At 70.9% G+C, this 55,712-nt stretch carries 51 protein-coding genes and 1 pseudogene (1 of these 52 running past the window's edge); 20 read left to right on the top strand and 32 right to left on the bottom strand.

Annotated elements, in window-relative coordinates:
* The 4 genes from hisG to ACIGWZ_RS18750 all read left to right on the top strand — a co-directional run.
* Positions 1–236: the 3' end of an ATP phosphoribosyltransferase gene (hisG, locus tag ACIGWZ_RS18765; protein ID WP_400065928.1), read on the top strand. Its footprint begins 613 nt before the window's first position; only the last 236 of its 849 coding nucleotides appear in the window; its start codon lies beyond the left edge, outside the window; it ends in the stop codon at positions 234–236.
* Between the two features lie 92 nt (positions 237–328).
* Complete coding sequence (locus tag ACIGWZ_RS18760) at positions 329–787, top strand: PH domain-containing protein (protein ID WP_400065926.1); 459 nt, start codon at positions 329–331, stop codon at positions 785–787.
* A 174-nt stretch (positions 788–961) separates the two neighbouring features.
* Positions 962–2,323 (top strand): hemolysin family protein, encoded by a 1,362-nt coding sequence (locus ACIGWZ_RS18755; RefSeq protein ID WP_400065924.1) that lies wholly within the window; start codon positions 962–964, stop codon positions 2,321–2,323.
* Positions 2,320–3,423, top strand: a complete 1,104-nt coding sequence (locus ACIGWZ_RS18750; protein WP_400065922.1) for a hemolysin family protein — start codon at positions 2,320–2,322, stop codon at positions 3,421–3,423. Before ACIGWZ_RS18755 ends, ACIGWZ_RS18750 begins: the two co-directional genes overlap by 4 nt.
* A 495-nt stretch (positions 3,424–3,918) precedes the next feature.
* On the opposite strand, the gene ACIGWZ_RS18745 is transcribed toward ACIGWZ_RS18750, so the two are convergent.
* Both ACIGWZ_RS18745 and ACIGWZ_RS18740 read right to left on the bottom strand, forming a co-directional pair.
* A complete protein-coding gene (locus ACIGWZ_RS18745) occupies positions 3,919–5,832 on the bottom strand; it encodes an AAA family ATPase (RefSeq protein ID WP_400065920.1) in 1,914 nt (637 codons plus the stop codon).
* A 492-nt stretch (positions 5,833–6,324) separates the two neighbouring features.
* Complete coding sequence (locus ACIGWZ_RS18740; protein ID WP_400065918.1) at positions 6,325–6,909, bottom strand: uridine kinase; 585 nt, start codon at positions 6,907–6,909, stop codon at positions 6,325–6,327.
* Positions 6,910–7,088: 179 nt separating this feature from the next.
* Here ACIGWZ_RS18740 and ACIGWZ_RS18735 point away from each other — a divergent pair, with 179 nt between their 5' ends.
* Entirely contained in the window at positions 7,089–8,501 is a 1,413-nt protein-coding gene (locus tag ACIGWZ_RS18735; RefSeq protein ID WP_400065916.1) for a peptidase C39 family protein, read from the top strand.
* Here the strand turns inward: ACIGWZ_RS18735 and ACIGWZ_RS18730 are convergent.
* The 11 genes from ACIGWZ_RS18730 to ACIGWZ_RS18680 form a co-directional block, all read right to left on the bottom strand.
* On the bottom strand, positions 8,449–8,757 hold the full coding sequence (locus ACIGWZ_RS18730) for a tyrosine-type recombinase/integrase (RefSeq protein WP_400065914.1): 309 nt from the start codon (positions 8,755–8,757) through the stop codon (positions 8,449–8,451). The genes ACIGWZ_RS18735 and ACIGWZ_RS18730 overlap by 53 nt on opposite strands.
* Complete coding sequence (locus tag ACIGWZ_RS18725) at positions 8,754–9,608, bottom strand: tyrosine-type recombinase/integrase (RefSeq protein ID WP_400065912.1); 855 nt, start codon at positions 9,606–9,608, stop codon at positions 8,754–8,756. Before ACIGWZ_RS18725 ends, ACIGWZ_RS18730 begins: the two co-directional genes overlap by 4 nt.
* 832 nt (positions 9,609–10,440) lie before the next feature.
* Positions 10,441–10,770, bottom strand: coding sequence for a type I-E CRISPR-associated endoribonuclease Cas2e (gene cas2e / locus ACIGWZ_RS18720; protein ID WP_400065910.1), 330 nt, complete (start codon positions 10,768–10,770; stop codon positions 10,441–10,443).
* Positions 10,771–10,792: 22 nt separating this feature from the next.
* The gene (gene cas1e, locus ACIGWZ_RS18715) at positions 10,793–11,764 is read right to left on the bottom strand and encodes a type I-E CRISPR-associated endonuclease Cas1e (RefSeq protein WP_400065908.1); all 972 of its coding nucleotides are present in this window, start codon (positions 11,762–11,764) and stop codon (positions 10,793–10,795) included.
* Positions 11,761–12,423, bottom strand: coding sequence for a type I-E CRISPR-associated protein Cas6/Cse3/CasE (cas6e, locus tag ACIGWZ_RS18710; RefSeq protein WP_400065906.1), 663 nt, complete (start codon positions 12,421–12,423; stop codon positions 11,761–11,763). Before cas6e ends, cas1e begins: the two co-directional genes overlap by 4 nt.
* The gene (gene cas5e / locus ACIGWZ_RS18705) at positions 12,420–13,253 is read right to left on the bottom strand and encodes a type I-E CRISPR-associated protein Cas5/CasD (protein ID WP_400065904.1); all 834 of its coding nucleotides are present in this window, start codon (positions 13,251–13,253) and stop codon (positions 12,420–12,422) included. The genes cas6e and cas5e overlap by 4 nt, the downstream gene beginning before the upstream one ends.
* Entirely contained in the window at positions 13,250–14,422 is a 1,173-nt protein-coding gene (gene cas7e / locus ACIGWZ_RS18700) for a type I-E CRISPR-associated protein Cas7/Cse4/CasC (RefSeq protein WP_400065902.1), read from the bottom strand. Before cas7e ends, cas5e begins: the two co-directional genes overlap by 4 nt.
* 40 nt (positions 14,423–14,462) lie before the next feature.
* Positions 14,463–15,290, bottom strand: a complete 828-nt coding sequence (gene casB / locus ACIGWZ_RS18695) for a type I-E CRISPR-associated protein Cse2/CasB (RefSeq protein ID WP_400065900.1) — start codon at positions 15,288–15,290, stop codon at positions 14,463–14,465.
* Between the two features lie 26 nt (positions 15,291–15,316).
* Complete coding sequence (gene casA, locus ACIGWZ_RS18690; RefSeq protein ID WP_400065898.1) at positions 15,317–16,837, bottom strand: type I-E CRISPR-associated protein Cse1/CasA; 1,521 nt, start codon at positions 16,835–16,837, stop codon at positions 15,317–15,319.
* 192 nt (positions 16,838–17,029) lie between these two features.
* The gene (gene cas3, locus ACIGWZ_RS18685; protein ID WP_400065896.1) at positions 17,030–19,861 is read right to left on the bottom strand and encodes a CRISPR-associated helicase Cas3'; all 2,832 of its coding nucleotides are present in this window, start codon (positions 19,859–19,861) and stop codon (positions 17,030–17,032) included.
* Between the two features lie 414 nt (positions 19,862–20,275).
* A complete protein-coding gene (locus tag ACIGWZ_RS18680) occupies positions 20,276–20,857 on the bottom strand; it encodes a hypothetical protein (protein ID WP_400065894.1) in 582 nt (193 codons plus the stop codon).
* Positions 20,858–21,096: 239 nt separating this feature from the next.
* Here ACIGWZ_RS18680 and ACIGWZ_RS18675 point away from each other — a divergent pair.
* The 3 genes and pseudogenes from ACIGWZ_RS18675 to ACIGWZ_RS18665 all read left to right on the top strand — a co-directional run.
* Positions 21,097–21,168: pseudogene (locus ACIGWZ_RS18675) on the top strand (oxidoreductase); the annotation flags it as partial.
* Between the two features lie 111 nt (positions 21,169–21,279).
* Complete coding sequence (locus tag ACIGWZ_RS18670; protein ID WP_400065892.1) at positions 21,280–21,834, top strand: hypothetical protein; 555 nt, start codon at positions 21,280–21,282, stop codon at positions 21,832–21,834.
* Between the two features lie 246 nt (positions 21,835–22,080).
* A complete protein-coding gene (locus tag ACIGWZ_RS18665) occupies positions 22,081–22,512 on the top strand; it encodes a helix-turn-helix domain-containing protein (protein WP_400065890.1) in 432 nt (143 codons plus the stop codon).
* Between the two features lie 80 nt (positions 22,513–22,592).
* Here the strand turns inward: ACIGWZ_RS18665 and ACIGWZ_RS18660 are convergent, their stop codons facing one another.
* Positions 22,593–23,195: a ClpP family protease gene (locus tag ACIGWZ_RS18660; protein ID WP_400065888.1), complete on the bottom strand. Its 603-nt coding sequence runs from the start codon at positions 23,193–23,195 to the stop codon at positions 22,593–22,595.
* A gap of 1 nt (position 23,196) precedes the next feature.
* Positions 23,197–23,835 (bottom strand): ATP-dependent Clp protease proteolytic subunit, encoded by a 639-nt coding sequence (locus ACIGWZ_RS18655; RefSeq protein WP_400065886.1) that lies wholly within the window; start codon positions 23,833–23,835, stop codon positions 23,197–23,199.
* 361 nt (positions 23,836–24,196) lie between these two features.
* Here ACIGWZ_RS18655 and ACIGWZ_RS18650 point away from each other — a divergent pair, with 361 nt between their 5' ends.
* Positions 24,197–24,343: a hypothetical protein gene (locus ACIGWZ_RS18650; RefSeq protein WP_400065884.1), complete on the top strand. Its 147-nt coding sequence runs from the start codon at positions 24,197–24,199 to the stop codon at positions 24,341–24,343.
* 56 nt (positions 24,344–24,399) lie between these two features.
* Here the strand turns inward: ACIGWZ_RS18650 and ACIGWZ_RS18645 are convergent, their stop codons facing one another.
* Positions 24,400–24,990: a dihydrofolate reductase family protein gene (locus ACIGWZ_RS18645; RefSeq protein ID WP_400065882.1), complete on the bottom strand. Its 591-nt coding sequence runs from the start codon at positions 24,988–24,990 to the stop codon at positions 24,400–24,402.
* A 493-nt stretch (positions 24,991–25,483) separates the two neighbouring features.
* On the opposite strand from ACIGWZ_RS18645, the gene ACIGWZ_RS18640 reads away from it, so the two are divergent.
* The 5 genes from ACIGWZ_RS18640 to ACIGWZ_RS18620 all read left to right on the top strand — a co-directional run bounded on the left by ACIGWZ_RS18640 (position 25,484) and on the right by ACIGWZ_RS18620 (position 33,224).
* Complete coding sequence (locus tag ACIGWZ_RS18640) at positions 25,484–26,962, top strand: amidase (protein WP_400065880.1); 1,479 nt, start codon at positions 25,484–25,486, stop codon at positions 26,960–26,962.
* 134 nt (positions 26,963–27,096) lie between these two features.
* Positions 27,097–27,819, top strand: a complete 723-nt coding sequence (locus ACIGWZ_RS18635; protein WP_400065878.1) for an HAD family hydrolase — start codon at positions 27,097–27,099, stop codon at positions 27,817–27,819.
* A 141-nt stretch (positions 27,820–27,960) separates the two neighbouring features.
* On the top strand, positions 27,961–29,343 hold the full coding sequence (locus tag ACIGWZ_RS18630; RefSeq protein WP_400065876.1) for an MFS transporter: 1,383 nt from the start codon (positions 27,961–27,963) through the stop codon (positions 29,341–29,343).
* A gap of 753 nt (positions 29,344–30,096) precedes the next feature.
* The gene (locus tag ACIGWZ_RS18625; protein ID WP_400065874.1) at positions 30,097–30,645 is read left to right on the top strand and encodes a MarR family winged helix-turn-helix transcriptional regulator; all 549 of its coding nucleotides are present in this window, start codon (positions 30,097–30,099) and stop codon (positions 30,643–30,645) included.
* Entirely contained in the window at positions 30,642–33,224 is a 2,583-nt protein-coding gene (locus ACIGWZ_RS18620) for an MFS transporter (protein WP_400065872.1), read from the top strand. Before ACIGWZ_RS18625 ends, ACIGWZ_RS18620 begins: the two co-directional genes overlap by 4 nt.
* A 75-nt stretch (positions 33,225–33,299) precedes the next feature.
* Here the strand turns inward: ACIGWZ_RS18620 and ACIGWZ_RS18615 are convergent, their stop codons facing one another.
* Positions 33,300–34,697, bottom strand: coding sequence for an MFS transporter (locus ACIGWZ_RS18615; RefSeq protein ID WP_400065870.1), 1,398 nt, complete (start codon positions 34,695–34,697; stop codon positions 33,300–33,302).
* Positions 34,698–34,879: 182 nt separating this feature from the next.
* Between ACIGWZ_RS18615 and ACIGWZ_RS18610 the strand changes: the two genes are divergently transcribed.
* Both ACIGWZ_RS18610 and ACIGWZ_RS18605 read left to right on the top strand, forming a co-directional pair.
* Positions 34,880–35,638, top strand: coding sequence for a FadR/GntR family transcriptional regulator (locus ACIGWZ_RS18610; protein WP_400065868.1), 759 nt, complete (start codon positions 34,880–34,882; stop codon positions 35,636–35,638).
* Between the two features lie 185 nt (positions 35,639–35,823).
* On the top strand, positions 35,824–37,197 hold the full coding sequence (locus ACIGWZ_RS18605; RefSeq protein WP_400065866.1) for a pyridoxal phosphate-dependent decarboxylase family protein: 1,374 nt from the start codon (positions 35,824–35,826) through the stop codon (positions 37,195–37,197).
* Positions 37,198–37,234: 37 nt separating this feature from the next.
* On the opposite strand, the gene ACIGWZ_RS18600 is transcribed toward ACIGWZ_RS18605, so the two are convergent.
* Positions 37,235–37,855: a TetR/AcrR family transcriptional regulator gene (locus ACIGWZ_RS18600; RefSeq protein ID WP_400065864.1), complete on the bottom strand. Its 621-nt coding sequence runs from the start codon at positions 37,853–37,855 to the stop codon at positions 37,235–37,237.
* Positions 37,856–38,071: 216 nt separating this feature from the next.
* Here ACIGWZ_RS18600 and ACIGWZ_RS18595 point away from each other — a divergent pair, with 216 nt between their 5' ends.
* Positions 38,072–39,661, top strand: coding sequence for an APC family permease (locus ACIGWZ_RS18595; protein WP_400065862.1), 1,590 nt, complete (start codon positions 38,072–38,074; stop codon positions 39,659–39,661).
* On the opposite strand, the gene ACIGWZ_RS18590 is transcribed toward ACIGWZ_RS18595, so the two are convergent.
* From ACIGWZ_RS18590 to ACIGWZ_RS18575, 4 genes are all read right to left on the bottom strand, one after another.
* Positions 39,607–41,022, bottom strand: a complete 1,416-nt coding sequence (locus ACIGWZ_RS18590; protein WP_400065860.1) for a DUF2252 domain-containing protein — start codon at positions 41,020–41,022, stop codon at positions 39,607–39,609. The genes ACIGWZ_RS18595 and ACIGWZ_RS18590 overlap by 55 nt on opposite strands.
* A gap of 39 nt (positions 41,023–41,061) precedes the next feature.
* Complete coding sequence (locus ACIGWZ_RS18585; RefSeq protein ID WP_400065858.1) at positions 41,062–41,448, bottom strand: hypothetical protein; 387 nt, start codon at positions 41,446–41,448, stop codon at positions 41,062–41,064.
* A 300-nt stretch (positions 41,449–41,748) separates the two neighbouring features.
* Positions 41,749–42,945 carry a Glu/Leu/Phe/Val dehydrogenase dimerization domain-containing protein gene (locus tag ACIGWZ_RS18580; protein ID WP_400065856.1) on the bottom strand — a complete coding sequence of 399 codons (1,197 nt, stop codon included), beginning with the start codon at positions 42,943–42,945 and terminating at the stop codon, positions 41,749–41,751.
* Positions 42,942–44,663 (bottom strand): 5-guanidino-2-oxopentanoate decarboxylase, encoded by a 1,722-nt coding sequence (locus ACIGWZ_RS18575; RefSeq protein ID WP_400065854.1) that lies wholly within the window; start codon positions 44,661–44,663, stop codon positions 42,942–42,944. The genes ACIGWZ_RS18580 and ACIGWZ_RS18575 overlap by 4 nt, the downstream gene beginning before the upstream one ends.
* Before the next feature lie 174 nt (positions 44,664–44,837).
* On the opposite strand from ACIGWZ_RS18575, the gene ACIGWZ_RS18570 reads away from it, so the two are divergent.
* Entirely contained in the window at positions 44,838–45,371 is a 534-nt protein-coding gene (locus ACIGWZ_RS18570) for a hypothetical protein (protein ID WP_400065852.1), read from the top strand.
* Between the two features lie 195 nt (positions 45,372–45,566).
* Here ACIGWZ_RS18570 and ACIGWZ_RS18565 read toward each other — a convergent pair whose 3' ends face one another.
* From ACIGWZ_RS18565 to ACIGWZ_RS18545, 5 genes are all read right to left on the bottom strand, one after another.
* Positions 45,567–46,301, bottom strand: coding sequence for an HAD family hydrolase (locus ACIGWZ_RS18565; protein WP_400065850.1), 735 nt, complete (start codon positions 46,299–46,301; stop codon positions 45,567–45,569).
* On the bottom strand, positions 46,298–47,026 hold the full coding sequence (locus ACIGWZ_RS18560) for a phosphatase PAP2 family protein (RefSeq protein WP_400065848.1): 729 nt from the start codon (positions 47,024–47,026) through the stop codon (positions 46,298–46,300). Before ACIGWZ_RS18560 ends, ACIGWZ_RS18565 begins: the two co-directional genes overlap by 4 nt.
* 44 nt (positions 47,027–47,070) lie before the next feature.
* Positions 47,071–48,006, bottom strand: a complete 936-nt coding sequence (locus tag ACIGWZ_RS18555) for a M56 family metallopeptidase (protein WP_400065846.1) — start codon at positions 48,004–48,006, stop codon at positions 47,071–47,073.
* Positions 48,007–48,132: 126 nt separating this feature from the next.
* Positions 48,133–48,720, bottom strand: coding sequence for a DUF5134 domain-containing protein (locus tag ACIGWZ_RS18550; RefSeq protein ID WP_400065844.1), 588 nt, complete (start codon positions 48,718–48,720; stop codon positions 48,133–48,135).
* A gap of 278 nt (positions 48,721–48,998) precedes the next feature.
* Complete coding sequence (locus ACIGWZ_RS18545; protein WP_400065842.1) at positions 48,999–49,385, bottom strand: VOC family protein; 387 nt, start codon at positions 49,383–49,385, stop codon at positions 48,999–49,001.
* A 175-nt stretch (positions 49,386–49,560) separates the two neighbouring features.
* Between ACIGWZ_RS18545 and ACIGWZ_RS18540 the strand changes: the two genes are divergently transcribed.
* Positions 49,561–50,097: a GNAT family N-acetyltransferase gene (locus ACIGWZ_RS18540; RefSeq protein ID WP_400065841.1), complete on the top strand. Its 537-nt coding sequence runs from the start codon at positions 49,561–49,563 to the stop codon at positions 50,095–50,097.
* 13 nt (positions 50,098–50,110) lie between these two features.
* Here ACIGWZ_RS18540 and ACIGWZ_RS18535 read toward each other — a convergent pair whose 3' ends face one another.
* The 5 genes from ACIGWZ_RS18535 to ACIGWZ_RS18515 all read right to left on the bottom strand — a co-directional run bounded on the left by ACIGWZ_RS18535 (position 50,111) and on the right by ACIGWZ_RS18515 (position 54,370).
* Complete coding sequence (locus ACIGWZ_RS18535; RefSeq protein ID WP_400065839.1) at positions 50,111–50,905, bottom strand: amino acid ABC transporter ATP-binding protein; 795 nt, start codon at positions 50,903–50,905, stop codon at positions 50,111–50,113.
* Positions 50,902–51,759 (bottom strand): amino acid ABC transporter permease, encoded by an 858-nt coding sequence (locus tag ACIGWZ_RS18530; RefSeq protein WP_400065837.1) that lies wholly within the window; start codon positions 51,757–51,759, stop codon positions 50,902–50,904. The genes ACIGWZ_RS18535 and ACIGWZ_RS18530 overlap by 4 nt, the downstream gene beginning before the upstream one ends.
* 71 nt (positions 51,760–51,830) lie before the next feature.
* Positions 51,831–52,712, bottom strand: coding sequence for an ABC transporter substrate-binding protein (locus tag ACIGWZ_RS18525; RefSeq protein ID WP_400065835.1), 882 nt, complete (start codon positions 52,710–52,712; stop codon positions 51,831–51,833).
* 127 nt (positions 52,713–52,839) lie between these two features.
* Positions 52,840–53,523 (bottom strand): glycerophosphodiester phosphodiesterase, encoded by a 684-nt coding sequence (locus ACIGWZ_RS18520; RefSeq protein WP_400065832.1) that lies wholly within the window; start codon positions 53,521–53,523, stop codon positions 52,840–52,842.
* Between the two features lie 196 nt (positions 53,524–53,719).
* Positions 53,720–54,370: a PadR family transcriptional regulator gene (locus ACIGWZ_RS18515; protein WP_400065830.1), complete on the bottom strand. Its 651-nt coding sequence runs from the start codon at positions 54,368–54,370 to the stop codon at positions 53,720–53,722.
* A 51-nt stretch (positions 54,371–54,421) separates the two neighbouring features.
* Here ACIGWZ_RS18515 and ACIGWZ_RS18510 point away from each other — a divergent pair, with 51 nt between their 5' ends.
* Positions 54,422–55,552 carry an LLM class flavin-dependent oxidoreductase gene (locus ACIGWZ_RS18510; protein ID WP_400065828.1) on the top strand — a complete coding sequence of 377 codons (1,131 nt, stop codon included), beginning with the start codon at positions 54,422–54,424 and terminating at the stop codon, positions 55,550–55,552.
* The last annotated feature ends 160 nt before the right edge of the window (positions 55,553–55,712 follow it).

Below are 55,712 nucleotides of genomic sequence, written 5' to 3'. Positions count from 1 at the left end.
TGGTGGCCCGCCGGTACGTGATGATGGACTACGACATCCGCGTCGAGCACGTCGAGAAGGCCGTCGCCCTCACCCCCGGCCTGGAATCGCCCACCGTCTCCCCCCTGCACCACGAGGGCTGGGTCGCGGTCCGCTCGATGGTCCCGTCCAAGGAGGCCCAGCGCATCATGGACGAGCTCTACGACCTCGGCGCCCGCGCGATCCTCACCACCGGCATCCACGCCTGCCGGCTCTGACCGCCCTCCCTCAAGCTCTCGACTTCTCGAGCGGGGGGACCCCCATGAGCAGGGGGGACCCCCATCCCCGCCAACGACGGAAGACCGACGACGTGTCCGCGCCTGCATCCGTGCCCGCCCTCCCGGTGACTTTCCGGCCGGCCCGTACCCGGGCCGTCCTGTACACCGCGGGCATCGCCCAGCTCGCCGCCCTGACGGCGATCGCGCTGCTGCTGCCGAAGCTGACCGGCGGCGAGCGCCTGAGCTTCGTCGGTACGGGGCTGCTGATCCTGGCCGTCCTTCTGCTGCTCGCCCGCCCCAAGGTGGTCGCGCGGCAGGAGGGCCTCACCGTCGTCAACCTCACCACCCGGCGCGAACTGGCCTGGGCCCAGGTGGTGCGGGTCAACCTCCGCCAGGGCGACCCCTGGGTCCACCTCGACCTCGCCGACGGCACCAGCCTGCCCGCGATGGGAATCCAGCCCGGCATCGCCCGCGAAGCCGCCATCCGTGACGCCCGCGCCCTGCGTGAACTCGCCGAGAACCACGGCACCGGCGACCACACGGCCGGGTGAGCCTGCCCTAATCCGGGCCTGGCTGTTTACTCTGTTCTCCGGGACGCGCCGTGCGTCCCGCCCCTCAGTGGGCCACCTGCGAACCGAGGAGTGACTCCCTCCGGCAATGGACGGATCGTCCTGTAGTACCTGCGCCGCCCCTCCCCAACCCCCGCATACCACGGAGGCGGCGGCATGACCGGCCCCCTGCTGCTGCTCGCGGCGGCCCTCGTCCTGATCCTGGCCAACGGATTCTTCGTCGCCGCCGAGTTCGGCCTCGTCACCGTCGAGAAGGCGGACGCCGAGCGCGCCGCGGCCGACGGCGACCGGCGCGCCGCGACCGTCGTCTCCGCGCTCCGCGAACTCTCCTTCCAGCTCTCCGGCACCCAACTGGGCATCACGATCACCTCCCTGGTGGTCGGCATGCTGGCCGAGCCCGCGCTGGCCGGGTTGCTGGACGGCCCGCTGCGCGCCATCGGCCTGCCCGAGGCCGCGGCGCCCGGTGTCGCCGTCGTCCTCGGCATGCTGCTGGCCTCCGCCGTCCAGATGGTCGTCGGCGAGCTGGTCCCCAAGAACTGGGCGGTCTCCAAGCCGCTCCAGGTCGCCCGCTTCGTCGCCGGTCCGCAGAACGCCTTCTCCCGCTTCTTCCGCCCGGTGATCACCCTCCTCAACACCGTCGCCAACCGCCTCGTCCGCGCGCTCGGCGTGGAGCCGACCGATGAGCTGGCCTCCGCCCGGACGCCCGGCGAACTGGTCTCGCTCGCCCGGCACTCCGCCCAGGCCGGCGCCATCGAACAGGACACCGCGGACCTTTTCGTCCGCACCCTCACGCTCGGCGACCTGACCGCGGAGAACGTCATGACACCGCGCGTACGGGTCAGCGCCCTGCAGGCCTCCGCGACCGCCGAGGACGTGGTGAACCTCACCCGCGCCACCGGCCTGTCCCGCTTCCCCGTCTACCGCACCCGGCTCGACGAGGTCGTCGGCATGGTCCACCTCAAGGATGCGCTGGCCATCCCGGTGCACGAGCGGCTGCGCACCCCCGCGAGCCGGATCGCGGTACCGCCGCTCCTGGTCCCCGAGACGCTGCCGGTGCAGCCGCTGCTGGAGCGGCTGCGCAGCGAACAGCCGATCGCGGTCGTCGTCGACGAGTACGGCGGCACGGCCGGTGTGGTCACCCTGGAGGACATCATCGAGGAACTCGTCGGCGAGGTCCGCGACGAACACGACGGGGTGGACCTGCCCGAACTGGGCCAGGCCCCGGCCGAGGACGGCCGCCCCGCCTGGGACGCCGACGGCGGCTGCCGGGTCGACATGCTGCGGCGGATCGGCCTGGAGGCACCCGACGGCCCGTACGAGACGGTGGCCGGACTGGTGGCACACATACTCGGCAGGATCCCGGCGCCCGGCGACACCGCCGAACTCGACGGCTGGCGGCTGCGGGTCCGGCTGGTCTCCCACCACCGCGCCGAGCGGATAAGGATCGTACGGACCGGACCCGCCGCCGTGCCCGCCGCGGCGACCGCCGCTCCGCTCGCCGCGGAGGCGGCCCGATGACCCTGGCCCAGCTTCTCTTCGCGATACTCCTCGTGCTCGCCAACGGCTTCTTCGTCGGTGCCGAGTTCGCCCTGGTCTCGGTGCGCCGCAGCCAGATCGAACCGCTGGCGACGGAAGGCTCCAAGCGGGCCCGCCAGGTCCTGCACGGCCTGGAGAACCTCCCGCAGATGATGGCCGCCGCCCAGTTCGGCATCACCGTCTGCTCCCTGACCCTCGGCGCGGTCGCCGAACCGACCGTCGCCGGCCTCCTGGAGCCCGCCTTCGAGGCGATCCACCTCCCCGAGGCCCTCATCCACCCCCTCGGCTATGTCATAGCCCTGGCGCTGGTGGTCTTCCTCCACCTCGTCATCGGCGAGATGGTCCCCAAGAACATGGCGATGGCGGCGCCCGAGAAGACCGCCCTGTGGTTCAGCCCCGGCCTGGTCGCCTTCGCGCGGCTGTGCCGCCCGGTCACCGCGCTGCTCGGCGCCTGCGCCCGTGGTGTGCTGCGGCTCTTCCGCGTCGAGCCCAAGGACGAGGTCGAGGCGGTCTTCACGAGCGAGCAGCTGACGCATCTGGTCGAGGACTCCGGCCAGGCGGGCCTGCTCGAACCGGAGGAACAGGAACGGCTCTCCGACGCCCTGGAGCTCGGCAGCCGCCCCGTCACCGACGTCCTCCTCGACCGGGCGGGCCTGATCACCGTCGATCCGACGGTGACGCCCCGCCAGGTGGAGGAGCTGACCGTCAAGACCGGCTACTCCCGCTTCCCGGTCTGCGCCCCCGGCGGCGCGTACATGGGCTATCTGCACGTCAAGGACGTCCTTGATCTGGAGGAACGCGACCGCGCGGTCCCGCAGCGCATCTGGCACCCGATGGCGACCCTGCGCGCCGAGCTTCCCTTGGACGACGCCCTGACGGCGATGCGCCGGGCCGCCTCCCACCTGGCGGCGGTCGCCGACGGGACCGGCCGGGTGCTCGGCCTGGTGGCGCTGGAGGACGTCCTGGAGATGCTGGTCGGCGAGGTCCGCGACCCGTCCCACCGCCGCACCCCCGCGGCCCGCGCCGAACGCGTCGCCGCCCCGCGTGCCCTGCCGGAGGGGGACCGGGCGCTGGCGGGGTGATGAGGTGACGGGGCGATGAGGTGACGGGCGGGTACGTCCGGGGCGCACGGCCCGGGGCCGTGTGGGTACGCCGCCCGGGCAGCGGCCGGTCGGGTATCGGCTGACCGGGGAGTGTCCGAGGGGCGGTGTCCGACCGGTAAGGGTTCGCCGACCGGAGTCCGACCGGCCGGTGCCTGGCTGGTCGGGGTCTCGTCGGGCGGTGTCCGACCGGCCGGTGCCTGGCTGGTCGGGGTCTCGTCGGGCGGTGTCCGACCGGCCGGTGCCTGGCTGGTCGGGGTCTCGCCGACCGGCGTCCGACCTGCCGGTGTCTGCCTGGCCCGGGCTTCGCCGGGCAGCGTTCGGCCGGGCGTCGGCCGGCTGGGCAGCGGCCTGTCGATCAGGCGGTCCCCCCCGGGGAATACCGCCCGGCACCGCCGCGTTGTGGCCCCGCAGGGGGCGCTCGCAACCCCTACGGGATCCGTTCGACCACCCCTGAGGCCCAGTTCCCCTTGCCCGCTACAGGTCCAGCCCCCTGGGCGGCGGCCCCTGCGTACCCGGCCCGCGCCCGGACAGCACCTCCCCGTACGCCTGCATCAGATCGGGCAGCCGCAGCGTGGCGAGGTCGTCGCGGGACGGGGTGCCGCGCCAGGTGGACAGCCGCAGATCGCGGTAGGCGCAGCTCTTCTCGTACAGGGTGCGCAGAAACCGGCCGTTGCCGAGCTCGTCGATCCAGCCCTGGTCGACGACATGGCCGCTGATGCTGCACAGCTCGTCGCGGGCCTCCTCGTCCCAGCGGTCGCCGTTCTCCGCGGCCAGCACCTCGCCGATGGCGGTCAGTTCCAGCGGGCGGTAGCTGGGGAAGTCGACGCGGCTGGTGAAGCGGGAGGACAGTCCCGGGTTGGCGGCCAGGAGGCGGTCCATGCCCTCCGGGTAGCCGGCCAGGATGACGACGAGCCGGTCGCGGTTGTCCTCGGCGCGCTTGAGGAGCACCTGGAGGGCTTCGTCGCCGTACGCGTCACCCTTGCTGTAACCGGAGTTGGACAGGCTGTACGCCTCGTCGACGAACAGCACCCCGCCCAGCGCCGAGTCGATCAGCTCATTGGCCTTGACGGCGGTCTGGCCCAGGAACTCGCCCACCAGGTCGGCGCGTTGAGCCTCCACGAGATGATCACCGCCGAGCAGCCCCAGCGCGTAGAAGACCCGCCCGAGTATCCGGGCCACGGTGGTCTTGCCGGTGCCGGAGGGCCCGGAGAAGACGAAGTGCCGTTTGGGCGGCGCCACGGGCAGCCCCTGGCTCGCGCGCAGCCGCGCCATCCGCAGCTGCGCCGACAGCGCCCGCACCTGCCGCTTGACCGGCTCCATGCCGACCATCCGCTCCAGCTCGGCCAGCGCCTTCTCCAGCAGCACCGGATCGGCGGGGCCGGCGGGCAGCCGCTCGGCGCCGCGCGGGCCGGGCGCCGCGGCCTTGATCCGTGCGGTGGTGCCGCTCCCGGGCGGCGGACCGCCGAGGTCGGGATCGGTGACCTCCGGCCCGTCCGGCTCACCGGTCGCCAGCAGCTCCCGGCCGTCCACGGGGTCGAGGGGGGCGAGCGGGTCCAGATCGCCGGCCGCCTCCTGGCCTGCGCCCGAGGCGGAGACCGTTGCGAGGCCGGGGCCCTCGTCCAGGCCGTCCGCCTCGGCGATGGCGGCGAGCCGCGCCGCGGTGTCCATGAACGCCCGGTCGACGCGGTGCACCGCGCGGTAGAGGGGGAGGGCCGCGGCGCTGCGGCCGGTGCCCTCGTGGGCGCGCGCGAGCCAGTAGCGCAGCTCCTTGCGCTGCGGCTGCTCGCTGCGGCAGCGCATCAGCGCGGTGGCCAGCAGCGGCTCGGCCTGCCCGTACATCTCCAGCCGTACGCGCGCCATGCCGCCGAACAGTCCCGCCTCGATACCCAGCACCGGGTCGGCGAGCAGCGGCTCGGTGTGCCGTACGAGCTGGTCCCAGTCCTTGACGAGGTAGGCGCGGCAGGCGTGCAGAAAGCGGACCTGGGGGTCGGTGTCGACCGGCGGGCAGCCGGCCAGCGCCTGGTCGAGTTCGGCGACATGGCGGCCGTCGAGCCAGTGGGAGGCGTGCGCGAGCAGCAGATCGCGGCCGGTCTCCAGCACCGGCTGGACCCACCAGCCCAGCCAGTACCAGGAGTTGAGGGTGCGTCGGTGGCGGGTGCGCTGTTCCCCGAAGCGCTCGCGGTGCTGGTGCATCCGCAGCAGCGCGATGGAGGTGTCGGCGCGCAGCGCGTGCAGTCCGAGCCAGGCGTCGGCCATCGTGGGATCGAGCCCGACCGCGGCCCGGAACTCCTCCTCGGCCTGCGGATACGCGCCCACGGTGTAGGCGTCGACCGCGCGCAGCCAGGCGAGTTCGGCCGGGGCGGGCGAGCCCTGAGTGCCGAAATCCATCCCGTCCCCCCACAAAACGTCCCCCCGAGGTGTGCGCCGCCGGGTGTGTGCCGGACCGCCGCCGCCCGAACCGTCGTACGGCGGGCGGGAGTTGTCCGTCGCGGCACGCACAGCGGTCCGGGCCCTGTACAGGCACAGACACGCATCGTACCCGCGGGATCGGTGCAGGCCGAAGAGGGCGGCACGGGGGAGAGCGGCGGGAGCGGTGGCGCTTTGCGGCGCGAAGAGTATGGTCACCGAGGGTGAGGATCGGGCGGCCTCTGGCGGCCCGGAGAGGGGATCCCGGAGGGATTTCGCACAGAACGAAGCCCCCGATCACGGGGGAACAACCGGGGGCTTCGCGTCTGCGGGCGGTCCGTTGAACCGCACATTGAGAACGTAAGTCCTGTACGCCCCCTAGGTCAAGCCGAGTTGGCGCACTCGGCGGGACCCTGTCGTCACCTCCCCGCGTCCCGGCCGTATGCCGTTACGGAGGGTGAAATCCGGGGGTGATCATGAGCCTCCGGACGGCCCCACACGTACCTCGTACCCCAGCTGTCCCTGGTGAACCAGGAGATCCGCGTATGGACGTGAGGGGTCCGCCGCAAAGTGCCGGCGCTCCGCACGGATCCAGCCATCCCAGAAGACCGAAAGGCCCGGCCCGTCCCGGAGTTGACCCCTTTCCCATGAGTGTTCGCGCGCCAGTTCCATCCACAGAAGACATGCCAGATACGGACGCAGCGCACGACGGCCGCTGCCGACGCCCTCGATCAGCACCACGGGCGCGGGAGCCACCTCCCGCCGCTCGGTGAATGCGCGCCGGACCCAGTCGTAGACCCCGTAGTGCCCGCTCTCGCCCCGGGACAGCGGCTCCGCCACCTGCTCCCGGAACCGCTCGTCCCAGGTGAACAGCTCGTCATGGGTGGCCAGATCGTCGGTGTGCACCACCGGCGCCCCGCCGAGCGCATCCGCCAGCCGGGCGGCGAAGGTGCTCTTGCCCGACCCCGCGTGCCCGTCCACCGCGATCAGCCGGACCGGCCCGCAGGAGGGCGGCAGGGCGCGCAGCCGGGCGGCGAGCGGGGTCAGATCGTGTTCCACCCCGTCAGCGTACGTCAGTGGTCCACACCAATATTCCTGCGGCGACGCGCGCCGAACCGCTGGCCGAAGCCCGTGGTGAACGGAGATAGTTGGGCCATCGCTGTCATGCACGTGCCCGCCCGCTGTCCCGGCCCGACCCCTTGCACCCGATCGCCCGCATCCGACTGGGGGACCTCCATATGACCAGCTCCGCACCCCGGCGCACCGTCCTGGCCGCCGCGCTCGCCGCCGCGGCGGGCGCCACCCCCTTGGCGCATGCCGCCGAGGAGCCCCGGACGGCCCCTCGTACCGCCACGGGTGCCTCCGAGGAGAGCGCCGCGCCCCGCAGATCGAAGAGCCTCGTGGACTATCACGCCTCGACCACCGCGGCCGACTGGCACGCGGGCAAGCACCTGGGCACCGGCGTCGCGCACGGCGCCCGCCCCGGCATCCGTATCACGCGGCCCCAAGGCACCGTCGACTACCAGGACCCGCACACCGGCAAGACCGCCACCTGGGAGTACGCCACCTGGACCGCCCCGGTGCGCACCCTGAAGGTCCCGGCCACCGAGGTCGTCGCCTCCTGGAACGCGCACACCCCGGCCGGCACCTGGATCGCCGTGGAGCTGCGCGGGACGTACACGAATGGTGGCCACACCCCCTGGTACGTCATGGGACGGTGGACGTCGGGCGACGGCGAGGGCGACATCCGCCGGACCTCCGTCGACGACCAGAAGGACGGCACGAGCAGCATCTCCACCGACACCTTCGCCATCGACACCCCTTCGAGCGGCCTCCGCCTGGCCTCGTACACGCTGCGGGTGACCCTCTACCGCAAGCCCGCCGGCTACCGCAGGCCCACCGGCTGGCTCACCCCGACCGTGTGGCGGCTGGGCGCCATGGCATCCGACATCCCCGACCGCTTCGAGGTGCCGGCCTCCGAGCCCGGCCTGGTCGGCCGGGAGCTGGCCGTGCCGCGCTACTCGCAGGAGATCCACAAGGGGCAGTACCCGGAGTACGACAACGGGGGAGAGGCATGGTGCAGCCCCACCTCCTCCCAGATGATCATCGAGTCCTGGGGCCGCAGGCCCACCGCCGAGGACCTGGCCTGGGTCGACCCCGCCTACGCCGACCCCCAGGTCTGCCACGCAGCCCGGCACACCTTCGACTACCAGTACGAGGGCTGCGGCAACTGGCCCTTCAACGCCGCCTACGCCGCCACGTACGAGGGCCTCCAGTCGGTCGTCACCCGCCTCAGCTCCCTCACCGACGCCGAGCGCCTCGTCCACGCGGGCATCCCGGTCATAACGTCCCAGTCCTTCCTCAAGACCGAGCTGGACGGCGCGGGGTACGGCACCGCCGGCCATCTGATGACCGTCATCGGCTTCACCAAGGCCGGCGACGTCATCGCCAACGACCCGGCGTCGCCCAGCGACCAGGCCGCACGGCGTGTCTACAAGCGCCGGCAGTTCGAGAACATCTGGCTGAGGACGAAGCGCTACGACGAAAAAGGCAAGGTCAGAAGCGGTAGCGGAGGTGTCTGCTACCTCTACTTCCCGGCTAGGCCAGCACCAACTCAGCGCCGGGTGCTGTGGCAGCTGGGAATCCGCTGAGCATCTGCACCCCGAAGGTGGCCTCGATGATCTGACGGCAGCGCTTGCTGCCGTCGAGGGTGAGGTGGCCGTAGCGGTCCACCGTGATCTTGATGGAGCTGTGGCCCGTCCACTGCGACACCTCGTGGAGGGGCACACCGTTGCTCAAGGTCACGGTGGCCCATTTGTGCCGCAGGTCGTGCGGGTTGCAGTCGAGAAGCCCGAGGCGCTTCAGGGCGCGATCCCAGGACTTACGGAAAAGTTCCGGGTGGATCATGCCTCCGGCCTGATTCCGAATGGGCAGCCTTTCGGCAATCGGCTCCAGGGTGGCGGGCGCGGTATATCGCGCCATGCGCCCTCTTTCCGATGCTTCAACGGGGCGTAGAGGGCAACGTACTTGCCTGAGGAATTCTTGATACGTACAACCTGCCGTCGGCAACGCAACGTGCCGTCGGCGATGTCCTCCCGAAAGACTCCCAGTGACTCTCCGATTCGCAACCCGCAGCACGCCATGACCCACACAGCAGGCTCCAGGCGTGGACCAATCTCTTTGGCCAAGGCTGAAATCTCATCGAAGTTGGGAAGTGACCTCTCATCCACTTGCATGATGGGGTTGGCGGGCCTCTCAGCCCGCTTGACCGGATTCTCGCGGATCCTCTTGTGGCGAACCGTGTGAGAGAACATCCCTGACAGGGCAATGCGGCGGGAATCTATCGTGTTGGGCATCGCGCCCGGCCGGCGCCAGAGCGCGTGCAGCTCCTCCACGTCGGCTGCAGTGACCTGGGAGATGGTCTTCTTCCCCAGCTGCGGGAGGACGTGAAGACGAATGATGCGCTCGTAGGACTCCTCCGTGCCGGCAGCCATGGGCTTCAGAGCGAGCCAGTCGGCCGCATGGCGCCGCACCGACACCTTGCCGGCAGCTGGATCGACGTAGCTGTTCTCCCGCTTGTCGTTCACCATCTTGGTGGCGAAATCCACCGCGTCCTTCTTGCGGTCGAACGCCTTCTCACGCTGCCGAGCGCTACGCCCACCGGGCTCCCGGTACCGTACGAGCCATCGCTTGCCGGGCGCACCAACACCTTTGTCCACTACCGTCGCCAATTCCGTGCCAATCCGTCCGAGCGTCACCGACGGGTCTTCCCGCCAGGGTGTGTTGTTGTAGCTCGGAATTCCGGCCGCGCCAAATGCAGGCTCGGGTTGATGATTTGGCTACGCGGCAACTCGGGAGAGAGCCTTGAGTTGCGTCATCGACGATGGGGCGCCGAAGCGTGCCATCGAAGCGCTCTGCAGCGTCCGTGCGGCCGCAGGGTTGGGGCGACAGTTGGTGTAGCGGACGAATATTGCACGGAAAGGAGCATAATTATCATGGGATGTCCCAGTTAAGCGCGCGGAGGGAAGTTCGCGGTCGTCGCGAGCAATGCTCGGCTTCCCATGTCCGGCTCGGTCAACCGACGACGTGGCTGGGGCTCCTCGCGAAAGGCCCTGGGCGTGCCGCAGATGTCAGAGGTCGAGCTGTACCCGGCGTACAGGCCAACTCGTCCGCCCTCACCTGGGGCTTCACTTCGGATAGGGCCTCTGACCTGCATCGGAGGCCCTTTCTGACCTTTCAAGCGCTTGCCGCGTTAGGCAGCCGAAAGTCCCTTGAAAGTCCCTCTGACGGGGCTGAAAGTCCCTGAAAAATCCCAGAGGTAGGCAGCTGTCGAAGGCGTCTGAGCAGCCGGTCCAAGCGCCGATCCACCTCTGTCTGCGCGGAGAGCACGCCGTAAAGAGTCCCCCTCCGTTGCCCCACGACGACTCACCTCCGCCTGCGCGGAGAGCACCCTGAAGCGAGAAATGCGGCATTCGCGACGATCGACTCACCTCCGCCTGCGCAAAGAGCACCCCCGCCCTCGTCGGCGGGGCGCTTTGCTGTTCGACTCACCTCCGCCTGCGCGGAGAGCACCCTTCGCGACCTGCATAGTTAGAAGGGCTTTGCTACTTCTTGACCTATTCCCTCGGGGGCTTCGCGGTGTCGGAAAGCGACGAGTGTGAGTCCGTCGAAGTCGCGTACGTGCCGATGTCGTTGGCCGGCTGTCCGTAGGGTGAAGCCTTGTTCGTTGTTGGCGGGGTAGGCGAGGACTGCGATGCCGTCGGCAACGCAGGCGCTGACGGCATTCCAGAGTTCGTCTCTGACTTTCGCGGAGACTGTGCCGACGTAGAGCTCTGGTGTTACTTCCAGGAGCCAGCGTGTCAGTGCACCTCGCAGATGGTCGGGGACGGCGGTCATGGTGAGGGTGATCATTGATGGCATGTGATGCCTCGTTGCGTTGTGGCTATCGCCCGTCGGCGGCGTAGTTGACGCCCCCGGGGATGACTCCCGAGATCGGGTCCCAGAGGTCTACCAATTCTTCTTCTGAGTCGGGCTGTTCGCGGGATTCGTCGGGATTGATGAGGTGCTGGATGTCGGAGACGATGCGGGGCATGAGGCGGAACAGGCGTAGGCGGTCGCGGAAGCTGCGACGGGCTGCTTGTTCGGGCTGGGGAGTGTTGTGCAGGGTGAAGGCGAGCGGGATGGTCAGTTCGGCTTTGTAGAGGTCGGCGATGTCGTAGACGAAGGCTTGCTGATTGCCGCTGTGGACGAATCCCAGGGCGGGGGAGCAGCCCATGGAGACGATGGCTGCGTGGACGATGCCGTACAGGCAGGTATTGGCGGAGGACAGGGCGAGGTTGACGGGGTCTTGTTCGTCCCATTTCGCAGGGTCGTAGACGCGTTTGAAGCGGCCGATTTTGTGTTGTTGGGCGAGGAGTTTGTAGAGGGCTTTGAGGCGTTGGCCCTCCAGGCCGCGGAGGCTGGTGAGGGTGGTGCCGGGTGGGACGGTCCCGGGACCGAAGCGGTGCTCGTACATGCGGGTGGCGACGGCGAGGCGTTCGTTGTCGTTGGCCCAGGCGCGGGCTTGGTGTTCTAGCCAGCGGGTGCTGAGGGAGTCGGGGATGGTGGCGCTGTAGGTGCGGACGCCGCCGGCGCCGGTTGCGATGACGCTGGTGCCGTGGCGGACGAGGGTTGTCAGGGCGCGTGCGGTAATGCTGGTGCCGGGGCCGAGAAGCACGCAGCTGAGGGCTGCGGTGGGCAGGTAGACCAGTTCGGTGCCTCGTTGTTCTGTGGTGACGACGGCGCAGACGCCGGTGTCGTCTTGCTGGACCCGCACGATGTCGAGGTAGAGGAAGGAGAGGGAGTCGGCGATGCGGGGAAGCATGGCGACGGTGGGTGCGGCGAGTTTGCGTCGTGCGGCCGGCTGTTCGGTCATGTGGACCGTCCGGTTGCGGGGGCCAGGGTGAGGAGGCCGCAGCCGTATGCCTTGCCGCGTCCGATGCCGTCGAGGATGCGCCGGCGCAGCAGGTCGGCGTCTTTGATGCGCGCGGTGCCGTCGAACCTGGTGCGGGCGTGGATGACGGGGCGTTTGTCGCCGGCGCGGGTGCCGCGGGCGGTATCGAGCGGGGTGGAGTGCGCGGCGTCCAGGTGGAGGCCGCTGTTTTCCTCAGCTTGGCGTTGCCACCACTGGTCGGCGTCGGCTCCGGTGAGCGGTATGGCTGTTGGTGCTCCGGTGGCGGCGCGGGTGGTGTGCCCGGGTTTGCGTACTGCGTTGGCTGTGATGCGGTACCTGACGGTGAGGCCGGGCCGTAGTGCGTGCAGGAGGGGGCTGAGGTCCTTGGTGGCGGCGTGGCCGTAGGTGGCGGGGAGCCGGTTCAGGTCGGGGCGGACCTGGCTTTGCAGGAGGATGGCGGGGGAGGAATCGTTGTCCTCGGTGCGGAAGAGGACTCCCAGCCGCTGGCGGGCCTGGGGCCCTATGCCGTCTGGGAAGAGCTTCATGAGGCGGTGGTGCATGCTGACGGCGTTGGCGAGGTCACGTCGTACCTCGTGGGCGGCCAGGTTGGGCAGGATGCGGGTGAGCCACAGGGTGGTCATCGCGCGGCTCCTTTGCGGCGGACATCGTCGGTGTAGGCGGCGAGGGCGTTGAGGTAGGCGGTTCCCATGCCGGCGCACTGGTCGTTCGGCAGGGTGAGGGTGCGCTGGTAGACGTCACGGGCGCGGAAGGTTCGGCCACCTGGCGCACGGCCTTGTGGGTCGTCGTTGATCTCGCTGACGGCTGCGGTTCCGTCGACCGCTTCGCTGCTGTTGTGTTCGCCGGCCGTGTGAGGGGCGGGCAGCTGGTTGAGGGGGGCGTCGCCTTGGAAGGCGATGCGGGTGGGGCGTGTGCCGGGGTGCCGTGACAGGGGCAGGTACACCAGGTGGTGCAGGGGCTGCGTCCACAGGCCGATGAGGAGCGGGCCTTCCGGGGGGCAGGAGCGGCGCCCTAGGTAGGGCGGCCAATGGGGGTGGAGCAATGCTTCGTGGCAGGCATCCAGGATGTGCTGGGGGCCGGTGAGGCATGCAATGAACGCCGCATCGGCCAGGTAGGAGCGGTGGGTGAGGAGCGTGCTCTGCAAGGGCGGTCGCTTTTTGCCCTCGGCGGTGGTGACCGTCAGTTTCGACGGCAGGCCGCCGCCGACGGTGTGCAGGTCTCGGAGCACTACGCCGGGACGGTCTGAGCGTGTTACGAGCGAGAGCCGTGCCAGGTCGTCCACCGGCTCGCTGCGCTTGCGGCCGAGGCAGGCGGCGAGCAGGCCGATGACACCGGAGCGCGTCGGGTGGGGGGCAGTGTCACGTTCGTTGTAGTGACTGCGCGTTCCCCAAGACTGCAGCGGCCCGGCCAAGTGCAGCAAAAGCCCTGGCGCGGCAGGGTCAGGGACACTCACGCGGTCTCGCCACCCAGCGCCGCGGTGACGGCCTCGGTGATGAGCTGGCCGAAGGAGTCCGCACGTGAGCCCAGGCCGGACAGCTCCTTGTCATCCACGCTCGCCCATCCGGCGTGCAGCACGCCGCGTGGGCCCAGCAGACGTCCGGCCGCCTGGGCATATTGGGACAGCGCCTGCCGCGAGGGCTGGGCGAATCCACCGCTGCGGTCGGCGCCCACCGGCTTCTCGAATGCTGCGGCGTACGACAGTGGACGGTCGGTGCGGACACTGATCTGCACCAGGTCGGGGATGGTGTGCGGGGCGGTCGAAGTCTTCTTCGCTTCGGGCAGAGACAGCATGAACGCTTCAGCGAACGCAGCCGTCAGGGTGCGACCGGCGTCCACGTCGCCGCCGATGTTGCGCAGGAGGTCGGCCAGGTCAAGCGTGGCGAAACGGTAGAACACCCCCGCGCTGAATTCGTTGCTGCCCAGGTGGGCGCTGCCAGCTGTGTCACGCCAGGCATCGGTGATGTCGTCGACCGCGGCGAAATAGTCGATCTCCACGTCGGTGCCGTGCGTGGTGAGCGCATGGGCAACCTGTACAGCCCCGTCGACGCCTGCGTCATCGATCTCGGCGAGCATGCGGCCGAAGAGGTTGATGACCCCGTTGCGGCTGCGCAGTACTGCATCGATGTCGTCCTGTGGCAGGACGCTCTTGACGCCCTTCTTCATGTCCTTGGCCTTCTCGATCAGCTCACGGTGTGTTTCCGCGAGTTGTGCGAGTTCGGCGATGGCGATGTCTGGGACGTAGACCATGGCGTTGGTGCTCCAGGCCGGGTCGTCCTGGGAGGGAGGGTCGGCCTTGATGCTGCTGCCCGCAGCAATGTGCTGGCCGGCACGCCGCGCCAGGTCTTTGGGCCAGCCGCGTTCCTCGCTGAGCAGCCGCTCCACGCTCTCGCCGAACCGACGGGTGCGCAGAGCCTGTTCGCCGATGGTGCGCTGGAAGTAGCGGCGGACGGCACGCTTCCAGCACTGGCTGCTGACCCGGGTGCGTTCACAGTTGCCGTACTCAACCCTTTTGACCGAATTCGTGTCGTCGCGGTTCAAGTTGGCGTAAGGGACGCTCTGCAGTACGTGGATGTCGAGAAACCGCCCCGGGACGTCGGGAAGAGCGGTGATGGTGCCGGTCATGAGGAGTCTCCTTGAAAGGCGGGGTTAGTTGGGGGAGAGGTCACGTACCGGAGTTTTCGTCGCCGGAGCCGGAGGATGGTTCAGCGGCGCCGTCGGCTCGACGGGCTGCTTCGAGAGCGGCTGCGTTGAGGCCGCGGTGGAAGTCCTGCAACCAGCGGCGTGTGACACGACGACGCTGCTGTGGCCAGCTCCGCAAGTCGACCAACAGCCGCGCCCAGTCCGGCGGGCTGTTCCGGTCACACAGCTGCCGTGCCGCAGCCGGCAGGTGACGGTGCACACCGGAGACGCTCTGCTTGCTCAGCAGATTCAAACGCGTCTCCGCAGTGTTCTCGCGGATGCCGTTGCGTGGACCGGCAGCGACGGCCGCGGCGTAGGCGGCACCGAGGCTTACGCCGAAGTGTTCACGCCGCCGCGCTTCGGCCGCCGCGCCGTTCACGGGCTGCGCCAGATCAGCATCATCGGTCGGGCATGTTGTGCTGCCCTTCTGCATGGACGCGTCGTCGGCAGCGGGAAGTTGGCTGGATGCGCCCGCGAGCTCGTCACCTGGCTGTTCGCCCGTCTCCTGCGACGATCCTGTGGTGCCGGGCCGGTGGTAGGCGGCGATCAGGGCAGCCACCGTGTAGAAGGCCCGTTGACCGTCCTCGTCGTTCAGTACGGCCGGTGGGAGGCGGGGAGCGACGATGCGGTGCATCCGCGGCACGTTGTCCAGATCTTTGCCGACGCCGCTGCGCAGGGCGGAGCGAGATCCGCCGTCGTTGGCGGTCGCGGCGATGATGCCGCCGACGAACGTACGGGCTTGAACCAACCATGGAGATGGGCCGTATTGAGGCTCGGCGGGCACAGTCGGTTCGGGGGAGTTGTCGGTCATCTGGGTTCTCCAGCAGGCAAGGGTGGCTATGGACCTGGGGTCTTCTTGGGGCGGCCTCCATAGAGCTCGATCCGCGCGGACTCACAGGCCCGTGCGCCTCGCGCGGTGCCGGCTGCGGTCTTCGTGACCTGGTCATAGATGCGTTCCGTGATGGACCGGAATACCTGGGCGGCACCTTCGAAGTGCCGCTGTTGCAGCCGCTGCCAGAACTCCGACTCGGCGGCCGGCCAGTAATGCGCGGCCGCAGCGGCCGACCAGGCGCAGTCCTCCGCCTTGGCGGTATTGCTGAACAGCGCCCACGCCTTCTTGACAGCACGGTCCAGACGCCGACCGGCGCGCTCTCCGGCGAGCCGCAGGTCGCCGACCAACCGCGCCTGGATGCCGTCGCGCTCCTCCATCAACTGAACGACGGGCGGGGTGATCGCCGATACGACCTGCTTATCTTTGGCCTGGCCCTCCTGGTCGATGCCCAGCGCCTGTATCCGCAGGCCCTGCTCGTCGTCGAAGACATCGATCGCCGTGGGAATGACCGGTGGCCGACGGGTTTCCACGCCGGGTGGCTCTTTGAGCAGCAGAGCGTCCAGATCACGCCACAGGCCGCGTCGGCAGTCGGCATAGCGGGCGTAGCGGTTGCCCGCTTGGCTCGTCTGCCAGATCACATAGTCGTCATCGCGTGGGATGCGCTCGCGATACGCCCAGCTGATGTATGCGTTCACCGTCTGGGCGCCCTGCGCGTCGGGGACCAGGAGCAGCGCATGCTGGTTGTGGCCGACCAGCTTCGACATCGGTCCGGTGACGGCCCCTTTGAGGGTGAGTGGGTCGGTCGGAGTGTCGCGCTCCCAGGGACAGGGATCCTCGGCGCGAACGTAGCGTCGTGCGCGGTCGGGTTCCGGCAGACCGGCCAACAGCGTTTCGAACAGCGTGCGTCCCAGCGGGTGGTAGGACAGTGCGCTGCGCAATGGTCCTGCGGTGGAGTTCGCTTCCTTCGTGCCCCGTACGGTGCGTGCTGCGCAGCGACCGGACGGGCCGTAGTAGCGCCAGACGATCAGGTGCTGCAGTGCCTGCGCTGGAGAGACGGGGTGCGGTCGTGCGTCGACGCTGTGCTGGAACCAGGCGTGGTTGGAGCCGGAGGGCCTGGTAGTGACGAGCTTGTTGAGCCCGGCCGGCTTGTCGCACTCCTCCGTCAGACGCGGGTCCTGGAGAAAGGGATGCGCCGGGTCGTAGAGGCGGAAGCGGTCCGGGTACGCACCGAAGTAGCGGTCGACGTCGGCCGGATCGAAGTGCCCCAACTGCACGATGGCGTCGCGCTCTGCGTGCCAGTTGTCGGAAACGTCGAGCTCGGTGATGCGGGCGGTCAGTGCGTACAGGATCCGATACAGCCCGGATAGGGCCGGCGGCAGCGGTATGGCCAGAGCACTGATTTCGTGCGCGCGTAAGAACAGCTGCCGCAAGCCGACAGCCTCCGGGTGGTCGCCCCCTGGCGCCGTATCCGTCCAACGGACTGGAAAGTCCGGCTCGGTGAGCAGATCGTGGAGTTCAGCAGACATGTCACCTCTACGACGAAGGGTTTCAGTAAGCTCGTCCACCTCCCCGCGAGAGTGGGGGTGACCCGCGTGATGGAGGCGTATCAACGCCCGCTAACGGTGTCGTACCTGCGCAGGCGGGGGTGGCCTCTTCGGGCACGCCGCGGCGTGCCTGAAGAGGTGTTCATACGATAGGAAGCGTGAGGGAGGGGTGCCTCAGGAACGCAAAATCCCAACGGGGCTGATCGAAATTGATCGACCTCCGACCTGGCATGACCACACGTCATCTTCTTTTGGTCGCCGCATCCGCAGGACACTCAACTCGCGCAACGCCGCACGCTTCGCCCACGACTCCGGTACCTGCTGATCTGTGCCACGCTCGCGCAGCCACCCGCCCGGGATCGGAACCGACTGCCGCACCACCGCGCGCACGTCCGCGACAGACAGCGGCCGGCTGGCACCCCACCCGGGCACCGCAACATCGCCCTCAGCGTCCAGAGTCACGGAGCCATCGGTCTGCTCATAGGTGCACACCACCCGCTCCGAGTCCGCGCCCAGTCGAGTCGTCAACAACGCTTCGTCCACCATGTCCCCATCCCGGCTCACCTCGGCTAGGTCGACCATGCCCATCGGCGGATTGATCAACGTCATCTGTGCGAGCGACTCCTCCGCCAGCACGGCCCCCCACCGCTCCGCGTCCTCCCGCACCAGCCGGTCACGCTTCACCGCATCAGCCAGCCGGTCCCCGAAATCCTCCGCGTAGACCTCGTCGACCAGCTCCTGCACATCACCCGGCACGGCGATCCCGCGGCCGGCACGGTCCTGCAGGAGTTCACTGGTGCGCGTCAGCAACGCCTGGTCGTAGACCGAACCCCACGACCGTGGCGCCTTACCCCTGACGTTGTCATCGGTCATGGGGTCCAGCACAGTAAGGCGAGGCCGGTCACCCACCCAGTCTGGCCTGCCGCCCTCTGCCGGGCTCAACCCACTTCTGTCGTGTCGCATGCAGCGTCCCACCCGCTGCAACAACTGTGCCACCGGCGCCAGATCGCTGATCACGACATCGAAGTCCAGATCGAGCGACTGCTCGACTACCTGGGTCGCCACAAGCACTGACACTCGAGGACGACGCCGTCCCTCACTCCCCGGCTTCCCGAAGGCCCGCTCACAAGCCCGCGTGATCTCCGCCCGCCGTGCACCCGGGAACCTCGAATGCAACAACAGCAAACCGTCCTCCGCCTCCGCCAGCGAAGGAAACACCTCATTCAGCATGCGGAACGTCTGCTGCGCCTCGGCCACCGTCGTACAGCACACCAGCGCACACCCGTCCCGCTCCACCAGAGGCCGCAACTGCTCCACCACAGCCGCCTCGCGGCCCATCACACCGGCGCTCGCCGGACCCCATCGAACCGGAATCGACGTCACCTCGACACGCCGGGGCTGGCTCCCCTCCACCGCGTACGGCTGTGACACACCACCTGTCCGCCCGTTGACGTACACCCAGCCCGGATACACCGGCACCACATCGGAGGGCTCACGATGCCCACAACCACGTCGGTAGGCATCCACCAGCGACACCGCCGTACGACCTGACAACGTCGCGGACAACAGCACCACCGGAGCACCGCAGGCGCCCAGCCACTCCAGCAGGCGAACCAGGAGACTGTGCATCCACGGGCCGTAGGCGTGGGCCTCGTCCACCACCAGGACCTTGTTCGACAGTCCCACCAGCCGAAGCGCGTTATACCGAACCGGCAGCACGCCCGTCAGCGCCTGATCAATCGTTCCGACTGCCAGGGGTGCCAGCAGCCCCCTCTTGCCGCCCCTCAACCATTGACCGGCCGTGATCTGCGTCCGCGGATCGCTGATGGTGGTTTCCGAACCGCCGTTGGACTCGTTGCCGGTCGGCACGGCGCAAGCTTCGCTCAGCCACGCCATGCTGTGCAGCAATGCCAGGGACCGATCACCCTCAACGTTCCGCATCGCGAAATCCGCCACACGTTGATGCATCGCATCAGCGGTAGCCATGGTTGGCAGCGCGAAGAACACACCTGAAGCGCCTGCGCTGCGCGCCATCAACGACGCGGCATGCAAGGCCGTTTCCGTCTTTCCCTCCCCCGTCGGAGCAGTCACCAACAGCAGGCCCGGACCGTCCACCAGCGCTGGCAATTCCTCCGCCACCGACGCCTGCAGCGGATTCGGCGCGAACGGGAACTGCTCCGCGAACAACCGCACCGGAAACTCCGCTACACCCAGCCCCGCATCAGCCACCAGAGGCGCAGCTCCCGCGACAGCCATCGCCCAGTGCGCCTGCAGAGCCTCATCGGTTGCACGCCACCCGGGCCCCGGCAGCCGCGCAGTAATCGCCTCTTCCTGGCTGGCCAGCCAGTCCGCGACCACCACCAAACCCAGCAGCACCACGGCCACATGTGCAGGCAGCGGTGCGAGCGGCACATCTTCCGCACCGCTCCCTGTCAGCTGCCTCAGCGCCTCGGCATGAGCGAGCCGCTGGTCCCGCCAACCGCGGCCGCCCAGCTCACGAGCGTAAGCATCAGGGGAGCGGAGTTCATGTGCCTTGAGCGCACGATGCACCCGGCCGTGGTGGCCGCCGAGTAACTGGGCAACCTGGTGGTGAACGGATCGTCGAAGTTTCTTCGACACCGGGTAGCCCCAGCCCTCGAAAATCTCCGTCAGCGCCCACTGCGTGGCAACGTCATGCCGGAAGCCATGGCTCTCGATATCCGACGCCTGCTCGTACGAAGCATCGCCGCGCAGCAAGGCGTATCGCTGTGGAACCTGCGCCTGGAATGAAGGGATGATCTTCCCGACGTCGTGCAGGCCGGCCCAAAGGCACACCAGACGTCGGCACCGGTCCACCGGCATCCCCGACGCCTCAGCCAGGCGCTCGCGAGCCGACGCGGTGAGCGTTTGGTCCCATAACGCCCCAGCCGTCGCCGCTGTGTCCAGTAAGTGGCAAACCGCCGGATACGTCTGCGGTAGCCCCTTACTCTTTCCCCAAAGACGCGCATCGACTGCTCCGCTCACCATGTTGCTCCCATCACCACGCGGAGAAGAGGTTCCTCAAGGGATAGCACCCAGCACTGACAGTGGATGCCGACCCGGACGCCCGCGAGGCGACAACGCCACGTCATGCTCATGTATTTGGGGCGGTAGGTGGACTGCGTCACGTCTTGTTTCGCCGCGTACTGTGCCGCCGTGATCGGGCGCGCATGGAGGGTCGGTGTGTGCTGGTCAGGGTGCAGTCACGGTAGGTTGAACTGGGTGATCAGCCCCTGCTCCTTGATTAAAGGAAAAGCAAAGCCGATGTAGCGTCGCAGGTCGCGAAGGGTGCTCTCCGCGCAGGCGGAGGTGAACCGTGGATCGAGGAGGGCCAGGAGGAAGGCAGGGAGTGCTCTCCGCGCAGGCGGAGGTGAACCGGAGCCTTCGGCACTGCCCGTCTGATCACCGCCGTTCCAAGCGCGATCCGATGGCCTGTGCGATGGCTTTGATCTCTTCGAGGCTGGGAAGGCTGCGCTCGTCGACCGGAACCACCGGATTATCAGGTTTCTCCGCTTCCTTGACCGGGTTGCTGGATATACGCCTGTGGCGCACTGCGTGGGAGAAGAGCGATGGCAGTGCAATGCTGCGCGCGTCGGGGGTGTTCGGTGTGGACGAGCCCTTCGCCCACCGCGCGTACAGCTCCTCCACATCGGCGGCCGTTACCTGAGCGATCGTCTTGCGCCCCGGGTACGGCAGGACGTGAAGCCGCAGGATGCGCTCGTACGATTCCCAGGTGCCGCCCGACATGAGCACTCCGTTGAGCCAGTCCTCGGTATAGCGACGCAGGGAAACCTTGCCGGCGTTCGGGTCGATGTACGTGTTCTCGCGCTTGACGTTCTCCACCTTCGTGGCGAAGTCCACCGCATCCTTCTTGCGGTCGAATGCCTTCTGGCGCTGCCGGGCACTGCGCCCGCCGGGCTCCCGGTAGCGGACAACCCAGCGCTTTCCAGGTGCACCAGCGCCCTTGTCCAGGACCGTAGCCACATTCACACCAATCCGTCCGAGCGTCCCGACGGGTCTTCCTGCCAGGGGGTGTTGTTGTAGCTCGGAATTCCGGCCGTGCCAACTGTGGGCTGCGGGAGAGATTTTTGCTACGTGGCCACTCATCCGGGGGCGCAAGCCTCCGCATCGGGGCACAGAACCCGGCGTACGGGCCGCCTCGTCCGCCACTCCGCCCCTGATCAGCGAAAACATCCTGACCAGGGCTGTCGGGTGGCCAGGTAATCACGATGGACGTGTACACACACGTAGTCCACGGCACCCAACGTGAGGCGAGCAGCCATATGGACCGGCTGTCGAACGCCGTCCGGCTGCCATCTGGCCAGGCCGTTTCGTTTGGATCAGCGTGCGGACCAGAGGAAGATGCCCGCGATGTGGAGTCCGGCCCTGCGAGAAGGGATGAAGCGATGACATTGCATTCCGATGTGGCCGAGTTGCTGGCGGGGGCCGGCATCCTCGACGTGGACGTCGACGATGCCGTCGCGGACGAGCACGTGCGATCGTCCGCGTACCGACACGTCGTCTCGGTGACCGCTTCCTCGCGGAGCCGCGACCGGGACCGTGCGATCGTGGCCACGATCCTGCGCGACCCCAACGAGATGGCGTCCAAGACGGCGGTGGTCGCCCTCGTGGACAGGATCGCGATGAAGGTGACCGGCAGTGCCGAGTTCCGGCAGTGGTCGGCCGAACTACTGCCGGAGATCGACCAGCTCAAGGCGGAGGGGTACCGCGAGTTCATCCGCCGCCGCATCCACGACTGGCTGTTCTACCTGTCCATCGAGGACGGTCACGCGCCGACACCGGCCGAGTTGGCGGAGGTCACGGACTGGATGCAGCGCGTCCTCGCCGAGGTGTCGACGTCGCCGGTGGTACTCGCCCTGCTCGCCGAGTCAGGCAACAGGAAGAAGACACGAAACATCGCGAAGAACCGGGCCGGAAGCCGCAAGCTGAGAACGAAATGAGTCGGTAGTGGCAATTGGCAGGCGCGCCGACTGCCTCACCCACAAGAACGGCGTCATGTCCGACGACCATGCGGGAGAACACGTTTATGACGAAGGCGACGTAGGCCCAGCCGGACCAGGTTCTGACGTAGTGCTGTGACCGGACAGGTTCACCGGCTCGCGACACCGCCAGTCCGCCCGCACGGCTTCACCCAGGGCAGAACGCCGCTCCCTTCCCCCGGCGCCCGGGATCCCTAGGCTGAAGGGGTGAGCACTCATGCGCCGAACGAAGCCCGCGTCATCCCCCTGCGCCCGCAGTCCTCGCCGCCCGGTTCCGGTGCGGCGACCCGTGCCCCGCAGCGGCCGGCGGGAGCCCCTCAGACACCCGCGCCGAGGGAGCCGCTGTGGCGCGACCTCGTCGGCGATGCGCTGCGGCGCGAGCGCCTCGCCCAGGAACGCACGCTGAAGGACGTCGCGGAGGCGGCCCGGATCTCGATCCCCTACCTGTCGGAGCTGGAGCGCGGACGCAAGGAGGCCTCCTCCGAGGTGCTCGCGGCCGCCGCCCAGGCCCTCGGGCTCGGCCTCACCGACCTGCTCTCGCTGGCCCAGGACGAGCTGGCCCGGTACGCCCGGAGCCGGGTGGGCCGGGGCCGCACCTCGCCCACGGCGCAGTACGACGGCCTCTGCCTTGCCGCCTGACCGGACCGACGGCCGGTACGACGGGGCGCACCACCGCCGTACCGGCCGGCTCGCCGGCCTCCGGCCACGGCCGCGCGGGGTCAGACGAGCGCGAACCGTCGGCTCAGCACCTCGTCGGCGAGCCCGTAGGCGACGGCCTCCTCGGCGGTGAGCACCTTGTCCCGGTCCATGTCCGCGCGCAGCGTCGCCACGTCGTGATGCGTATGGCGGGACAGGACCTCCTCCACCTGCGAGCGGATGCGGGCCATCTCCTTGGCCGCGAGGCTGAGGTCGGAGACCGTCCCCTGCCGGCTGCCGCTGGCCGGCTGGCCGAGCAGCACCCGCGCGTGCTGGAGCACGAACCGTCGCCCGGGATCTCCGCCGGCCAGCAGCACCGCCGCCGTCGACGCCGCCTGGCCGACGCAGAACGTGGAGATCGGCGCCTGCACGAACGTCATCGTGTCGTAGATCGCCATCAGCGAAGTGAACGATCCACCGGGCGAGTTGAGATAGAGCGAGATCTCCTGCTCCGGGCTCGCCGACTCCAGGTGCAGGAGCTGCGCGATGACCACATTGGCGACCCCGTCGTCGATCTCGGTGCCGAGGAAGATGATCCGCTCGTTCAGCAGCCGGCTGAAGACGTCGTAGGACCGCTCACCCTGCGCGGTCCGCTCGATGACGTAAGGAACCGTGTACGAGCCCATGTCACAACCCCATCCGTCGGCGCGATGCGGCCGGGCGGATGTCGGCGAGCGACTCCACCACCCGGTCCACGATCCCGTACTCCCTGGCCTGCTCGGCCGTGAACCAGCGGTCCCGGTCGCCGTCCCGCGCGATCGTCTCCTCGCTCTGCCCGGTGTGCTCGGCGGTGATCCGCTCGACGGCCTTCTTGGTGAACTGGAGGTTTTCCGCCTGGATTTCGATGTCCGCGGCACTGCCGCCGATGCCCGCTGAGGGCTGGTGCATCATGATCCGCGCGTTCGGCAGCGCCAGCCGCTTGCCGGGCGCCCCCACGGTGAGCAGGAACTGGCCCATGCTGGCGGCGAATCCCATCGCCAGCGTCGAGACGTCGTTCGGGATGAGCCGCATGGTGTCGTAGATGGCGAGACCCGCGCTGACCGACCCGCCGGGGCTGTTGATGTACAGGCTGATGTCGGTGCGCGGGTCCTCCGCCGACAGCAGCAGCAACTGCGCGCACACCCGGTTGGCCGACACGTCGTCGACCTGTGTGCCGAGGAGGACGATCCGCTGGGCGAGCAGCTGTGCCGCGAGATGGTCGTCGAAGCGGCTGGGTGGTGTGTCGCCCTCCTCCGCGCAGGGCGGGAGCGTGGTGAGTTGAGTCATCTGGTCTCCTTGTCGAGGCAGGGATGCCGTCGACTCCACTCTTGACCGCGGGAGATCCCCGGATGCGGTTTCTCTGCCCGCCGCAGATTCGCCAGGGGCAGAGATGACGGCTCAGCCCTACTCGCGCAGCTGCCGGAAGAATGCCCGTACGTCCTCCACCAGCAGGTCTAGCTTTCATGCCAGCTGGTGACGCTCGCCAAGTCGCCTCTCATGCAGACCGCGCCGACCGGGCGAGGACGCGCGGACGAGGGCTTGGTGGGCACCGCGCGAGCCGCACGACGACGGCGCCGCCGTAGGCGCTGTTCTGGGTGAATTCGCCCTTGAACAGCGCCAGTTGGCGGCGTCATTGGATGCGTCGGTAGTGAACGAGCCCAAGCCGTTGACCTGTATGTTCGCCACCCCGCCGTGCATCTGCTACTGCCTCGCATCCCAGTTCATGAACATCTGGCTGCGGACGAAGCGGAAGAACGCCGACGGCAAGGTACTCGCGGGGCTGGGAATTCGCTGAGGGGGTGCGGCCCGAAGGCCGCCTCGGTTCCCACGGGGCGCGGCGCCGGCGGTGACTCAGGCGGCCCGCCGGTAGGTGCACACCTGCACGCCCGTGCCGCTGGTGACCGTGGAGACCAGCTCCAGGGTGCGCTGCGCGCCGTCGTCGGGGAAGATCGTCTTTCCGCCGCCGAGGAGCACCGGCATGATGATGAGCCGGAGCTCGTCGACCAGGTCCTCGGCCAGGAGGGTGCGCACGAGCGTGGGGCTCCCCATGACCAGCAGATCGCCGCCCTCGCTCCCGTGCAGCTCCCGGATCCGGGCGACGGCCCGGTCGCCGGGGATGCGCGTGGTGTTGTCCCACGTCAGCTCGTCGTCGCCCAGCGTCCGGGACACGACGTATTTCGGGAGGGCGTTCATCCGGTCGGCGAACGGGTCGCCGGCCCGCTCCGGCCACGCCGCGGCCATCGTCTGCCAGGTGCGGCGACCGAACAGCAGCGCGTCGGCCTTGGTCAGCGCGTCGGCGAAGGCACCGCCCACCACCTCCGGATCGAAGAACGGGTGCGACCAGCCACCGTGGGCGAAGCCACCGTCGGTGTCCTCGTCGGGTCCGCCGGGCGCCTGCACGACGCCGTCGAGGCTCATGAACTCACTGATGACGATGCGCATGGGACTTGCTCCTCTTTCTTGCTTCATGGGTACGTCAACGGAGACTGCCGCATCCCTCCAAAATCATCGCGCCCATCCGGTCTTGCAGGGGTGACGTGGGCCACATGGCCGAGCGTCTTCTGGGCGTACGACTCCTGTGCGTACGTCTCGCGCGCGTGCGTCTCGTCTGTGTGCGTCCGGTGTACAGGGATCTCGTGTGGCGGGCGCCGGCGGGACACCGGACACCGGACGTGCCGCGGTCGGTGGTGGCCGCTCCGGGCCGGCGACGCTTCCGTCGCCGCGATGCTTCATCGGTCGGCGGATCCTGCGGACGGCGGGTGTGTTGCCGGCCGTCCGGCCCCGTCGTGGCCTGGTGCAACCCGTGATCGGTGCCCGGTGTTCTTTGTAGTGAGTGCGGGAGGGTCCCGGGAGGGGTCCGGAGAATTCAGGGGGGACTCGGACGCCGACCGCAGCGACCCTTGTGCCCGCGGCGTTCTCGAGGGGGGCCGGTTTCATGGACAGTACAGCTTCTCTGACGGCAATTCAGCTGGCCGAGCTCATCCGCGACCGCGAGGTCTCGCCGACGGAAGTGGTGCGGGCGAGTCTCGACCGTATCGAGCGCCTCAATCCCGCGGTGAACGCCTTTGTGACCGTCTGCCGGGACGAGGCGCTCGCCGCGGCCGAACGGGCGGAGCGGGCCGTGGTGTCGGGGGCGGAGCTGGGGCCGCTGCACGGCGTACCGATCGGTGTGAAGGATCTTGATCCGGTCGCGGGCGTCCGGGTGACCCGCGGCTCCAGGCTGTTCGCCGAGGACGTCGCGCAGGAGACGATCATGTGCGTGGACCGGCTGGTGGAGGCCGGTGCCATCGTGGTCGGAAAGACCAACGCACCCGAGTTCGGTTTCAAGGCCACGACGGACAACGCCCTGTTCGGGCCGACCTCCACCCCCTTCAACCTGGCCATGAACGCGGGCGGGTCGTCCGGCGGCAGCGCGGCGGCGGTCGCCGCGGGAATGGTGCCCCTGGCCCAGGGGTCCGACGCGGGCGGCTCGCTGCGGGTGCCCGGGGCCTTCTGCGGCGTGTTCACGATGATGACCACCTTCGGCCGGGTGGCCGTGCCCGCCCGGCCCAACGCCTTCCGTCGGCTCAACCCGATGGTCTGCTATGCCCCGTTGGCCCGCACGGTCGAGGATGCGGTGCTCGGCCTGGACCTGATGTCGGGGCCGCATGCGAGGGACCCCTACTCCTTCCCGCTGCACCAGCCGCTCGCTTCGGCCCTGACGCCGTCGTTGTCCGGGATGCGGGTCGCCTACAGCCCCGACCTCGGCGGCTATCCGGTCGAGTCGGAGGTCGAATCCCTGGTACGGGCCGCACTGCCGGCGTTCAAGGAGGCCGGGGCCGAGGTCACGGAGGTCGACTTCCGGCTGCCTCTGCCGCATGCGGAGCTGACCGCCATGTGGCGCCGGTATCTGTCCCTCTGCCATGCGGAGTCAGCCGAGGTCAGCCGGAGCCAGGGGATCGATCTGCTCGGCGAGCAGGGCCGGGTGGTCGACCCGCACTACCTGGAGAGCGTGCGTACGGGCGCCGCCCTGAGTGCCGTGGACTTCCGGCTCGGGGACCTGGTCCGCACCAAGGTGCTGGACACCTTTGAGGACCTCTTCGACGCGTTCGACCTGGTCATCAGCCCGGTGAATTCCGTCGCGGGCATCCCCAACGACGAGACCCGGACCACCGTTGGGCCGCGCCAGGTGGCGGGCCAGGAGGTCGACCGCTTTGTCGGCTGGTCGCTGACCAGTCCGTTCAACCTGATAGGCAGCCCCGCCGCGACGGTTCCGGTCGGTCGGGCGGCCAATGGCGTGCCGGTCGGCCTGCAGATCGCCGCGCGTCGGCACAACGACGCGGCCGTGGTCCGAGGCGCCACCGCGCTCCAGAAGCAGTCGCCGTGGCAGGGCCTCTACCGGGATCTCGAGGGCGCTTTCGCCGAGCGCGGCTGACCTCGTCCCCCGGTGCGCACCGGCCCCCACCGAGCCAATCCCCACCGAGCCAATCCCCACCGAGCCAACCCCCACCGAGCGAACCCCCACCGTCCCCTACGGGGGCGACACGAAACCCTAAGGAAAGTTCCCCGATGATCCACGGTTCTTCCGAAGCACCGCAGCCCGAGACCGAGACCGAGCCTGAGACCGAGCGCGTGCCCGCGGCGGCCCGAGCGGCGCTCTTCGACCTCGATGGGACGCTCATCGCCACCGAACACCGCAGCCGTGCCGCCTGGACCCGGCTCTTCGAGGCCCATGGGCTGACCGTCGACGACGCGCTGCTCGCCACCTTCGTGGGGCGGCGCGGTCAGGAGGCCCTGGCCGATCATGTGCACCGCTTCCCCGGCAGTACGGTCGACGAGCTCTTCGACGAAGCCGTCGGGTATCTCAACGGCCCCGATATGCCGCCCCCTTACGCCGTACCGGGAGCCGGGGCACTGGTGAAGAGACTGCACGCCGACGGCGTACCGATGGCCGTGGTCACCTCGGGGCTGCGGGAGCACGCCCGAGCCCTGCTCGACCTGGTGGGCGGCGCGCATCTCTTCGCCGTGATGATCACCGCCGAGGACGTGAGCCAGGGGAAGCCGCACCCGGAGGGCTATCTGGCGGGCTGCGCGGCGCTGGGGGTCGAGCCCGGACGGGCGGTGGCCTTCGAGGACGCACCCGCCGGTGTGGCGGCCGCTCGGGCCGCCGGACTGGCCTGCGTAGGGATCGCGACGACGCACACCGCCGCGGATCTCCGGGCCGCGGATCTCGTGGTCCCCGATCTCACCACGGTCGACTGGCCACCGGTTCCGATCGACGCGACCGCCTGACGCACTCTCACAAGGACTGACCTCTCCATGCAACAACAGCCTCCTGGTACGGAAAGCGGGGAAGCACCCCGGCACGTCATCGCGCCACGTCCCGGCGCCCGGGACGGTGCGGGCCCAGCGCGGAGATGGCGGCTGCTCGCGGTGCTTCTGGCAGCACAGTTCATGGCCAATGTGGACACCGCGATCGTCAATATCGCCGCGCCGTCGATCCAGAGTGATCTCGGCGCCTCCGGCGGCGAGGCGGGCCTGGTGATTTCCGGGTATGTGGTGGCGTACGCCGTCCTCCTGGTGACCGGAGCCCGGCTGGGTTCCCTGCACGGTCACCGCCGGGTCTTCAACACGGGGATGACCGTCTTCACCGCGGCATCGCTCGCCTGTGCGCTGGCGCCGGACTCGCTTGTACTGATCATCGCCCGGGTCGTCCAAGGTGTCGGGGCGGCCCTGATGGTCCCCCAAGTACTCAGCGGCATCCAGCTGCATTTCGCCGGTCAGCAGCGGATCAAGGCCCTGGGGTATTACGCCGTCGCCCTGTCCGGGGGCGCCGTGGCGGGGCAGGCCCTGGGGGGTGTGCTCATTGCGGCGGACATCTTCGGCACCGGCTGGCGTCCGATCTTCCTGATCAATGTCCCGGTGGGGCTGCTGCTGATAGCGGCGGCGATGCGGATGATGCCCAGGGACGAAAAGGGCGACGAGTCACAGGAACTGGACCTGAGGGGGATGGCGCTCCTGTCGGCGGCGGTCCTGCTCCTGATCGTGCCGCTGCTGCTCGGCACGGATCAGGGGTGGCCGGCCTGGACCTGGGTGTGCCTGGGGCTGAGCCTTCCGGTGCTGGTGGCGTTCCGGCTGAGCCAGCGAGAGCTGTCCGCCCGCGGAGGGCGGCCGCTGATAGCCGAGGAGGTGATCCGGCAACCGGTCGTCCGCTGGTGGCTCTGCGCCCACGGCATGACCACCATGACGTACTTCGCCCTGCTGTTCGTCCTGGCGGTCTACCTCCAGGAGGGCCTGGGTCGGGGCCCGGCCTACGCAGGTCTGGCCATGGTCTCCTGGGTGGCCGCCTTCGGACTCGGTGGTCCGCTGCTGGCCCGGACCCCGGAGCGGAGCAGGGCGATGATGCCGGCGGTCGGCTGTCTGGTCCTGGCGGTGGGGTACGTCGCGCTATGGGTCTACCTGGTGGCGGGCGGGCGCTCCGGACCGTTGATGTTCGCGTTGCTGGGGCTGGGCGGTCTGGGGCTGGGGATCAGCTCCAACTCCCTCATCAGCGCAATGACGTTCGCCCTGCCGGGGCGCTACGCCGCCGACCTCTCCGGCGTGATCAGCACCAACGCTCAGCTCGCCGGGGCGCTGGGTGTCGCCGCCTTGGGAGGCGTCTATCTCTTCCTGGCGGAGAACGGTTCGGCGCAACTCTCGGGCCGCGCCCTGGAGGTCGTGCTCTGCATCTCCGCAGTGCTGTCGCTGCTCAGCGCGGTGGCGGCCCGATTGGCCACTCGCCGTCCGGCGGTCGAGGGGACGCACGCGGTGTCCTGAAGCGGGCAGCAGGTGAGGGGAGGGGGGCGGAAGAAGCGGGTACGGGGAAGCGGAAGGGGTGGGTACGGGGAGCGGGCGGTGCCGACGGAGCGGGCGCGACGGCCGGGGCGGGGCCGGGCATCATGATGGCGGCCTGGGCCTGAGCGCAGGCCCGAGCCCAGTCCCAGCCCTGGCCCGAGCCCCGGCCCCGGTCCCGGTCCCGGCCCGAATGATGGAGGCCTGGGCCCGAGCGTCGGTCGAGCCCAGGCCAGAACTCAATCCTGGCCTGAGCGATGTCCTGGCCCCAGTCCGAGCCCCGGTCCCGGTCCCGGCCCCGGCCCCGGTCCCGGCCCGAATGGCGGCGGACTGGGCCTGAGCGTCGGTCGAGCCCCGGCCAGAACTCAATCCTGGCCCCAGCGATGTCCTGGCCCCAGTCCCGGTCCGAGCCCCGACCCCAGCTCAGCCCAAGCCCCGGCCCGCATGATGGCCGCCCGAGCCCGTGCTCCGGCCCGAGCCCGAGCCCCGACCCCAGCTCAGCCCAAGCCACGGCCCGCATGATGGCCGCCCGAGCCCGAGCCCGAGCCCGAGCCCGAGCCTGTGCCCCGGCCCGAGCCCGAGATCCAGCCCCCGCCCCAGCCCTCGCCCACCCCCTCCGCCCTCGCTCCGGAGGGGGGTGGTCCGCCCGGTACGGGGCGCCGCTACACTTGCTAGGTACAAGCAATATGTTTATCGGAGCGACAGGGCTACCGACAGGCTTATCGGGGGATCACGACGATGGGTAACGGCGCGGTCCGCTCCAGTGACCAGACGGGGCCGCAGGTCACGGCGGCGTCGGGGCTCGCTGAGGCGGCCGCCGGGCTGGGTACGGAGATCGTCCGCTTTTCGCGGCTGATCGCGGCATGGAAGCAACGTGCCAAGAAGGACACCGGTGCCGCCGACCGGGTACTGCTGGCCCGGCTCGTGGTCGGCGGCGACCGCCGGGCCACGGATCTGGCCGCGGACGCGTTCCTGGATCTTTCGACGGTCAGCCGTCAGGTGCGCTCCCTGGTGGAGCGGGGCCTGGTCGCCCGGCGTCCGGATCCGGAGGACCGCCGCGGGACGCTGCTGACCGCCACCGACGCAGGGCGGGTCGCCTTTGCGCACTACCGGCGTCAGCGCGACGCCGAACTGGCCGCGCTCCTGGAGCCATGGCCGGCGCAGGACCGGGCCGATCTGATCCGGCTGCTGGGCCGGCTCAACGAGGACTTGGCAGAACAACACGCACGTCAGCTCCCCGGGGGAGACCAGGGGGCCGCCGTGGAGCAGGGAGACACACACGAATGAGCACATCCACCTCGCCACCTGTGGCGGAGCCCGCGGCGATATCCGAGCCGGGAGGACTGAGCCACCGCCAGATCCTCACCATCCTCAGCGGTCTGATGCTGGGGATGTTCCTTGCCGCGCTCGACCAGACCATCGTCAGTACGTCCATCAGGACCATCGCCGACGATCTGCACGGCCTCAGTGAGCAGGCCTGGGCCACCACGGCCTACCTGATCACCTCGACGATCGCCACGCCGCTGTACGGCAAGCTGTCCGACCTGCACGGCCGCAAGCCGTACTACCTCGCCGCGATCAGCATCTTCGTCGTGGGCTCGGTGCTGTGCACCTTCTCCACCTCGATGACCGAACTGGCCTCGTTCCGCGCGGTCCAGGGTCTGGGTGCCGGTGGTCTGATGTCGCTGGCGCTGGCGATCATCGGTGACATCGTCCCGCCGCGCGAACGCGCCCGCTATCAGGGCTACATGCTCGGTACGTTCGCCACCTCCAGCGTGGCGGGGCCGCTGATCGGCGGTGCCCTCGCCGGCCAGGACCAGCTGCTGGGCATCACCGGCTGGCGCTGGGTCTTCCTGGTCAACGTGCCGATCGGCATCATCGCGCTGTTCGTCGTCGCCAAGGTCCTCAACATCCCGCACTCCCGCCGCGACCACCGCATCGACTGGTGGGGCGCGCTCACCATCGCCATCGGCGTCGTACCGCTGCTGCTCGTCGCCGAGCAGGGGCGCGAGTGGGGCTGGGACTCGACCAGGTCGATCGTCTGCTACGCGGTCGGCGCGGTGGGCATCGTCGCCTGGATCTTCGTCGAGCGGTGGATCGGCGATGACGCGCTGATCCCGATGCGGTTGTTCCGCAACGGCACCTTCAGCATGACCAGCCTGCTGTCCGTGCTGATCGGTATGGGCATGTTCGGCGGGATGCTGATGATCCCGCAGTACCTCCAGCTGGTGAAGGGCGCCAGCCCGACCAAGTCGGGCCTGGAGATGCTGCCGTTGATGGCGGGCATGATGATCGCCTCCATCGCCTCCGGCCAGATCACCGCCAAGACCGGCCGCTACAAGATCTTCCCGATCATCGGCACCGTGCTGATGGTCGCCGCGATGCTGCTCTTCCACTTCCGGGTCCAGTGGGACACCCCGCTGTGGGAGAGCATGGTCTACATGCTCGTCTTCGGCCTCGGCCTGGGCGGCTGCATGCAGACGCTGGTGCTGGCCGTGCAGAACGCGGTGCCGCCGAAGGACATGGGTGTGGCGACCGCCTCGTCCACGTTCTTCCGGCAGATGGGCGCCACCGCCGGTACGGCGGTCTTCCTGTCGGTGCTCTTCAGCACGGTCGGCGACAAGATCGGCTCCGCGTTCAAGGACGCCGCGAAGACCGAGCGCTTCCAGGCCGCCCTGCACGACCCGTCGGTGCTGCACGACCCGGCCAACAAGCCGGTGTTGAAGATGCTCCACGGCTCCGGGGGCGGCGACTCCTCCGGGGTGCTGAGCGATTCGTCGTTCATCCAGCACCTCGACCCGCGGCTGGCCGAGCCGTTCAAGCGCGGCTTCGCCGACTCGATGCACACCGTCTTCCTGATGGGCGCGATCGTGGTCGCGGTGGCCTTCGTGCTGGTGCTGTTCGTCAAGGAGGTGCCGCTGCGGCAGATCTCCGGCCTGCAGGCGCGGGCGCAGGCGGACGCCGAGGCGGATGCGGCGGCGAACGGCCGGGCGCCGGCAGCCGTCGGCGAGGACGTGCCGGCCGCCGAGGCCGCGGCAGCGGACACCGTCGTTCACACTCCCGTCGAGGCGGTCCCCGTGGCCGACGTGGGGGCGGCGGCCGGTGCCGTGATCCGGGGAGCCGTACGCGACGGCAACGGCAGCCCGGTGGCGCAGGCGGTGGTCACCCTGATCGACGTCGGCGGGCGGCAGCTCGGCCGCGCCTCGACCACGGCGGACGGCGGCTACGAGCTGCCCGTTCCCGGGCCCGGCAGCTATGTGCTGATCGGCTCCGCGGGGTCCCGGCAGCCGCAGGCGGCGACCGTCGTCGTCGCGGACGAGCCGGTGCGGTTCGAGCTGACGCTGAGCGGTTCGGCCGGGCTGTCCGGCGAGGTACGGGAGGAGAAGGGCGACGAGCCGGTGCCCGGCGCGCTGGTCGTGGCCACCGATGTACGGGGCGAGGTCGTGGCCTCGGGCCTGGCCGGCCAGGACGGCGGCTTCACCTTCGGCGAACTGGTCCCGGGCAGCTACACGCTGGCCGTCAGCGCCGACAGCCACCGCCCGTCGGCCCTCCAGGTGGAGGTCGTCACCGGCACCCGCAACTGGTACGAGATCCGGCTGACGCACGGCGCGCGGGTGCGCGGCGTGGTGCGTACGGCGAACGGCAGCCCGGTCGAGGACGCCCGGGTGACGCTGCTCGACCCGGCCGGCAACGTCGTGGGCACGGCCACCACCGGCCGCGACGGCGAGTACGTCTTCACCGACCTCGACGGCGGCGAGTTCACGGTGATCGCCTCCGGCTATCCGCCGGCCGCCCGGCCGCTGCGCCTGGAGGGCGCCGGCCGCAGCGAGTTCGACATCGAGCTGGGGCACGATCCGGTGATCTGACGGCTCCGCCGAGCAGATGGCACGAGCGCCCGGCCGGGGTTTCCCGGCCGGGCGCTCGTTGCGTGGGAGGCCGGTTCAGCGCGCGGCGGTCTCCGCCGGGCCGTCCATGAGCGGGTCGTCGGCGAGCGGGACGTCCGCCGGGGCCGTCTCGTCCGCCGGTTTGCAGGCCATCAGGCAGGCCGCGCTGACCAGGGCCATGGCGGCGAAGGCGAGGGCGACCGGGGTCCAGGAGCCGCCGGAAGAGGTGAACAGCCAGCTGGTGGCGGCCGGGGCCAGCGTGCCCAGCAGTCCGGCGGTCTGGAAGCTCATGGACAGGCCGGTGTAGCGGGTGCGGGGGGTGAACCAGCCGGAGACCAGGGTGCCGATCGCGGCGTAGGCGATGGTGCTGGCCAGCATCGGCAGGCACATGGCGAGCCAGAGTCCGGCCACCGAGCCGGATTCGGCGAGCCAGAACATCGGGAAGGCGACGACGAGGTGGAGGAGGATTCCGGTGAGGGTCACCTTGCGCAGGCCGAAGCGGTCGGCGGCCAGGGCGGCCGGCGGGGTGCAGACGATCACCACGACGGAGGCCGCGGTGCCCGCGCCGGCCGCCTGGGAGTCGGTGAAGCCGAGGTCGGACACCGCGTAGGTCGACATGAAGGTGACGACGATGTAGTAGCCGCCGACGGTGATCAGGAACGCGCCGGAGGCCAGCAGCCACGTCCGCCAGGCGTCGCGGACGACCGCCACGACCGGGGTCTCCCGCTTCTGCGGCGCGGCGCCGGACTGCCGGGCGGCCTCGAATGCGGGGGACTCCTCCATCGTCGACCGGATCAGCAGACCGACCAGGACCAGCGCGGCGGAGAGGAGGAAGGGGATGCGCCAGGCCCAGCCGACGAGGGCTTCGTGCCCGAGAAGAGCGGTCGCGGCGAAGGCGCCGGTCGAAAGGAAGTAGCCGACGCCGTCGCCGACCTGCGGGAACGAGCCGAAGAACGCCTTGCGCCGGGGCGGTGCGTGTTCGACGGCGAAGAGCACGGCGCCGCCCCATTCGCCGCCGATGGCGAGCGACTGTGCCATCCGGATCAGTACGAGCAGTACGGGGGCGAGGACGCCGATGGTGCCGTAGCCGGGCAGCAGGCCGATGCAGACGGTGCCGCCGCCCATGAGGACCAGCGACCAGATCAGGGCCTTTTTGCGCCCGTACCGGTCGCCGATGTGGCCGAAGACGAGGGCGCCGAGGGGGCGGCCGAGGGCGCCGACGAACAGCGTGGTGAAGGACATCAGGGTGCCCAGGGCGCGGTTCAGCTCGGGGAAGAACAGCTCGGGGAAGACCAGGGCGGCGGCCGTTGCGTAGATCCCGAAGTCGTACCACTCGACGCTGGTGCCGATCAGCGAGGCGGTGGCGACCTTCCAGGGACCCGACCGCTTCGCGGTGCCGGGGCCGGAGCCGGGAGCGGGACCGGAGCTGGGTGGGGCACCTGCGGTTGTGCTCATGTTGACGCTCCTCACGGCGGAACCCAAGGAGTCGGCGGCGCAGATTCAATGGGCTTGCATGGGATCCAAAAATGTTGAGGTGACGCTAAGAGCAGGCAACCCCGGTGTCAATAGGTTCCGGGCCAAGTCCAATAACATGGGAGTGGCTTGTAGGGCGTGCCATGTTCCGAGGGGGAGCGGCTGTGAGCGGTGAGGGTTCCGAGGAGCTGACGAACGGCGCGACGCAGACGTCGTCGCGCGCCATGGTGGCCGAGGCGCTGCGGCAGCGCATCGCGCTGGGCGGATTCGGGCCCGGCGACCGGCTGCCCCCGGAGCGGGAACTGGCCGCCGCCTTCGGCGTGGGCCGCAACACCGTCCGCCAGGCGCTGCGCGAGTTGGCCGAAGAAGGCCTGGTCAGCACCACCTTGGGGCGCTCGGGCGGCACCCGCGTCGCACCGGCCCGGCCCGCCGGGGGCAGCGCGCGGGTGGCGGTCACCGCCGGCATCCGGGCCGCGCTGCGCGACTACATGGAATACCGGCAGGCGATCGAGCCGTTCGCGGCCCGGCTGGCCGCCGAGCGCGGCGCGGGCGCGGTGCGCCGCGACCTCGTGGCGATGCTCGACACCAAGGTCGAGGACCTCGGTGCGTACCACCGCATCGACACCCGCTTCCATCTCGGGCTCGCCGCTGCGGGCGGCAACGAGGTGCTCTCCGAGGCGGTGACCAGGGCGCGGGCCGAGATGTTCGTGGCGGGCAACGCCCTGTGGCTGGGTTCGGACTGGAGCCGGGTCTACCCGACCGAGGGGGACTTCGGGCTGGCCTTCCGCGAGGAGCACGAGGCCATTGCCTTCGCGGTGCTGGCGGGGGACGGCGACGCCGCGGAGGCCCGTATGCGCGAACATCTGCGGGACTCGCACCGGCAGTTCCTGACCGTCCTCGACCAGTTCGCCGCGCAGGACTAGGGCGCGAAGGCCCCGGCCCCCGAGTTCGCGCGCCCCGGGTCACGTGCCACCGGCCGCCACTCCGCCGGACCGCCGTCCCGCCCGTCCTCGATTGACGCTCGCGCCGCCGACATTTACGCTCCGAGAAATGGATCCGAAGAGGATCCAAAAAATCGGATCCCGCAGCGCCATCAGGAGACACGCCCGTGCACGCTTACGACGAGGACCTCACCCAGCAGGTCATGCAGCACCTCCTGCACCGGCTCCGGCTCGACGCCCCGCCGCTGGGCCGCCTCGGCGAAGCCGGCGAGCTCTCCGTCGCCCTCAAGGAGGCGATAGGTTCCGGGCCGCGCCCGCCCGCCGATGTGCTGCGCACCTACGCCGAGGATCTCGAGCCCACCGTCGTCTCCTGCGACCACCCGGCGTTCCTGGCCTTCATCCCCGGTGCCCCCACCAAAGCCGCGGCCCTGTTCGACATGGTGCTCTCGGCGTCCTCCCTGCACGGCGTCTCCTGGCTGGAGGCCTCCGGCGCGGTGGCCGCGGAGAACCAGGTGCTGCGGCTGTTCGCCGACCTCGCCGGGATGCCGGCCGGGGCGGGCGGCTGCTTCGTCAGCGGAGGCTCGGCCGGAAACCTCTCCGCCCTGGTGGTGGCCCGGGACACCGGGCGGCGCCGGCTCGGCCTCGACGACCGCGCCCCGGTCCGGATCGCGGTCAGCGACCAGGTCCATTCCTCGGTCGGCAACACCCTGCGCATCCTGGGCGTCGAGGCGCTCGTCGTCCCGACCGAGGACCACCGGCTCACCGGGGACGCCCTGCGGACCGCCCTGGACGCGGCCGAACGGGACGGCGGCGCCCCCGTCGTCGCGGCCGTCGCCACCGCCGGCACCACCAACGCCGGCATCATCGACGATCTGGCAGGCGTCGCCGACCAGACCCGCGCCCGCGACCTCTGGCTGCACATCGACGCGGCCTACGGCGGCGCCGCCCTCTTCGTCCCCGGACTGCGCGAGAAGCTGCGCGGCATCGAGCACGCCGACTCGCTGGTCGTCGACCCGCACAAGTGGATGTTCGCGCCCTTCGACTGCGGCGCCCTGCTCTACCGCGAACCGCACCTGGCGCGGGCCGTCCACACCCAGGACGCCTCCTACCTCGACGCCATCCACGGCGCCGACGGCGCGGGCCCCGACGAGTGGAACCCGAGCGATTACGCCTACCACCTCACCCGCCGCCCCCGCGGCCTGCCGCTGTGGTTCTCGCTGGCCGTCCACGGCACCGACGCCTACCGCGACGCCGTCGCCCACGGTGCGGACATCGCCCGCTGGACTGCCCGCGAAGTGGAGCGGACCGACGGCCTCGAGCTGCTGCGCGAGCCCGAGCTGACCGTCGTCCTCGTCCGGCGCACCGGCTGGCGGCCCGAGGACTACTACGCCTGGTCCAAGCGGCTGCTGGCGTCCGGCGCCGCCTTCATCACCCCGAGCGTCTGGGAGGGCGAGAGCGTCGCGCGCCTGGCGTTCCTGCACCCCGGCATCACGCGGGAGACCGTACGCGGCATTCTCGACTCCCTCGTCGCCGAGGACTGAGCCGACCGCCCCGCCCCGCGTCCCAGGTCGGCCTCTCCTAGCCCTCGGCCCCGGCGTCTTCCCCCGCGCCGAGGCCGAGTTCGCGCGTCAGCGCCTCGTCGACCCACCGCTGCATGGTGCGCCGCGGCAGCCCGCCCTCGTAGGTGATGGTCTGTACGGCGAAGCCGTCCAGCAGCGCGGTCAGCCGCCACGCCGCGCCCTTGGGGTCCGCGCAGCGGAACTCGCCCGCCGCCGTGCCCTGCGCGAGGACCTCGGCGAGCGCCGTCTTCCACTGCCGGTCCAGGTCCTGCGCCACCTCGCGCAGCGCCGGTTCGCGCAGCGACGCGGCCCAGCCCTCGATCCACAGGCGCCAGCCCTTGGCCTGGCCGGTGGGGGAGTACCAGCGCAGCGCCGCCCGCAGCCGGCGCAGGGCGCTGCCCCGCCGGTCCAGCAGCGACCGCAGATGGGCCAGATCGGCCTCCGCCGCGTACTGGAAGGCCGCCGCGACCAGTTTCTCCTTGGTCGCGAAGTGATAGAGCACCAGGGCGTTGCTCACCTGGAGCTCGGCGGCGACATCGGCCACCCGCAGGGCCACGACCCCGCGCCGCTCGATCTGTCCGACCGCCGCGCGCAGCAGTTCCTCGCGCCGCTCCGCCACGCTCAACCGTACTCTCGCCACGCCGTCACCCTACTCAGTGCCTCCGGGGCCGTTGCCGCCGTCCGCGGCGAACTCCGGCCGCGCTCCGGCGACAAACCTGCCGACGACCCCTTGACCGGCTCCCGGGACGCCCCCCACAGTCTGCTCTTACTGACTGTTCGTTCAGTCAATTCTGGACTGCCCGGGACCGTCCGGGCCGGTCGCCGTGCCCTGCCGCGTCCGTAGGAGGTCGTGTACGTGACCCCAGCACCGCAGCCCGCCACCGCTGTCGACACACCCGATCTGTCCGCCGGTTGGCAGGAGCAGCGGGCCCGGCTCCGCAAGGTCCTGCGCCGCCGCGATGTCTTCTTCTTCCTGGTCTGCACGCTCGTCGGCCTGGACACCATCGGCTCGGTGGCCGCCGCCGGACCCCAGGGGCTGACCTGGATGGCCGTCCTGGCCGTCGTCTTCTTCCTGCCCTACGGCCTGCTGGTCGCCGAACTCGGCTCGACCTTCCCGGTCGAGGGCGGCCCGTACGTCTGGACCCGGCTCGCCTTCGGACGGCGGACCGCAGGCGTCAACCAGGTCCTGTACTGGCTCTCCAACCCGGTCTGGCTCGGCGGCAGTCTGTGCATCATCGCCCTGACCACCTGGGAACAGTTCTTCACTCCGCTGCCGGGGGTGTGGAAGTACGCCGCCGGGCTGGCGTTCATCTGGGCCGGGGCGCTGGCCGTCGTCCGGTCCGTACGCATCGGCAAGTGGGTGCCCATCGCGGGGGCCGTCGCCCGGATCGTGCTCCTCGGCTTCTTCCTCGTCTCGGTGATCGTCTACGCCCTCCGGCACGGCGTGCACCCGCTCCCCGTCGGCGACTTCGCCCCCACCTACGCCGGCTTCGTCGCCCTCGTCCCCGTCCTCATCTTCAACTACGTGGGCTTCGAACTCCCCAGCACCGCCGCCGAGGAGATGACCAACCCCGAGCGGGACATCCCGCTGTCCATCCTGCGCTCCGGAACGGCCTCCCTGGTCCTCTACGGAGGCCCGATCCTGGGCATCCTCTTCGTCCTGCCCGGCGAACGCATCGGCAGCCTCGGCGGCTTCATCGACGCCTGCAAGGCGGTGTTCACCGTCTACGGGGGCGGCATCGCCGCCGACGGCACGGTCACCCTCACCGGCCTCGGCGCGGTCTTCGGCGGCATCGCCGCGGCCGGCCTCATCGTCGGCGTACTGACCAGCGGCGTCACCTGGGCGATGGGCGCCCACCGGGCCCAGGCCGTCGCCTGCGCGGACGGCGCGGGACCGGCCTGGCTGGGCAGGTTCTCCGAGCGCCACGGCACCCCGGTCCGGGTCAATCTGCTCTCCGCGGTCCTGGCGTCCGTCCTGCTGATCGTCGCGCTGCGGCTGACCGGCGGCGACGGCGAGAAGTACTTCGCGGCCGGACTCGGGCTGACCATCAGCACCACCTTCATCTCCTACGTCCTCACCTTCCCCAGCCTGCTGATGCTGCGGCGCAAGTACCCCGACACCCCGCGCCCGTACCGCGTCCCCGGCGGCCGGGCGGGGGCCTGGGCGGTCACCGTACCGGCCACGGGCCTGGTCGCCTTCACCGTCGTGGTGCTCCTCTGGCCCGGCTTCGGCGTCGGCTGGTTCGGCACCGCCGGCTCGCCCGCCGCCTCGCTGCCCGAGAGCTTCGCGGGGCAGCGGCTCCAGTACACCCTCAGCCAGGTCGTGCCGCTGCTGCTCTTCGTCGTGGTGGGGGTGGCCTTCGTGGCGCTCGGGGCGCGCAGCCGGCGGCGTCAGCCGGGTTCGGCGGTGACCCGGCCCGCACCGACCGCCTCCACCAGCGCCTGATAATCCCGCTCGTTCTGGTCGGCGTACCGCTCGGCGAACTGCGCCAGCGCCCGGTCGAAGACGTCACCGCTGCCGAGATAGGCGGCGATCGCGATCCGGTCGCCGCTCCGCGCATGCGCCCGCGCCAGCGTCGACCCGCACAGCGCGGCGAGCCGCCGCATGCCCCGGGGCACCATGACCCTCGTCTCGACGATGCCCTTCCAGTCCCTCAACTGCCGTACGTAGAAGTCCCGTTGACGGCCGTCGAAGCCGGTGGTCCGTTGCCAGCCGAGGAAGATGTCGCTGGCGGACTGCATCAACCGCTGCCCTCGGACGACCCGTTCGCCCTGGTTGGTGCAGCGGCTCGGTGCGGTGTGCGCGGCGAGAACGGACTCGCCGGCCTCCTTCGCCTGGAGCAGGAGGGGATCGTCGGCGTCCTTGCCCACGAGCAGGACGATCCAGCAGCGGGTCCCGACGCTGCCCACGCCGACGACCTTCCGGGCCATGTCGACCACCCGGTACTGCTCCAGCAGGCTGCGGTGGTCCGAGCGGAGGGTGCGCGCATAGCCCTGGACCAGCCCGCGCAGCAGCTCGGCGGTCCGCTCGCCCTCGGCGCCCGGGAGCAGGGTGTCCAGCGGCATGATCAGCGGGGGATCGGCGACGAAGTGCGGCCGGCCGCCCGCCACCCGGACCAGCTTGCGGAACGCCTGCAGGGTGTCGCGCGAGCGGGCCTTGTCCATGGTGCCGGCCAGCCGTCCCCGGCCGGTGCGGCCGAGCCGGCCGGCCTCCGCGGCCCGGACGTCCTCCATGTCGGCGCGTGCGTACCAGACGTCGAGGGTGCGCATCCCCGCGTAACGGCGCAGCTGCTCGCGGTAGGACGCGCCGGCCGTCCGGACGATGTCCGACCGGACGGCCGCGTCGAAGCCGTTCTCGCGCCCGGCGATCACCAGGCTCGTGGCGAGCCGTTTGACGTCCCACTCCCAGGGGCCGGGCAGGGTCTCGTCGAAGTCGTTGAGGTCGAAGAGCAGACGGCGCTCGGGCGAGGCCAGCAGCCGGAAGTTCAGGAGATGGGCGTCGCCGCACAGCTGCGCGGTGAGCCCGGTGGCCGGGGCGGCCGCGAGGTCGGCCGCCATGATCGCCGCGGCACCGCGGTAGAAGCGGAACGGTGACTCCAGCATCCGGCCGTAGCGGAGCGGCACCAACTCCGGTATCCGGCGTGCCGACTGCTCCTCGATCAGCTCGACCGGATCGGCGCGGTCCGGCGCCGGGGTGTACTCGGCATGCCCGGAGCGGGGGACAGCGCCGCGCAGCTCCCGGCCGGCCGCCGCGCGCTCGCGCGGGGAAGCGCCTTCGGGTACGGCGCCTTCGGGTACGGCGGTCATGGCCAGGCCTCCCCGCCGTCGCCGGATCGCCCGGCCTCGCTATGTCACCCGGCGCCGGTCACCCGTGCACAGCGCCCAGACGATGGCGATGTTGACGGCGAGCAGCACGATGCCCCAGAACGGGGCGTGCGGAATCCACAGGAAGTTCGTGAGCGCGGCAAGGGACGCCAGCGTCACGCCGACCATCCGCGCCCACACCGCGCCGCCGAACAGCGCGACGCCCGCGAGGAGGATGACGACGCCCAGGACGAGATGGATCCATCCCCAGCCCGTGAGGCTGTACCTGAAGAAGTAGTCCCGCGTCTCGGTGAAGACTTGGTCGTGGGCGATGGCGGCGACCCCCTCGAGGATCGTCATGATGCCACCGAAGATCATCAACACCGCGGCCAGAACCGTCCAGCCACTGAGGTGTTTCCGAGAGGCCATGGTCCGCTCCTCACAGGAGAAACATGGAGAACCCGGCCGTCGGCACCCGAGCCCGCCGGCGGACATGCTGCTGATTCAACGGTTCCACAGGTGCTGGGCACCCGCATCTTCGCCGGACGGGTGCGTCGCCCGTGGTCAGAGGGGTGCTCGGAGGCGTCGGACGCCGGCGAGCGGGAGACGCACCGGGCCCGCGAAGGCGGCCCGGTTGGCGACGGAGACGCCGCCTGTCCGGCCGCCGGTGCCGGGGCGGTGACGAGACCGCCCCCCCCGGGCGCGTCGGATCCGGCGGGCCGCCGCTCCTCACCGGTGGTACCCGTACCGCGCGGCGATCTCCGGCAGCCGGTCGGCGACCAGGGCGTGCGCGGCGGCCCGCGGGGTGGTGCCGTCGGCCGCCGCCCGGGCCAGCATCCGCCCGATCAGCGCCCGCATGGCACCCCGGATATGGGCGAAGGCCTGATCCGCGTCCGCCCCGATGTCGCCGAAGAGGGTCCACCACCACCAGGCATTGGTACCGGAGTTGACGACCACGTCCGGCAGTACGGTGACGCCCCGGGCCGCGAGCAGCGCCTCGGCCTCCGGCACCACCGGCATGTTGGCCGCCTCCACCACCCAACGCGCCCTGATCTGCGCCTGGTTGGCGGCGGTCACGCAGTACGACACCGCCGCCGGGACCAGCACGTCGACGTCGGCGGACAGCCACGCCTCCGGCGGCAGCTCCGTGGCGCCCGGTCCCAGTGCCCCGCGGTCCATCGCCCCGAAGGCGTCCCGGCCCCGCAGCAGCGCCTCGACATCCAGGCCGTCCGGGTCGGCGACGGTCCCCTTCGCATCGGCGACGGCGACGATCACCAGGCCCGCCCGCGCCAGGAAGCGGGCGGTGGCGCCGCCCATCGTGCCCAGCCCCTGGAGCGCGACCCGGGTCCCCTCGTACGGCGTGCCGTCCCGGTCGAGTGCCGCCAGCACCGCCTCGGCGACCCCGCAGCCGCCGGCCAGCTCGTCCAGCCCGATCCCGTCCACCGAGACGGCGAAGGCGTCGGCGAGCCGCTGCCGGGCCGCCCGCTCGTCGTCGAGCAGCGGATAGACGGCCTGTACGGAGGAGACCAGACCGGCCTCGGCGGCCGCCTTGTCGACGAGGTCCTGCGTGAGGCCGAGGTCCTCCCCGGTGGTCCAGAACTGCTCGATGTACGGCCGCATCGCGCGCAGATAGCGGGTCAGCACGCCGTACGCCTCGGGGTCGTGCGGATCGCAGTCGATGCCGCCCTTGGCGCCGCCGAGCGGGATGTAGCGGGCGCCGGGGGTGTAGTGCAGCGTCTCCTTCATCGTCATGCCGCGGGCGAGTCCGGTGACTTCCTCGAGCGTGCAGCCTTCCCGCATCCGCAGTCCGCCGCTGGCCACGCCGCGGACCAGCCGGTCGATGACGAGATGGCCGCGGCGGCCGGTGAGGGCGTCGGTCCAGGTGAGGGAGAGGAACGGGGCGGAGGGTGCGGAGGGTGCGGTCATGGAGCGGTCTCCTCGGCGGGCTCGGCGGGCTCGGTGGGTTCTGCGGTCGGTTCGGGCACCTGCGGTTCGGGGACGGTGATCACGGTGGGGCCCGGCACGGTCAGGGCCGTGCGCAGTGCGTCGGCGAGCGCGCCGGGGGTGTCCGCGCGGACACCGTGTCCGCCGTACGCGCGGGCCAGTGCGCCCAGGTCGAGCCGCGGATGGTCGACGGCCACCGGGGCGTCGCCCCGCGCCGCCATCTCGTCGCGGATCTCTCCGTAACCGCCGTTGTCGAACACCACGACGGGCAGCGGCAGCCCCAGATCGACCGCCGTCGCCAGCTCCTGCACGGTGAACTGCAGCCCGCCGTCCCCGCTCAGCGCGACGACCGGCCGGTCGGGCCGGGCCGCCTTGACGCCGATGGCCGCGGGCAGGGCGTAGCCGAGGGTGCCGAATCCGGTGGGGTGGAGGTAGCGGCCCGGCGGGTCGACGGGCAGATGCGGCAGCGCGCCGTAGTAGCAGCACTGGGCGCTGTCGGAGGTGAGGACCGTGGCGGGCGGCAGTACGGACCGGAGCGCGGCGAGAAAGGGCAGCCGGGCCGCCTCGCGCTCGCCGGTCGCGGCGCCGGCCGCGGCGCGCACGGCGGCCGCCGCACCGGCCTGCCGGGAGCGCGCGGCCCGTCCCTGGCCCAGCGCGTCCAACAACCCCCGCAGCGTCTCTTGCGCCTCTCCGACCAGCGCGATGTCCGCGGGAAGGACGGCATACATCTGCGCCGGATCGATATCGGCGCGGATCAGGGTTCCGCCGAGGAGGGGCGGCGCCGACCACAGGTCGGACTCGGCGAGTTCGGTGCCCACGGCCAGGACGGCGTCGCTGTCCGCCAGCCACTTCCGGACGGCGGGGGTGTGCAGGCGCACGCCGAGCGCGAGCGGATGGGACTCGGGGAAGACGCCCTTGCCGTTGGCGGTGGTGGCCACCGGCGCGCCGAGCCGTTCGGCGAGCGCCAGCGCTTCGGCCCCCGCCCCGTGGGCGCCCCCGCCGAGCACAAGGGCCGGCCGGCGGGCCCGCCCCAGCGCCTCGGCCGCCGCCTGCACCGCTTCCGGCCGTGGGCGGACGGGCAGGGTCACGGGCGCGAGCGGCGGCGGCCCCGCCGGTTCGGCGGCCGTCAGCAGATCGAGCGGCACCTCGATGTGTACGGGCCGGGGCCGCCCCGTACGGAAGCGGGTGAAGGCGCGGGCGACGGCCGCGCCGATCTCCGGCACCGACGCAACCCGGTGGCTGAAGGCCGTCAGCTGCCCGAACGCCCCGCTCTGGCTGGGCATTTCGTGCAGCAGGCCGGTGGCCAGCCGGGGATGCCGCAGCGGCATGCCGGGGGAGACGACCAGCAGCGGAACGCTGTCGGAGTAGGCCTGGCCGACGGCGGCCGCGATGTTCATCAGGGCGGGGCCGGTGGTGGTGATCGCGATGCCGGGGCGGCCGGAGGCGCGGGCGTAGCCGTCGGCGGCGTATCCGGCGCCCTGCTCGTGCCGGGGTGCGACATGCCGGATGCCGTACGCGGCGAGATGCCGGTAGATCTCCAGGTTGTGCGTGCCGGGGATGCCGAAGGCGAGGTCGGCGCCGTGGGCGGCGAGGGCGGCCACGAGTGCCTCGCCGCCGGTGCGGTCCCGGTGGCCGGGCGCGGTGGCGACGCCGGAGCGTCCGGGGGCGGGCGGGACGGGAGCGGAGGGGAGCGAGGGCACGGTGCCTCCAGAGGGTGACAGCGGCAGAGATACTGAACCGCGAGTCAGTATCAGGAGCGCCGGAGCGGACTGTCAACGGAGCCTGCCGCATGACGATTCAGCAAGGGGCCGGGTCTGCGCGGCGCACCCCCCGGTACCCTCGCGCCCGCTCTCCCCGAGGCGCATCATCAAGGCGTGACCGCCAACCGCCCGTTCCTTTTCCTCGACGTCGACGGCCCCCTCAACCCCTGGCTCGCCAAGCCCCACCGCCGCCCCGCGGGCTACACCACGCACCGGATGCGGCCCACCGGCTGGGAGCCTCCGCGCCGCCCGCTGCGGGTCTGGCTCAACCCCGGGCACGGGCCGCTCCTGAGGGGCCTCGGCTACCGCCTCATCTGGGCGACGACCTGGAAGGAGGAGGCCAACACCTGGATCGGCCCGGTGCTGGGGCTGCCCGAACTGCCCGCCGTGCAATGGCCGCAGATGCACCATCGCGACCCGGACGGCATCCACTGGAAGACCCGGCAGCTCCTGGCACACGCCGCCGGCCGCCCGTTCGCCTGGGTCGACGACGAGATCGGCCCGGCCGACCTCGGCTGGATCGCCCGCCACCATCCGGGCGATGCCCTCCCGTACCGCGTGGATCCGGCGAAGGGCCTCCTCCCGGACGATTTCGCCGCGCTGCGGAACTGGGCCGCGGGCGCGCCTTGGCGGGGCAGGAGTGAATAACGGGACTGCTGTTGTCCCCACATGACGCATGGAGGGGGATACCGGTGCTCATCGAACTGTCCAAGATCACCGGGCGCGGGGCCGACCCGGTCCGCGGCCCCGGCCCGATGACGGACCGATGGGGGTCCCCTGCTCCTTTGGAGCTCGGGGGAAGGTCGCTCACCTGAAGGACCCCGAGGGCAACCTCGACGAGCTTCAGCGGTGGCCGGCCCCGCGCCCCCCTTCCGCGGACCGACCCACCAGCTCCAGCACCGGCCGCAGCCCGTCCGGCCGCCGCTCCACCGGCAGATGGTCGACCGGCAGATACGCACAGCCCAGCGCCGTGGCGGCGCCGTCCGCCGTGCGGTCGTCGCCGACCATCAGGACCTTCGACGGCGCCGGCCCCAGCGCCTCGCAGGCGAGCGCGAACAGCTCGGGGTCCGGCTTCTGGATGCCGTGTTCGAAGGACAGGATGCAGTGGTCGATGTACCGGTCCAGGTCGTGGGCGCGCAGCACCGGCCGCAGGTCCCAGCCGATGTTGCTCAGGAGGCCGATCCGGATCCCGTCCCCGTGCAGCCGGGCCAGCACCTCGGCGGCATCGGGGTACGGGGACCAGGCCTCCGGCGTCATATGGCGGTCGTAGAGCGCGTCGTACAACTCCGGCCGGGGGAGCGGGACCTGGCGGGCCAGGCCCGTGTAGAGCGCGCGGTGGTGCACGGCGTCGCTGTCGCGGATTTCCCACAGGCCGGCCAGGTCGTCGGGGAGCCGGGCGGGGGAGGCGCCGCCGGGCAGCGCGCCCGCCCGCTCGAGCGCGGCCGCGCGGCGGACCAGCTCGGCGTCGTCCATGGCGGTGCCGGCCGCGTCGAGGGCGGCGCGCAGCCAGGATTCTGCGGACTCGATCCGCATCAGCGTTCCGGAGAAGTCGAAGAGCACACCTTTGATCGTGGTCATGACGGCCATCCTCGCCGCTGTCCGGCGCCGGGTCGATCCCGCGCCGCCGCGCGGCCCACCCGGCGTGCGTACGCCGGATACGCCGCGGCCGCCCCGGCCACCAGCGCCCCGCCCAGCAGCCAGCCGCCGATGACGTCCGACGGCCAGTGCACCCCCAGATGGACACGGGTGAAGCCGACGCCGACGACCGAGACGGCGACGATCGTCCGGGCCGCCCACTGCCGACGCGACCGCGCCCCGTGCCGCCGCAGCAGCCACAGGACGAGGCCGCCCGCGACCGTCACCGACAGCGCATGCCCGGAGGGAAACGCCGCGTAGTGCGCGGAGTCCACCGGATCCGGCCAGACGGGACGCGCCCGGCCGACCGCCGCCTTGAGCGTCTGCTGCAACGCCGTACCGACGAGCGCGGTGCCCGCCACCCACAGCCCCAGCGGCCAGGCGCCCCGCCGTACGAGCCGGACGACGACCGCCGCCAGCACCACGCGCATCGCCCACGGGTCCCACACCCAGTCGCTCAGCAGCCGGTTGACCCGGGTCCAGGCGGGCGCGGTGACCGCGCACCGGTGGAGCGCGTTCGCCAGGGAGGCGTCGAGGGACAGCAGCGGGCCCCAGCGCGCGACGACCAGGACGGTGAGGAGGACGGAGAGGAGAGTGAGAACGGCGAGGAGGGCGAGCGGCGGGCGCGGACGGACGGCGGGGCGCGAGGTCGGTGCCGGAAGGGCCATGGGCCGATCCTCGCCGATGCGGCGGGGGCGGTGGCGAGTGCGCCCTAGGTCAGCGCGCTCAGCCCGGGAATGAAGGCCACCAGCAGCGGTACGGCCGGGACCAGGGCCGCGAACGCGGTCATCCGCAGCCGGCGGGCGGGGGTGAAGCGGGGAGCGGGCGTCAGCAGCCGGTCCACCCGCTGCGGGACCTGTGCGAGCTGGGGCGGGCAGGGGCCGAACACCCCGCGGTCCTCGTTGAGTTCGACCAGCGCCAGGGCGATGGCCAGCCGGCCGAAGCGGCGCGAGGCCGAGTCGTCGGCGGCCAGCTCGACCAGCCGGTGGACCTGGTGGCGGAAGGCGGCGAAGACCGGGATCTGCGGGAAGCCGGCGGCCAGCGCCGAGGCGCAGTACAGCAGGAGGTCGTGCCGGGCGCGGGCGTGCCCCTGCTCGTGGGCGATCAGCGCATCCAGCTGATGGTCCTTCAGTTTGCGCAACGCCGAGGTGGTGATGACCAGTTGGGGCGAGGACTGCCGAAGCCGCCAGGCCTCCGGGCGGTCGCCCTCCAGGATCACCAGACGCTCCCCGGACGGCTCCTCGCCGGGCATCAGCGGGGCGCGGCGCAGCAGATCGGCCCGGCTCCGGCGACGGCGGGCCCGCGCGGCCCGTACCTCGCGGGTCAGTGCGACGGCCGTCCAGGCACCGCCGCCCGCGAGGAAGAGCGCCAGCGCCCCGGCCCACGGCCCGTGCGCCTGGAGCGCATACGCCTCGACGACCACCCGCGGCGCGAACCCGAAGACCGGGCTGCGGACGGACTCCCACGCCGCGGCCGCGCTCAGCGACATCGCGAGCCCGCAGCACAGCAGCACCCCGGCCACCACGCACTGCCACACCCACAGGGCGAGCACCGGCTCGCGGTCGGGCCAGTCGGAACGGGCCATCAGGCGCGGCGCCATCGCCGCGGCCAGCACGCCGAGAACCATCAGCGTGAGGGGGACCATCATGGCGCCAGCCTATGAGCGCGGACTACCAGTGGGTACGGCCGCGCGGCGTATGTGACGTACGCCACCCTTGTGCACGGTGTGAAACCGGTACCGCCGTGAAGTCGGCGGCGAGGGGCCCGCCGCAGGTCAGAGCGTCAGCAGCATGGCGAGCATGGCGATGCCCATCGCCACCCGGCAGGCGCCCAGGAGCGAGGGCCGTCCGGCGGCCACCGCGGCCGTCGGCCCGTCGGCCACCACGGCCGCGGGGGCGAGCCGGAGCCCGGCGGCGATGACGAAGACGGTGTAGTACGCGAGCAACAGACCGGTCAGCAACGGCAACCCGCCCGGCATCGCATGACTCATCGGGCCCGCGTGGTGCATCGCCTCCGGGTGCGCCGGGCCGCCGTCCCGTCCGGCGGCCGCCGCGGGCAGGACCATCGCCAGCGCCATGTAGACCATCGCCAGCGCGCCCACCGCGTGGTGGATATGACGCCGCGTCAGCGCCATCGGCGCCATCGCCGCGAAGACGGCGGCGAACAGCCAGGACGACCATGCCGGCGCGGCCACGGCCGACGCGGGCAGCGCCATCACCGCCATCGCCAGTCCCATCAGCCCCTCGCCGCGCAGCTCCCCCCGCTGCCCGGCCGTGCCCGTACGCGCCCGCGACAGGCAGTACGCCCCCGCCGCACCGCACAGCAGCACCAGCAGCCAGCCGACCAACGGCGGTCCGTGCACGGAGCACCTCCCCACGCCCGGTGTCACGGGCAGCCCGCAGCGGTGCGGGGCATCGCTCCCGCACGACGGCAGGCTGCCCAGCACCGGCCCGGCTCATGGGAGCGCACCGGCGCACCGGGGGAGCGCAGACGCGGCGGGAGGCGCGGATGCCCGTGCCGACGTGCCCGGCGACGAGCGGCGACGCGCTTCGGCACGCGCAACGAGGGCCTCGGCCCCGGGGACACACGAGGAAGTCGGTGCCGGCCGGGCCGCGGAGCCGGGACGCCCGCGGCGGGCGGTCAGGGGCGGTAGCGCAGCGGATGGTCGGCGGGGACCTCCGTCATCACGATCCGGTGGCCGTCCGGGTCCGCCAGCCACATCTCGATCAGCCCCCACGGCTCCCGCACCGGCGGCCGCAGCACCTCCGCCCCCCGCGCCCGCAACTCCTCGTGCGCCGCCGCCGCATCCGCCACCTGGAGCCACAGCTGGAGGGTGCCCGTGGCGGGCTCCGCCGAGCGCCCCGAGACCTCCAGGAACCCGCCGCCGAGGAAGTACACCGTGCCGCGGTCGGGCCCCGTGCCGAACTCCCGGTAGATCTCCAGCCCCAGCGTCCCGCCGTAGAACGCCCTCGACCGCGCGGGGTCGGACGGCCGCAGCAGCACCCTGCTGCTCAGTACCTGCACCATGGGACGGACCCTACGCCGCCGGAGCGCGCGGGGCGGGGTGGCGGGGCGGCTCGGAGGGACGAAAGGCCCTGACATGGCGGTCGCACCTCTTGTTAGCCTCCAGGAGAGCCGCGGAGCATCACCCTTCCGGCCCCGCCTTCCCGCCTCCCTCCGGCCCGAGAGGACCCCGTACACCATGCCGTCCACCAGTGAGCTGACCTTCCGTACCGCCGTCGACGCCGACATACCCGAACTCGTCGGCCTCATCGAGTCGGCGTACCGCGGCGACGCGAGCCGGGCCGGCTGGACGACCGAGGCGGACCTGCTGGAGGGCCAGCGCACCGACCCGGACGGCGTCGCCGCCGTGGTGCGGGCCGAGAGCGGACGGCTGCTGCTCGCCGAGCGCGACGGCGAACTGATCGCCTGCTGCCAGCTCGAACACCGCGGTGACCACGCCTACTTCGGCATGTTCGCGGTCCGCCCGGCGCTCCAGGGCGGCGGCCTCGGCAAGGTGATCATCGCCGAGGCGGAGCGGACCGCGCAGACCCTCTGGGGCGCTCGCGAAATGCGGATGACGGTCATCCGCCAGCGCGAGGAACTGATCGCCTGGTACGAGCGCCGCGGCTACCGCCGCACCGGCGAGCTCACCCCGTTCCCGTACGGCGACGACCGGTTCGGCATACCGCAGCGCGCCGACCTGGAGTTCGAACTGCTGGTCAAGGCGCTCGGCTGACGCCAGGACGGCCTCAGAGCCGCCCGGCCGCGATGATCCGCTCCAGGAACTGCCGGGTGCGGTCCCGCTGCGGGTCGCCGAAGACCTCCTCGGGCGTGCCGCGCTCCAGCACCACCCCGCCGTCCAGGAAGCACACCTGATCGGCCACCTCCCGGGCGAAGCCCATCTCATGGGTGGCGATGACCATCGTCATGCCGTCCTCCTTGAGATCGCGGACGACGCCGAGCACCTCGCCGACCAGCTCCGGGTCGAGCGCCGCGGTGATCTCGTCGAGCAGGAGCAGCCGGGGCCGCGCCGCCAGCGCGCGCACGATGGCCACCCGCTGCTGCTGCCCGCCGCTGAGCCGGTCCGGGTACTCGCCCGCCCGGCCGTCGAGCCCCAGGCGCCCCAGCAGCTCGTGGGCGCGCGCCTCCGCCTCGGCGCGCGGCAGGCCGTGCACCCGGCGCGGTGCCAGCGTGATGTTGTCCAGCACGGTCATGTGCGGGAAGAGGTTGTAGGCCTGGAAGACCACCCCGATCCGCCGCCGTACCGCGTCCGCGTCCGCCCGGGGATCGGTGATCTCCGCGCCGTCCAGGAAGATCGCGCCGTCGTCGATCTCCTCCAGCAGATTCGCGCACCGCAGAAGGGTGGACTTGCCGGACCCCGAGGCGCCGATCAGCGCGGTCACGGTGTGCGGGGCGACCTCGAGGTCCACCTCCCGCAGGACGACCGTGCCCCGCCCGTACGTCTTGCGTACGGACTCCAGCCGCAGCACCGGCTCGCCGGCCGTGCCGTCCCGGTCCTGGGTGCCGTCCTTCGTCGTCCTCATACCGTCCCTCCCTGGGCGCGCCGGCGGTCCATCCTGGCGGTGACCCAGTCCGTGAAGCGCGTCATCGGGATGGTCAGCGCGACGAACACCAGCCCGGCGACGACATACGGCGTGTAGTTGAAGTCCTTGCCCGCGATGATCTGCGCCGCATAGACCGCGTCCACCGCGCCCGCGATGGAGACCAGACCGGTGTCCTTCTGCAGCGATACGAGGTCGTTGAGCAGCGGCGGCACCACCCGCCGTACGGCCTGCGGCAGCACGACATGGCGCAGCGCCTGGCCGCTGGAGAGGCCCAGGGACCGGGCCGCGGCCCGCTGCGAGGGGTGGACGGATTCGATGCCGGCCCGGAAGACCTCGGCCACGTACGCCGAATACGTCAGCACCAGCGCCGAGCCGCCGAGCACCACCGGATCGGTGGTCACGCCCTGGAGCCGCAGCGCCGGGACCCCGAAGACCACCATCAGCAGACAGATGATCAGCGGCAGCCCGCGGAAGAAGTCGGTGTACGCGGTGGCCAGGGCGCGCAGCGGGAAGAACACCGGGCCGCGCAGCGTCCGGGCGATGGCCAGCAGCATGCCGATCACCAGCACCGCCGCCCCGCACACCACCAGCAGCCGCAGATTCAGCAGCAGCCCCTCCAGCACCTCCGGCAGCGCCTTGCGGGCGTACTCGGCGCTGAAGAAGGTCTCGCGGGTGCGCGCCCAGCCGGGGGAGTTGGTGATGACGAGGAAGAGGACGATGCCGGTGACCAGGGTGCTCAGCGCGGCGATGGCGGTCGCCCGCCGCGCCCGCGCCCGCCGGAACCGCTCCCGCTCGATGCGCCGGGCGGACGGCACATAGGCGTCGTCGGCCATCGGCTCCTTCTCCGGCACACCCGGCCGTCCGCGCTTCCCGGGCTCTTTGCGCGCCCCGTAGGTTCCGGGCGTCACTTGAGCACCGGTGCGGCGACGGCGTCGGTCAGCCACTTCTTCTCCAGCGCGGCCAGCGTGCCGTCCTTGCGCAGCGCGTCCACCGCGGCCGTCAGGCACCCCGTGATCCGGCTCTCCTTGTCCAGGACGAGTCCGAACTGTTCCTTCGCCGCGCCGCCGGTCCGGAACTGCCCGACGACCTCGGCGTCCTTGACCTCGGCCGAGGTGATGTAGAAGGCGGTCGGCAGATCCACCACGACCGCGTCGACCTGGCCGTTCTTCAGCGCGGACTTGGCCAGGTCGTTCTTCTGGAAGACGGCGGGGGACTGGCTGGGATGGATGGTGTCGTTGATGACGTCGAGGCTGGTGGTGCCGACCTGCGCGCCGAGCTTGGCGTCCTTGAGATCGGCGACGCTCCTGGCCTTCGCGGCCCGGGACCCCTTCAGCGCGACGACGGCCTGCCGCACGTCGTAGTAACCGGAGGAGAAGGCGACGGCCTGCTTGCGCGAGGCGCTGATGGAGATCTGGTTGATGTCGAAGTCGAAGTTCTTCTCGCCGGGCGCGAAGGCGTTGTTGAACGGCACGGTCTCCCAGCGCACCGCGTCCTTGCCGTAGCCCAGCTGCTTCGCGACGGCATAGGCGACCGCCGATTCGAAGCCCTTGCCGTTGGCCGGGTCGTCGTCGGCGAACCACGGCGCGTAGGCGGGCTTGTCGGTGCCCACCGTGAGCTTGCCGGATGCCACGGTGGCCAGCTTGCCGCGGTCACAGCCGGACCGGCCCGGCCCGGCGGCGGAACCGCCACCGGGGGACCCGTCCTGCGGGGCGCAGCCGACGGCCGCGGCGAGCAGTACGGCGCTGACGCAAGCGGCAAGGCGAAGAGGGCGGTTGACGAGGCGCATGGCGGGAGACTGGCAGTGCACCGGCCCCTCTGTCGAGATCACCGGGCCGAACGTCCGCATGCTGGATGACCGTTGCGCGCCTGTGAACTGCGGATTTCCGCGTATGGACGGCCGGCCCCGCGCCGTGTTACGCCGTGAAGCGCACCGCCCGCCGGATCTCCGGCTGGTCGGTCACCACCCCGTCCAGGCCCAGCCCACGCGCGAGCCGGAGCTGGTCATGGGTGTTGACGGTCCATCCCAGGACCTTCAGATGCGCGGCGTGCGCGCGCTCGACCAGCTCGAGGGTGAGCCGTCGGATGTTCAGCGAGAGCATGCCGGCGCCGACGGCCTGGGCGCGGTCGACGACATCGGTGCCGTAGCGGCTGCCCACCAGGGCGGTACGGACGCCCGGCAGCAGCGTGCGGATCGCGGCCAGCGCCTCGTCGTGGAAGGAGATCACATCGATCCGGCCGGTCAGATCGCGGGTGCGCATCACCTCCGCGAGCGCCTGTGCGGCCGCCACGTCCTTGATCTCCGCCTGGAGCGGGGCCTTGACCGCCTCCACGACCTCCTCGAACACCGGGATCCGCTCGCCCCGCCCGGCGTCCAGCTCCCGCAGTTCGGCCAGCGTGCGCTCGGCGATCGGTCCGGTGCCGTCGGTCGTGCGGTCCACGTCCGCGTCGTGCATCACCACGAGCGCGCCGTCCTTGCTCAGATGCAGATCGAGTTCGATGACATCGAGGCCCTCGCGCTCGGCGCGCACGAAGGACCGCAAAGTGTTCTCCGGCTCCACGCCCATGACCCCGCGGTGTCCGATGGTGAGAAAGGACAAGACTGCCTCGCTTCTGTCGGTTCGCTTGTGTCGGTTGGAAGGTGTCGGCCCGGAAAGCGTCGGCCGGAAGTGTCGGCCGGAAAGTGTCGACCGTCGACAAACTGCTGCCCGAAATGGCGCACAGCCTAATCCGTTCCGTGCCGGAGCGCTGTAGGGACAACTCCCTCCTAACCCGTACGAGTGCCCCACTACCGCACTATCTACGCACCGCCCCGTCCGGAGGCGAGTCGTCCCGCGTCCCCCGCCGGGCCGCCGCGAGCCGGTCCAGGTCCGCCAGCATCGCCTCGGCCAGCTCCAGCTCCGCCAGGTGCTGCCGCTCGCTCCAGCCCAGCGCGATCACCGGGAACTCCCACTCCGCCACCCGCTCGGCGCGCAGCCGGGCGTCCCGCACCTCCTTGAGCTCGCCGCGGGTCCGCTCGATGTGCTGCTCCACCAGGGCGCGCAGGGTGTCGGGAGCGGCGAGGTGGCCCAGCCAGACGCGCAGCACCAGCGGATGCTTGAGGACCGGAGCGCCGGGGTCGTCCGACTCGTCGGCCCATGCGGTGAGCGCGCGGCGCCCGGCCTCGGTGATCGTGTAGCGGCGGGTGGCCCGCGGCTCTTCGGCGCCCGAGCGCCGCGAGGTGGCGTACCCCAGGGCCTCCAGCCGCCGAAGTTCCGCGTAGATCTGGCTGATGGCCGGCGACCAGTAGAAGAACCGCAGCGAGGAGTCGGCCCACTTCTTCAGTTCGTAGCCGGTGCGCTCGCCGCGGAAGGACAGCAGCCCGAGCACCGCCCAGCCGGTGAGCGGCGGACGTGCGGCGTCGCCCTGCCGTATCTCTTGCTTGTTCGAGATCTGACAGCTAGTCATATGACTGATTGAAATAAGGAGTTCGCCGGAACGCAACCCCCGGGAGACGCCATGAAGTTCTCGGTCATCTTCGAGGCCCAGCTCGCCGATCCGACCGTGGAGCGCGAGCATCAGCTCTTCCGGGACAGCGTGGAACAGGCCGTGCTGGCCGAGCGGATGGGCTTCGACCGGATCTGGGCCGTCGAGCACCACTCCCTGAAGTGGTACGCGCACATGAGCGCCCCGGAGATCTTTCTGACCTGGGTCGCGGCCCGCACCAGCACCATCCGTATCGGGCACGGCGTCGTCTGCATGCCGTTCGCCTTCAACCACCCCGCGCGGGTCGCCGAGCGCGCCGCCACCCTCGATCTGCTCTCCGGCGGTCGGCTCGACCTCGGCGCCGGCCGCGGCGGCACGGAGCAGGAGACCTCGCTGTGCGGCGTCGACCGGGACCGTACGGCCCAGGAGGTCCAGGAGGCGTTGCGCATCATCGGCAGGGCCTGGCAGGACGACGAGCTCGAATATCACGGCGAACTGATCGACATCCCGCCGCATCCGATCCTGCCCCGCCCGCGGCAGACCCCGCACCCGCCGCTGTTCCTGGCGTGCAGCCGTATCGACACCCTGCGGCAGGCCGCCGACATGGGGCTCGGCGCTCTCGTCATGGGCTTCGCGGGGCCGGAGGCGATCGCCGAGATGCGCGGCGCGTACGACGCGGCCCGCGCGGCCCGCACCGGCGACCGGCTGGTCTCCACCGAGATCAACGATCACTTCTCCGTGCTCTGCCCGACGATCGTGCTGGACGACCGCGACCGGGCCCGTGCCGTGGGCCTGCGCGGCCAGCGGTTCTTCGCCCAGTCGATCGGCTACTGGTACGGCGGCGCCGGGCTGCCGGACGAGGCGGTCGTGGCGGGCGCGAGCGCAGCGGAGGCCGAGGCCGCGCTGCGGGAGGCGGCCGAGCAGGTCGTGGCCCGCCTCAACGAGCAGCGCATCCCCGTCCGCCCCACCTCCACCGCCACCTTCCACGCCGACCACGCCTATGGCACCGCCGAGGACGCGATCGCCTATGTGGAGCGGCTGCGGGCGGCCGGCGCCGACGAGGTCATGTGTCTCATCCAGATGGGCACGGTGCCGCAGGAGGTGTGCATGGAGACCATCCGCCAATGGGGTGAAAAGGTCATTCCGCGTTTTACGGACGCGTAAGGGCGGGGTCGCCGGCGGGTCGGACGGGGCCTCCGAGGGGTGGGGGGGGGGGGTGCCCCCCCCCCCCCCGGCGGTCGGCGGCCGTGCGGGGGGGGTGCACCGGAGGCCTGGGGGGGTACCGTGGACCAAAGGGGCACAAAGCATCGCCATGCCGGCCACC

Source organism: Streptomyces sp. NPDC053427 (assembly GCF_044544985.1).
Taxonomy (GTDB): Bacteria; Actinomycetota; Actinomycetes; order Streptomycetales; family Streptomycetaceae; genus Streptomyces.
Note: the sequence above shows the minus strand (reverse complement) of the source record. Positions and strands in the feature narration are given on the sequence as shown.

Coding starts and splice junctions, on each gene's coding strand:
- ACIGWZ_RS18730 (WP_400065914.1), bottom strand. CDS start 8,757: ATGATCCACCCGGAACTTTTCCGTAAGTCCTGGGATCGCGCCCTGAAG.
- ACIGWZ_RS18670 (WP_400065892.1), top strand. CDS start 21,280: ATGACATTGCATTCCGATGTGGCCGAGTTGCTGGCGGGGGCCGGCATC.
- ACIGWZ_RS18540 (WP_400065841.1), top strand. CDS start 49,561: ATGCCGTCCACCAGTGAGCTGACCTTCCGTACCGCCGTCGACGCCGAC.
- ACIGWZ_RS18580 (WP_400065856.1), bottom strand. CDS start 42,945: ATGACCGCACCCTCCGCACCCTCCGCCCCGTTCCTCTCCCTCACCTGG.
- ACIGWZ_RS18530 (WP_400065837.1), bottom strand. CDS start 51,759: ATGGCCGACGACGCCTATGTGCCGTCCGCCCGGCGCATCGAGCGGGAG.
- ACIGWZ_RS18645 (WP_400065882.1), bottom strand. CDS start 24,990: ATGCGCATCGTCATCAGTGAGTTCATGAGCCTCGACGGCGTCGTGCAG.
- ACIGWZ_RS18735 (WP_400065916.1), top strand. CDS start 7,089: ATGACCAGCTCCGCACCCCGGCGCACCGTCCTGGCCGCCGCGCTCGCC.
- ACIGWZ_RS18535 (WP_400065839.1), bottom strand. CDS start 50,905: ATGAGGACGACGAAGGACGGCACCCAGGACCGGGACGGCACGGCCGGC.
- ACIGWZ_RS18565 (WP_400065850.1), bottom strand. CDS start 46,301: ATGACCACGATCAAAGGTGTGCTCTTCGACTTCTCCGGAACGCTGATG.
- cas3 (WP_400065896.1), bottom strand. CDS start 19,861: ATGGTGAGCGGAGCAGTCGATGCGCGTCTTTGGGGAAAGAGTAAGGGG.
- ACIGWZ_RS18585 (WP_400065858.1), bottom strand. CDS start 41,448: ATGGCCTCTCGGAAACACCTCAGTGGCTGGACGGTTCTGGCCGCGGTG.
- cas7e (WP_400065902.1), bottom strand. CDS start 14,422: ATGACCGGCACCATCACCGCTCTTCCCGACGTCCCGGGGCGGTTTCTC.
- ACIGWZ_RS18525 (WP_400065835.1), bottom strand. CDS start 52,712: ATGCGCCTCGTCAACCGCCCTCTTCGCCTTGCCGCTTGCGTCAGCGCC.
- ACIGWZ_RS18750 (WP_400065922.1), top strand. CDS start 2,320: ATGACCCTGGCCCAGCTTCTCTTCGCGATACTCCTCGTGCTCGCCAAC.
- ACIGWZ_RS18755 (WP_400065924.1), top strand. CDS start 962: ATGACCGGCCCCCTGCTGCTGCTCGCGGCGGCCCTCGTCCTGATCCTG.
- ACIGWZ_RS18510 (WP_400065828.1), top strand. CDS start 54,422: ATGAAGTTCTCGGTCATCTTCGAGGCCCAGCTCGCCGATCCGACCGTG.
- casB (WP_400065900.1), bottom strand. CDS start 15,290: ATGACCGACAACTCCCCCGAACCGACTGTGCCCGCCGAGCCTCAATAC.
- cas2e (WP_400065910.1), bottom strand. CDS start 10,770: ATGCCATCAATGATCACCCTCACCATGACCGCCGTCCCCGACCATCTG.
- ACIGWZ_RS18660 (WP_400065888.1), bottom strand. CDS start 23,195: ATGGGCTCGTACACGGTTCCTTACGTCATCGAGCGGACCGCGCAGGGT.
- ACIGWZ_RS18640 (WP_400065880.1), top strand. CDS start 25,484: ATGGACAGTACAGCTTCTCTGACGGCAATTCAGCTGGCCGAGCTCATC.
- ACIGWZ_RS18635 (WP_400065878.1), top strand. CDS start 27,097: ATGATCCACGGTTCTTCCGAAGCACCGCAGCCCGAGACCGAGACCGAG.
- casA (WP_400065898.1), bottom strand. CDS start 16,837: ATGTCTGCTGAACTCCACGATCTGCTCACCGAGCCGGACTTTCCAGTC.
- ACIGWZ_RS18625 (WP_400065874.1), top strand. CDS start 30,097: ATGGGTAACGGCGCGGTCCGCTCCAGTGACCAGACGGGGCCGCAGGTC.
- ACIGWZ_RS18655 (WP_400065886.1), bottom strand. CDS start 23,835: ATGACTCAACTCACCACGCTCCCGCCCTGCGCGGAGGAGGGCGACACA.
- ACIGWZ_RS18745 (WP_400065920.1), bottom strand. CDS start 5,832: ATGGATTTCGGCACTCAGGGCTCGCCCGCCCCGGCCGAACTCGCCTGG.
- cas1e (WP_400065908.1), bottom strand. CDS start 11,764: ATGACCGAACAGCCGGCCGCACGACGCAAACTCGCCGCACCCACCGTC.
- ACIGWZ_RS18615 (WP_400065870.1), bottom strand. CDS start 34,697: ATGAGCACAACCGCAGGTGCCCCACCCAGCTCCGGTCCCGCTCCCGGC.
- ACIGWZ_RS18545 (WP_400065842.1), bottom strand. CDS start 49,385: ATGGTGCAGGTACTGAGCAGCAGGGTGCTGCTGCGGCCGTCCGACCCC.
- ACIGWZ_RS18560 (WP_400065848.1), bottom strand. CDS start 47,026: ATGGCCCTTCCGGCACCGACCTCGCGCCCCGCCGTCCGTCCGCGCCCG.
- cas6e (WP_400065906.1), bottom strand. CDS start 12,423: ATGACCACCCTGTGGCTCACCCGCATCCTGCCCAACCTGGCCGCCCAC.
- ACIGWZ_RS18515 (WP_400065830.1), bottom strand. CDS start 54,370: ATGACTAGCTGTCAGATCTCGAACAAGCAAGAGATACGGCAGGGCGAC.
- ACIGWZ_RS18590 (WP_400065860.1), bottom strand. CDS start 41,022: ATGACCGCCGTACCCGAAGGCGCCGTACCCGAAGGCGCTTCCCCGCGC.
- ACIGWZ_RS18555 (WP_400065846.1), bottom strand. CDS start 48,006: ATGATGGTCCCCCTCACGCTGATGGTTCTCGGCGTGCTGGCCGCGGCG.
- ACIGWZ_RS18620 (WP_400065872.1), top strand. CDS start 30,642: ATGAGCACATCCACCTCGCCACCTGTGGCGGAGCCCGCGGCGATATCC.